This window comes from Desulfovibrio sp. 7SRBS1 (assembly GCF_049723905.1).
Taxonomy (GTDB): Bacteria; Desulfobacterota; Desulfovibrionia; order Desulfovibrionales; family Desulfovibrionaceae.
In genome coordinates, this window is the sequence record NZ_JBJKFD010000001.1 from 4,313,385 (window position 1) to 4,371,055 (window position 57,671).

Genomic DNA, 57,671 nt, shown 5'->3' on the forward strand with positions numbered 1-57,671 from the left:
CTGTGGTAGCCTATGAACAAGAGAGGAAGAACAACAACAAGCAAAGTAAAGAGCACCAGTTTAAGCTTCAGGGTCATGCTTATCCTCCAGATGATAAGTCAAATTTTGAGTCGAATGCTATATTTGGGGAACCTTAGTATTCGGATTAAATATTGCTTAGATTGTAAAAAATGTGCTGTCGTGTGCGTCCGTAATAAACGAGGTGATGATTCTTTTGTTACAGTTGCATGTTTTTAATGAAGAAAAAGTACATCTAAGTTCCCTAAATGTCATTCGGTATATACAAACAAAAATCCCTGCCGACTTTCGTGGACAGGGATTGTAATGATTTTTTTTTTCATTGAGGGAAAAATGGCTAGCCGAACGCCCCCATTTTTCTGGGCGCGATCTTCTTTTGAATGGCTTCGCTGTAGGGAGGCCGCAGAATGCCTTTTTCCGTGATGATCCCGGTGACCAACTCATTGGGCGTCACGTCAAAGGCAAAGGTGTATACCGGCACGTCGTCCGGTACAATCTGGGACTCGTTGGTGGGGTGCGTCACTTCGCGCGGCGTGCGTTCCTCGATGGGAATCAGGTCGCCACTTGCGCATTGCAGGTCGAAGGTGCTGGACGGTGCCGCCACATAAAATGGAATGCCGAAGTGCTTTGCCATGATGGCCACGCCGAAGGTGCCGATCTTGTTGGCTGCGTCGCCGTTTGCGGCAATGCGGTCCGCGCCCACCACAACCTTGTTCACCATGCCTTTTTGCATAAGCAGGGCGCACATGTTGTCCGTAGCCACGGTAACATCCACGCCGCTTTTTTGCAGTTCGTAGGCTGTCAGCCGGGCGCCTTGCAGAAACGGGCGGGTTTCGTTGGCAATAACCTTGATGTCCATGCCCTGGGCAACCGCGGAATAGATGACGCCAAGGGCCGTGCCCCAACCTGCCGTGGCAAGCGCCCCGGCATTGCAATGGGTCATCACAGTGTCGCCGTCTTCGAGCTGGGTTGCGCCGTAATCGCCCATGCGCTTGTTGATCTCAATGTCTTCCTCGTGCATTTCCTTGGCCTTGCACAGCCAAAGGGTACCGAGGGCGGCAAGGCTGACACCGGGATGGCTCTTCCAGATTTCATCCATGATGTCCACGGCCCAGCGCAGGTTCACGGCAGTGGGGCGGGCCGCTTTGAGCTTGGCCAGCTTTTCGGCCAGCACTTCTTCCCATTTACCGTTCGCTCCAACTTCGGCCCCCATTTCGGCCAAGGTCTCGCGCACGCACAAATAGCAGCCGTAGGCCGCGGTAACGCCGATTGCAGGAGCGCCGCGGATGACCATGGTCTGCAGGGCGAAAATGGTATCGTCCAGCCCGGTGCAGGCGTACCATTCGTCACGCAGGGGCAGATACCGCTGGTCCAGCAGCAGCAGCGCATTGTCGTGGTCGGAAAAACGCATATGGGAGTCCATCATGGCCCGAATCTCCTACTTCAGTTTTTCAGCCAAAAGTTTGTTCACCATCTGTGGGTTGGCCTGTCCCTTGGTCTTGCGCATGATCTGGCCCACGAAAAATCCTATCAGCTTTTTCTCGCCAGCCTTGAGGCGCGCGGTCTCGTCCGGGTTCTCGGCCAGAACTTCGTCCACAACGGTGTCGAGTTCGCCGCTGTCCGAAATCTGCACAAGCCCCTTGGCCTTTACATAGGCTTCCGGATCGTCGCCGGATTCGAACAGGTCGTGGAAGATCTGCTTGCCGATCTTGCCGGAAATGGTCCCGGCTTCGATAAGGGCGATAAGGCCAGCCAGGTTGGCGGGCGTCATCTTGCACTGGTCGGCGTGCAGGTTTTCCTGGTTCAGTTCGCGCATCAGCTCGGTCATGATCCAGTTGGACGCCTGCTTGGCATCCGCACCCGCTTTGACCGTGGCTTCAAAATATTCCGCTGTGGCGCGATCGGCTGTCAGCAGATCCGCGTCGAAATCGGGCAGGCTGAATTTTTCCATCAGGCGGGCACGTCGAGCCTTGGGCAGTTCCGGCAGTTCGGATTCCCACTTGTCCACCCATTTCTGCTCCAGCACCAGCGGCACCAGGTCCGGGTCCGGGAAGTAACGGTAGTCGTGGGCCTCTTCCTTGCCGCGCATGGACATGGTCACGTTCTTGTCTACATTATACAGGCGTGTTTCCTGGATGATCTTTTCACCGTCCTCGACGCAGTCGATGTGGCGTTGGATTTCATATTCGATGGCGCGCTGCACGTTGCGGAAGGAGTTGATGTTCTTTAGCTCCGTGCGGGTACCGAACTCTTCCTGTCCCTTGGGGCGGACGGATACGTTGGCATCGCAGCGGAACGAACCTTCTTCCATGTTGCCGTCGCAGATTCCCAAGTAGATGAGAATGCTGCGCAATTCCTTGAGATATGCGACTGCTTCTTCGGAACTGCGCATGTCCGGTTCGCTCACGATCTCAATAAGCGGCACGCAGCTGCGGTTCAGGTCAATAAAGCTTACGTTTTCCACCTGGGAATGGATGGACTTGCCGGCGTCCGCTTCCATGTGGATGCGGGTAATGCCGATGCGCTTGACGCCAGCCTTGGTGGTGATGTCGATATGGCCGTGCTCGGCAATGGGCTCCTCGTACTGGGAAATCTGGTAGCCCATGGGCAGGTCGGGATAAAAATAGTTTTTTCGCGCAAAGATGGACTTCATGTTCACCTGGCAGTCCACAGCCAGTGCCATCTTGGTAGCGTACTCCACGGCTTTGGCGTTGAGCACGGGCAACACCCCGGGCATGCCGGAACACACGGGACATACGTTCTCGTTCGGGTCGTTCCCAAACTTTGTGGAACAGGAACAAAATAACTTGGACTCCGTGGTCAGCTGGGCGTGTACCTCAAGTCCTATAACTGCTTCAAATTCGGGCATGGGCCGTTCAACCTCCATACAATGCGTTACAAGCAGGCAACCTAACCTTACATTGGGGGAATGCCAAGGGGGAGAGGACGGCTGGGTGATTTTTCAAGGCGAGATTGGGGCGGCAGCGTGATTTTTGCTCCTGCCTTCGTTGCAAAGCGTAATCCAGAGACGGGATGGAGGTCTAACTCCTATCCACGTCCCTGAATTGCACTTTGCGCCTCGGCAGAACCAAAACTTACACTGCCGCTGGAAGAGAAAGACAACGGGGATGGAATTTAAAAGTAGTTTTGTGACCTTTTAATAGATATAATTCTAAGCTAGAATACACACATAAAAATCTACCAAGTTCAACTTGTTGAATTTTATTATTAAAATATTCATGTGCAATTAGCTGTAATTGTTAAAACAAAATTTGGTAGATTTTTCAAAATGTGTCAACAGTTTGAAATGTAACTACTTATTTGTTGGAGTGTTCCCCGCACACGCGGGGATGACCCGGAGATAGAGGACAAGATGAACGAAGACTGGAAGTGTTCCCCGCACACGCGGGGATGACCCGTTCAGCTTGTGCGCTTTGTCGGGGTGGCCCATGTGTTCCCCGCACACGCGGGGATGAACCGAACTGGGCAAACAACCGGGCATGCGAAGAATAGTGTTCCCCGCGCACGCGGGGATATTTAGACGCACGTCAAGCCACCATCACCAATGGCGTTGTCTTCGCCACGCTTCGTGGCGCACCTGCGGCGTACCATTTGCAAATGCAGCTTGCCATTTTATGGCGCAAGGGTGTTACCTCACCTGGCTTGGCTCTAAGAGGCGGCCAAGACTTCCTTAAATATACCTGCTGCCCCTTCGTGTCGGAAAGGGAGGGGAAGGTCCGGAAACAAACGGGGAAACCGGGCGCGTTGACCGGGTTTCCCCACTGTTTCCGGAAAATACGACAACCTTGAGTTGGTAGCCATCCAAAGGGACACCATGGCTTGCCATACCCTGCGCCCATGCCCATCTTCATCCCCGCAAAGCGGGGATGTCAGCCTATACTTCTGAGCTACTGACATAACTTCTATCCGCGTCCTCAAACAGCAAGCTGCGCCTCGGCAGAACCAAAACTTACACTGCCGCTGGAAGAGAAAGACAACGAGGATGGAATTTAAAAGTAGTTTTGTGACCTTTTAATAGATATAATTCTAGGGGCTGTACCAGATAACTAGCCCATATGCTTCCTAACCCACTGTTTCAATTGCTTAAACTGACTTTGCGGATTATTGGTATTAAAACGCCATTCGCACTCCTTCAAAAAGAGAGGAAAATGTTTGGTTGGAATACCGTTAAATTTTCTCATATGACGCTTGGCCTGATTCCAAAAATTTTCGATTCCGTTAATGTGGTTTTGCTTGTCAGCGAACAACTTCGAATGGTTGATCCTGAAGTGTTTGAATTCGGAAACGTCCAGCACATTGTAGCTGTGAAGAGCATCTGAGTACACGATGCTGTCTGGCTGTACCTTTTTTTGAATGATTGGCAATAGCGTCTTGCTTTTAGCGTCGGGAATTACCTGTGTGTATACCTTTCCGCCACGTTTAAGGATTCCAAAAACAGGTACCTTGCCAGCGGCCCCTCGCCCTCGTTTACCTTTACGCTTTCCACCGAAGTAACTTTCATCAACTTCAAATTCGCCAAAATCCATTCCTTCGCAGGTTTCTTCTTCGGCTATAATTTCTCGAAGCCGGTGAAAATAAAAGGCGGCAGTTTTTACGTTCACTCCAACCAAACCAGCAGCACAACGGGCTGTGGTGCCAGCTACAAAGTGCTCGATCAAACGGAGTTGTTTACTCTGACTCAAACGACTTTTTCGCATTACTATACCGATAACCCAGAGGAGTTATCTGGTACAGCCCCTAATTCTAAGCTAGAATGCACACACATAAATATCTACCAAGCTTAACTTGTTGAATTTTATTATTAAAATATTCAGATGTAATTGCCTGTAATTATTGAAATAAAATTTGGTATATTTTCAAGATGTACCAATATTTTGAAATGTATGTATTTATTTGTTGGTGTGTTCCCCGCGCACGCGGGGATGAACCGGCGCGGCCATTGTCGAGATATGCGACGTCAGGGTGTTCCCCGCGCATGCGGGGATGAACTGGATTGATTTTGTGTTCACACGCCCCTGGTTGTGTGTTCCCTGCGCACGCGGGGATATTTAGACGCACGTCAAGCCACCATCACCAATGGCGTTGTCTTCGCCACGCTTCGTGGCGTACCTGCGGCAGTTTATTTGAAATGCAGCTTATACTTTAGGGCGCAAGGCCGTTATCTCACCTGCCTTGATTCAAAGAGGCGGCCAAGACTTACTTTCATATATCTAGTGCCCCTTCGTGTCGGAAAGGGAGGGGAAGGCCCGGAAACAAACGGGGAAACCGGGCGCGTTGACCGGGTTTCCCCACTGTTTCCGGAAAATACAACAACCTTGAGTTGGTAGCCATCCAAAGGGACACCATGGCTTGCCATACCCTGCGCCCATGCCCATCTTCATCCCCGCAAAGCGGGGATGACCGCCCAAACCGTATTTTATGATTTAGAAAGGAAGAAATAGAGACGCAGGTCCCGCAGTACCTGAGCTGCCCGGTCCCGGTCACAGAAGCTGCGGCCTTTACCGAAACCTTCGATGCATTCAGAATATAAATTAAGCTGACGAAGTCAAACGAACCCTATCTACAGCACCCCGCCTACTTTATCTTCTTCAAATAATACTTCGCCGCCTTGTTGCTCGGCTCATACTGCAGCGTCTGCTCCCAAAGCTTGCCTGCCAAGGCATTGTCCTTGTTCTGATACGCAGTGTAGGCCTCGTCATTCAACACCTTGGATATGCTCAACCTGGCATCGGCGTCCTTGGGATTAATCTTCAACACCTGCTCCCAGGTTTTCAAACCCCGGTCCGGGTGGCCCGTGTTGTGATACAACCACCCCAGGGCAGTAAGCGCCTTGGTATGCTTGGGGTTCAGCTCCAGCGTGCGGTTGAATTCGAGCCGCGCATTGGCGGTCATGTCCAGCCCCTGAAATGCCAGCCCCAGCCGGTAATGCGTTTCCGGATCGTCCGAACCGACGGTCTGGGCCTTGCGCAAATACTGGATGGCCTCGGTCATGTTGTGCTCCACCAGATAAATAACACCCATAAAATAATAGGCGCTGGCGTTGTTCGGATCAATGCGCACGGCTTCCCGAAATTGCTCGAACGCTGGCTTCACCTTGTCCTCATGCAGATAAAGCAGCCCCCGCATGACGCGGGCATAGGTGTTCTGCGGCGCGGCATTGATGACCTGCTCGTAATACTTTGCAGACTGGTCGAACTTGCCCAGCTTGGCCGAAATAAGGCCCATCTGATTGAGGGCGAATTCGTTGTCCGGCTCCATTTCCAGGGCCTTGCCAAATGCGGTGGCAGCTTTTTCGAGCAGTCCGCGGTAGTTGTAGTCCGCCCCCATGAAAAGATAGTCGTCCACGCTTTTTGCATGCGCAGCCACGGGGAAGGAGACGGTAGCGAGCAACCCGAACAGTGTGGCCCCCAACAGTGTGGCGACAAGGGCGCGGGCAAGTGCTGTGTTGATACGGCGCATGGCTACACTCCTTGCTTTTGCAGGCCGAGAATTCCGGCGGCAATGGATTGGGCCACCTTGTGCCTGTTGTCCGGGGACATGAGAAATTTTTCATTGTCCAGATTGGAAATGAATCCGGTTTCCAACAGAATGGAGGGCATCTGGGCCCGGCGCAAAACATAGAAATTGGCCGAGTGCACACCCCGGTCGCGCATGGGCAGCTGCTTTGCCATGCCTTTTTGCAGGGCCTTTGCCGCCTTGCCCCCCGCATCCCAGTAGCGGCGGCGCTCGAAGCGGAAAAGGATGTCCTCTATGTCCACGTAGCCTTTCCTGGTGAGGTCGCCCTTGTCGAATTTGAGCACCGAGTTTTCGTACGACGCCACGCGCTCGGCTTCCTTGCTGGAGGCTTTTTCCGAACAAAAATAGGTTTCCACCCCTTTGGGCTTGGGATTTGCGTTGGCATTGATGTGAAACGACACGAACAGGTCGGCCCGGAACTGGTTGGCAAAGGTGGTGCGCGCCGAAAGGGGCATGTAATAGTCGGCAGTGCGCGAGAGAAAATATTTGGCGTCCGGGGCCATCTGTTCCAGAATGCGTGCGGTGCGCTGTGCCAGGTCCAGGGTGATGTTCTTTTCCTCTATCTTGTTGGGGCCCACTGCACCGGGGTCGAAGCCGCCGTGCCCCGCATCCAACACGACGCGGCGAACCTGATAGCCGAGCGCCGAGCCTTTGGAATACTTGCGGGTGAACTGTTTTTCCTCTTCCTGCGCCTGCTTTTCCAGCTCGGAGAGAGGTTTGGTCGGCGCACTTCTCGGGGGCACGGGCCGTTGGGAGATCATGTCGGCCATCATTTGCGAGTAGGTGTCGTTCGGGTTCAGGCGCAGGGCGTTGCGGAAGCTGTCCAAAGCCGTACGCATGTCGCCCGCCTGAAAGCTTGCCCGACCCAAAAGCCCCCATACCCATTCATTGCGCGGGTCCATGGTGGCGGCTTTGGTGAGTATTTCCACAGCTTGGGCAACCTGGCCAGAAGACAGCAAATCCTGTCCCTTGAGCGCCAGATCAAAGGCGCTGGGCTGTTCGGCGCAAAGAGCGCCTGCAGGGCTCGTCATGGTGAGCAGGCCTGCGGCGGCAAGCGCGGCTAAAATATTGCGGCGTGATGTCATATTTCCTCCTGAGCGGGTGGCGGAAAGAAAAATTGGGCTGCAGGTGAAGGTTCGTTTGCGCTGCTAAAGGTTCGTTTGGATTGTCGCTGCGCAAATTTATCCACCTGTAGGACTGCAACTGTTTGGCAGCCTTTGTTCTCTCCCTCCGGTTCCGAAGCTTTCGGCCGAGTGCTCCGTTTGGAGAGCCAGCCGGAGTGGGTATCGTTCGGGTTCCGCCTTGGGGTATTGGGTAACGTGTCCGAAGGCCTGGCATCAAAGACGAATGCTGCAAGTTGGTGCGGACGGGCCGCATTGCCAGCCTTGCCGGTTTAAAACCGGGGGCTGGCCGTTACAGACCGGAACGCACGATGCTTCTCCCGACCGGGAACAAACACGTCTGCGCTGTGAGCGGCTATCGCTCAATAGATGCGCGTCAGGGTGGTTCCCGGATAATAATGCCTGAGGATGGCGCGAAAGTCCCGTCCCTGTTTGGCCATGCCCTGCGCCCCCCACTGGCTCATGCCCACGCCGTGTCCGTACCCTGCGCCCGAAAAGGTGAATCCGCCACCGGTTGGGTTGATCGAACACAGGACGCTTTTGATGCGGGAGGGACCCAGCCATAGCCGGAGGGTATTGGCCTTTATGGAAAATCTTTTTGTGTCCGTTTGTATGGACACCGTGACCAGACGGCCCGAAGGAGAGACTTTATCCGGTTGGATGTTGCGCACCGTGGCTACCTTGAAGCCATTGCGCTGCAGGGCGGCAACCACATCGGCTTCGGAGATGGTCGCCTCCCAGGGCAGATGTTTGACGGACTGCGACACGGTATCGTCAGCCACCTGATAGTACGGCATGTCGGCCGTCCACACGTTGGCGTCGTCTTCCAGCATGCCGCCGCTGTGGGCATGAAAGTAGGTGAGAATGGGCTTGGAATCTTCGGTGACGATTAGGCCCCGGGTCGAGTCCACGGCCTTTTGGGTCTTTGTGTTGCCTACATCTGTGCCTCCGTAAACCTGCGAAGCTGTGGTTGCGGCAACGTCGAAAGGCTTTTCCTGCATTTTGCCGACGAGAAACCAGGCGTAGGATCGGGCGGCAACTGCCTGGGCCATAAGGGCCTGCTCTTCCCACGATGGGGACATTTCCTTGGGAACCACTCCCTGAAGGTAGGTCTCAAGAGAGAGAATATTGATGGCGCTGATTTTGCCGCTGTCGTTATAGAGCTGCAGATTGCCTGCGTAGGTTTTGCGCTCCATGGAAAACGGCGTTTGCATCAGCAGGTTGATGCTGTGGCGATAGGATTTGCCAGCCAGCTGAATTTGGGAATCGTGGATCGTGGCGGTGTAGGTGCCTGGCGGGAGCGTGTTTTTTGTTTGTCCCGCTATCTTTGTCTGGCTGTGCAGCGTGAAGCTGACGGAGTTTTTTTTGATGGCCAAAGCAACCCGCACGTTCGGGGCGGACTGCAATTTCTTGTTGGCTGCGGATTTGGGAGCCTCCTGCGGGCTTTTTTCCTGTTCCGTGGCAATGCGTTCGGCCATGTAGCTGGCCGTAAAACTTCGCGGGCTGTTCGGAAATTCTTTGAGAAAACGGACAAAGCCATCCTGGGCCCGTTGCAGTCGCCCTTGTTCGTAGAGAATCATGGACATGTTGAAGAGGGCGTTTTCCAGCGCTGGCTGGCCCGGATAGTCGTGGATGGCGCGTTCGTAGATTTTAAGGGCTTCTTCCTTGCGGTCCAGGAAAAGCGCCATGACGTCGGCCATGCGCACTAGGGCAAAGGCTTTTTCCTGAGCGGTGGGGCTGTACTGGGCAATGGTGTTGTAGGCATCCACGCATTCGAGAAGCCGTCCCTGGTCCAGTAGTTCGGAAGCCTGTTTGAGCAGGGGGGCGGGGTCGAACCCCACCGGCGTTTGGGCCCTGGCCTGGTAGATTCCAACGGCCGAGAGGAAAAGGCAGAGAAAACCGGCCGAATGGAATGCAAGGGTGCGCCAATTTTTTTGCATGAGATTTTATACCGCCCCGGCCCAGGTTTGGCAAACCCGGACCGGGGAAATCTGTTGCAATGTTATGAAGCCGGTTCGGCTTCCGGCGAAGGTGCGATTTCCAGATCGATGAGTTTGCTGATTTCGCTGTTGATCTTCATAACCACAGAAGCGTCTTTTCTGACCGCGTCGATGATGAGCTGGATGTTGTCCACGCTGTTGCCGATGTTGAAACGCAGCCGCGCCAGGCGCAGGGGAAGGTAGACATTCTGCAGTCCGCGGGGGCTGCCGAGTGCCTTGATTTCGTTGGGCAGGTTCTGCACGGATTGGGGCAGTTTTGCCACGGCGATGGTTGCCAGAAAGCCCGCGTCGATGAGCAGGTTTTCCACGGCTTCGCAGGCCTGCACCACGTTCTGCAGGGTCTTGAGCTCCCTCGGGTCTGTCACTTCGCCCTTGTGGTCGCTGATGGTGTCCAGCGTGGCGTCGAGGATGGCTTCCTTTTCGTCCACGTTTAGCTCCAGCTGGGCCAGGTCGGCCTTGCGAACTTTGACGGCTTCCTCGGCGTCGGCTTTGGTTTTGAAGAACAGCGGCTTTTCGTTCTTTTCAAAGCGCAGCACGTCGGCATTGGCTTCGGCAATTTCGGCAGACTTGCTTATCATGTCCCGCTTGGCGCTGTCGTAGTCTTTGTAGGCGTCGCGGATGGCTTTGCCATTGGGCAGTATTTTCTGGATGGCGGTCATGATGTTCCGGTACACATGGGTACCGGCCTGGGGCCGCAGCTTGCCGTTGCGTTTGATAACCTGGTTGACGTCGTTGCAGGGCGCATTGGTAAAAATGGATTTGGCTCCGTCCGCCACGGCACTTTGTATTTCCTTCATGGTGGGCGTGTCTTTGCGTACGATGTCAAAGGGCGAATTGACCTTGTAGTAGATACCGTTGAGGATGGTTTCCTCGCCGGGGCGGTAGCAGGTGCCCTCGGAAGAGTACATGTCTGGCGGCAGGGTATAGAGCACGTCCTGCGTCATGACCACATGCACTTTGATGGGGCTGACGATTCCGCCGTGCGCGGCATAGGCTCCGTCCAGAGCCAGGGCGCGCACCACCGGGGTCATACGGTCCTTGGAAAAATCCTCCAGCTCGGCGGGCCAGGTGGCATCGGCGGATATGGCCGCGTTGTTGAATGCCACATGGGCGATCTTGGCGGCTGTTCCGGCGGTATTGAGCCGGTCGAGCACCAGTTCCATACTGGGAGTTTCCATGAGCATTGCCATGGTGCCTTCAGCCAACCCTCGGCTCATGGCACAGCCGGAAAGTCCGGCCACAAGTCCGGCCAGCCCCAGAAGTAAAATTTTGCGAATCGTGTTCAAAGCCCCCTCTCCTGTTTTGATTTGTGATTCAGCCTCGGCATGAAGAGTCCGGCGGTCCCATCGTCAGATTCCGTTTGAGGTGCAGAAGCAGAATGCGTTCACGTTTGTAAAAAAAACGGGAGCGCTTTTACCAAGCGCTCCCGTTAAGGTGCATGATCAGTCGGATGCTCCGACGTTGCCTTCGTTTACTTCTCCCTTGACCTTGTCCATCTGGCGCGTGGCATCCAGCTTGGCCTTGAGCTTGGCGTAGGTGCGGGAATACAGCTCGTCGCCCGGTTCCAGCCTGCGGGCCTTGGCGTAGCTGCGCAGGGCCTTGCGCAAGTCGTGCGTGGCTTCGTAGCCTATGCCCAGGTTGTACCAGGCCGCATCGTCATCAGGATCTTTTTCCACGGCCCCGTTCCAGAACTCCATGGCCAGTTCCCAGTCGTTGGCAAAAGCCGCATCAATGCCTTTCTGCACGGCGGTTCCGCCCGAGGCGAACTCACGGAATTCGCGTTTCTTGGTGGGAACGAGCTTTTGCACGAATTCACGGCATACGTTGGAGGCGAGGTCCTGCATGATTTCCTCATGCGGGGTGAGCTGTGCGCCCACGGGCTGGCGGTTGACTATTTCCGCTGTTTCCGTGGTGCTGCCTACGATGTGTTTTTCCGTGGACAGCAGGGAAAAGTTCACAGCGGCATGGCCGCGGCGGGTGGTGTAGCCGCTTGCCGTCACGTCCTTGTCCACTCCGAAGTCCTGTACGGCAACGGCTATGCTGGGAACGTTGGGCAGGGTGCTGGTGTCCACGAAATTGAAGACCTGCGTCTGGGTAAGGGCGTCGCGCAGGGCGTTGCGGATGTAAAAGGCCTGTTGCGATCCGCTGATTTTCTTGCCCGAGGCGTCGGTGATCTTGCTGATGATGATCTGCTGCAGCACGTCGTCGCCCTGGAGGGCGCCTTCGGTGGTGATGTCCATTTGAGGCGGTACAATGGTATCGACCACGATGCCTTTGGACTTCTGGCAGCCGGCCAACAACAACGTGGTCAGCACCAGGGCTGTAAAAAATTTTGCCATGGGGCGGAGCTCTCCGCCGGGAGCGGCGCAACGCAGTTTTTTGTGGGGCATGGTTATTCTCCTGTTACCGTGCTGATCATTTTCTGTCGATTTGTCCGAACAGCGAATCGCTGCCGGGCTGCACAAGAATCACCCGGGATTCGTCCCTGGTTTTTTCTTCCACTTCCAGTCCTTCCTTGCTCATGGCCCGCTTGAGCTTGCGGGTGAATTTTCCAAGGGGGTCATCCGTAAAGACTTCAAGCTCCATAAGGCCACTGGTGACTTTCTTTTCCCGCAGTCCCTTGGGCCCGAGCCCCATGTCTTCTTCCAGAATCATAAGGATGATGTCGTTGTCGGATTCGCCGAAGCCGCCGATCACCACGAGATAGCCGGGGAGGTCCGGCCTGAGAAGTTGTTCCAAAAGATGGGAGTGGTTTTTTTCCAGCTTGGAGTACATACGCACACCCACGCGGGCTCCGGCCTTGGACACGGCGGCGTGTCGGGCCGCGGCCAGTCCGTTGGTTCCGCGGATGACGTTGGTGCCGTATTGTTCGCTCATGGCCAGTTTGCGTCCGGTGGAAACATCGAACATTTCACCGATGGCGCGTGCCGATGCAGTGTCGTCCCCCTTGCCCGTGGGCAGGGTAAAGACCTCCACCTTGACCAGCAGCCCCGCATCCTTGGACAGGGCAAGCTTGATGAGGTCGTTGTCGGTGAGGTTGAAATCGAAGTTGCCCGCCTTTTTTACTTCCTCGTGCATCTGCTGCACGGTGCGCTGATCGATGACGGTGAGGCCCTTGTCCGTAAAGTAGCTGGCTACACGCTGCACGGCCGCCTTGGTCTCGGGCGAGTCCACAGGCAGTGCGCCGGGGGTGGCGGCCTTGTTGGCAATGACCAGAATGTTGGAGCCTGCCATGGCAGGTGCGGCCATGAGACAAAGGGCGATGAGTGCGCCGAGGGCATAGTGTGCGGAACGTAGTATGGAATAGAACATGGAATATCCTGGGGCTAGAAAGGAATCATCTGGCAAAGGCCTTTTCCAGGCTCTCGCCGCGCGCCAGTCTGGTAAAGGCGTCGAGATAGTGGCCCTTGGCCATCCATCCCTGGTCCACATCGTTTACAAGGACGCGTTCAAGACGGACAAGGCCGTCGTTTTCCGGCACAGCCGAAAATTCCAGGCGAATGCGTTCTTTGTCGGGATTGGACCACCAGGCCAGGGCCAGGGGCATCTGCCCTGTATCGTCGATGGTCCAGACGGCGGTCTGGCGGGAGACAAGGGTGACCAGTTGGCCAACGGTTCGTGAGGGAATGTTTTCGATATGTCCGGCGCGGACCGTGTCGATAAGCGTGGGCTTGCCGTTCATGCTCATTGCCATCCAGAGCACGAATCCGGCTGCGCAGATGCCCAGCGCCGTGGCCAGCGTTTTATGCAGCGACATGGTTTCCCCTCCCTGTCTCTTGCCCGGTCAAGTCGGGCCTATCAAACTGTCCATTGCGCCGGATTGCCTTTTCTGCCCGCATGCGTTGCCGGGCTTTTCGTCGTGCAATCCGACGTGTGCGACGTAAAAGTTTGCGTCTTTAAAAATCGTCCGGATTCTTCCACTTGAATTTGAGCACCCGTCCGTCCTGTTTGCTGCGGAACTTGTATTTGTGCTTGGTGGACAGCATGGTTTTGATCTGTTCCAGAAGCTGCCCGGGTTTGAGGTTGGACCAGTAGGCGATTTCCAGGTTGGCGCTGTCCGAGCGTTTGACCTCGTGCCGTACATAGCCGGGCAGTACGCCCATTTCACGCACCAGCAGGTCGCTGTCCGGGAAGATGTAAAAGCCCACGGTGTAGCGCAGTCCCTTGCCTTCCTCCACTTCGGACTGGATGCCCGCCACCATGTCGCGGGCCAGATCCGCAGAGGCCTGGAAGACGACGTCCTTGGCCGTGGCAACCGCTGCCTGATAATTTCTGGGTGTTTTCAGGGAGGACAGGCCGGGCACGGATACCGGGCGGGAGGCTTCTCCCAAAAGCTGGTTGTCGGAAAGGCGCACGCCCTTGAGCAGCAGACGGGCGGTATCGTTCTTTTCCAGATTCAGCTTGACCGTTACGAACATGTCGCAGCGCAGGGTTTTGTTGGCCTTTGCTGCGGTCTCCGGAGTCATCCTGCCGGGTATGTCCTTGTATTTGGACTTGGCCGAGGCCCAGTCCACAACTTCGAAACGAAATTTTTTGGAAAAGACGTCGGATACCTCGGAGACCAGGGGGGCGAAGAGTTCGCCATTGGCCGGAACGGAATCAAGATCGTCATCCGTGCCGAAAACGAGCAGGCGAGGGTGTCCCGCCATCTTCATAAGAATGTCCAGGGTCTTGATGTGGTCGCCGATGGCCCCCTGGTCCACCTGCGCGTTGACCACGACCTTGTAGCCGCCGCCCGGTTCCTTGCCTTCGCTGATGATGTCGTAGGAGGTTACATACCCTTTGGAGTGGGTGATGATTTCATCCTTGATGAGCATGAAGTTGTCCACCAGGGAATTGCTCTGAACGTCCACGCCCACGGCGGCTTCAATGGCTTTTTGAAAGGCGTTGGTCAGGGCATGGTCGCGGTCCACACCAAAGCCCGTTGCCTGGACGGCCCAGGCAGGGGCGGAAAGGACAAGTGTAAGAAAAAGGGCGGCTGCGAAAACTGCGCATTGCGCGGTGCGTTTCATGGCGGTGTATCCCGGCTGCTGAAAAGTGAACCGGGGCCCGATCACAGGGATCGGGCCGCCGGAGATTGGTGCTTTAGAAACGGCTTACCACTCGCTGGTATCTTTCTTGTGGCGTTGTTTTACACCGTTGGTGCGGACCACCTTTACCTTGTTTTGGGACATGGAAACGGTGGCGTCCATGTTCAGCTTTTTGAGCATCTTGTATATATTGCGCTGCAATTTGGCCGAATCGATGGACGAGCGGTAAAGGAATTCGTGATGGTTGGAGGTGTTCATGCCGTTGGGCTTGGGGCGGTGGTCGTCGTAGCCGGAAAAGATGGTCAGGTAGTCTTCAATCTGCATCATCTGGTCGGGATCGAAGTTGTCGAAAACCATTTCCCATTCCAGCACCTGTCCGCCGGGTTGGTCCACATATCCACTCAGACGTTTGGACAGCACGGTCCCGACCTCGCGGCCGACAACCTTGGAAAGTTTGCCCACGGCTTCCAGAATGTCGTTGCGCGAATAGGGCGCTTTGACGAGCTGATAGTCCTGCGGTTCGTCCTCGAAGTTGCCCAGGCGCGAGCCTGAATGCACGTCCAGCAGACGGCCTTCCACCCGTGCGGTGACGCGGACGCTGTTGGCATTGGTCTTGCCGTTGGGGTAGACGGAAAAGATGACCAGCACGTCGATGCCGAGGTCCTTGGCTATTTGGACGAGTTCGGCGTCGCTGCGGCGGGAACGTCCCTGCACATGGGTTTCGTGCGAAAGGGCGGCCTCGTCCTTTACGTCGAATCCTTCGTTCAGAAGGGTGTTGGAAATGGCGTTAAGAACCCTTTTGAACACGCGTGAATCGCGGGGAATCGTATCGCGGTCTATATCCTCGCCCACGATCATGACTCGCGGCAGGTCCGTCGCCATGACGGATGTGCACATGATCATAACGAGCAGAACCGGAAAGAATATACGGGCGGCTTTGAACATGAATCCCTCCTGAAAGTTTATTAAACGTACTTTCTATACCTAGGCAGGAAGAGGCAAGCAAGAGGTCTTTCCCCATTCTAAAGGCTATAAAGAGTAAGCCTGCTGTATTGTATGATAATTTTTTTGCGACTCTCCAATGGGGACAAAGCCTGATCCGACAGGCAGGCAGACAGGCAGACAGACAGCGGGCAGCTGGCAGCTGGCAGCTGGCAAGGGAGAAAACCGGAAAACTGCGGCCACTTGAAAACGCGAAGCCGTCGCTGAAGCAGGGATGCGCGAGTGGGGCATACCAGTACGGCTACCGCTCCGTTGCCAGCGGTCTGAACGGTTGCAGCCTACTTTGAAGATGCAAGAAATTTTATCCACAACGTGCGGGTGCGGGGGCCGTCGAACTCGCAGAAAAAGATGTGCTGCCACGTGCCCAGCATGAGCCGTCCGTCTTCGACAATGACCAGCTGTTCACAGCCGAACAGGCTGGACTTGATATGCGCGTCCGAGTTGCCCTCGGCATGGCGGAAGTCGGAAGAGGCAGGGACCAAGCGCTGCATAAAGGAGGTGATGTCGCGCACCACGTCCGGGTCCGCACCTTCGTTGACAGTGACGGCACCCGTGGTGTGGGGGCAATAGATGAGCACCGCACCGTCCTGTATTCCGTCATCTGCCACGGCTTGGGCAACTTGGGTGGTTATGTCCGTCATTTGCGTGCGGGAGTCGGTACGAACGTTCAGTTTTATCATTGTGCATTCCTTTGTGGTATGTTGTTTTAAGATTATGGTCGCTTTTGTCCGGCCATGAAACCGTCATAAAACGGTACACATTGCGCTTCTTCAAGAATTGCAATACATAATGTATGTTCTTGTTGTACCGAATTTTTTGACCAAAGATATGCAAGGAAGCATGAACCGTATGTCCAATTCAACAGAAAAGCCTGCAAATGGCGACAACAAGATTCGTGGTGTTTTTTCCTCCCAGAAGGTTATGAAGGTAGGGACCGGAACAACCACCCGAAAAACAGTACAGCAAACATTTCACTATGCCGAGGAGCTGCCCAACGGCGATATCGAATTGCAGCTTCTCAATGCCAATCATATGCCTGCCGGGTCCAAAGAGACAGTCACCAAGGACGAACTTCTGCAGAAGTATTCTCCGGAACCCGAATTGTATCAAACGACTGTCTACCCGAAAATGAAGGAAGTCGGCAAAACCCTGGCTCGGGCGGACAGACACAGAAAGCGCGGGGAAACCTTCAGTGCCGAGATGTGCTACAACGATGCGCTCAAGGTGGACGACCAGAACGTACGCGCCAACTTCGGCATAGGCATGTGTTATTTGCAGCGCGGGGAAAGCGCCAAGGCCGACGACATCCTCAAACGTATCGTCAAGCTCGATGCGGCGTTTGAGGAAGAACACAAACACATGTTCAACGAGTTCGGCATCAATCTTCGCAAAAACAAAATGGCGGAGCAGGCCGTTGAATATTACAAGCGGGCCGCCGAGTTCACAAAGAACGACGAAAACCTGCAATATAATATCGCGCGGGCTTACTTCGACCAGGGCCGGTTTGCCGATGCCAAGACGTATTGCGAAAAGGCGTTGACCATTAACCCGGATCTGGATGAAGCAAAGAAAATGATTGAGCTGATGCTCTCGAAAAAATTATTGGACAATTGATAGGACGGCTGAATACGCCCAAAACAAGGAGAGCCCATGAGCTTTTTCAGGTACATCGCTTTGGTGGGGATACTCATCGTGGCGGCAGTGATGATCTATCTGTACTTTATGTCCATGGGGAGTTGACGTCGCGCTGACGTAGCATCTGAAAAAGTTTTGCGCAGTGGTACGCATGGAGCGGGTTCCCGTGTGTACCGAAGGCCGGAAGTTCCCTCGTGGGGGTTGCAGGAGGGAGGACTTGTTTCTCGGCCGTTTCCAGACCACGAAATTCATATCCTGAATGAGTGGACACTCTGGTGTCCTCAAAAAAACGAGTTTCACCGTCTTTTCCGCTTCCGCTGATCGCCTGATGTGTGGCGCGGAATGCTCTTGTGGCGGCGTTCGGGCATATTCCGTCTGCGCCCTGCCGCGTCTTATTCCTTTATATGCACCTTCCCCAGTATTCCCGCCCCAAAGCCGAAGAAAATCGCGATAACCAGTACGGCATCGCGCGAAGAACCTGTCAGCTGGCGTACCAGGGCAAAGAGAAACGGTCCGCCGATGGCCGAGAATTTTGCCACTACCGAATAATAGCCGAAATACTGTGCTGTCTGTCCCGGCGGCACCAGCCGGGCAAACAGGGAGCGCGACAGGGCTTGCGAACCGCCCAGCACCAGCCCGACCAATCCACCCAGAATAAAGTATTCCGTGGCCGAATGGATGACGTAGGCATAGAAGACGATGCCCGTCCACACGGCCAGGGAGACGACCAGGGCGGTCTTGGCAGAGGTTGCCGCGGCCAGCCGCGCAAAGATATGCGCGCCACCAAATGCCACGAATTGAATGATCAGCAGCGTCAGCATCAGCACTGTTGTGGGCAGGCCCAGTTCCTCCTTGCCGTAGATGGTCGCCATGGCAATGGTGGTCTGGATGCCATCATTGTACAGCAGAAAGGCCAGCAGAAAGAGCGAGGCCGGGCCGCCTTTGGCAAGCAGGCGCAGTGTGGAGCCCGCCTGGGAAAGTCCCTGCCTTGTCTGTTCGGCCAGGGATGGGCGCAGCCGGGATGGGGTTGGCGGGTCCGCGGGCAGGCCGCGCAGGGAGACCAGGGAAAAAACGGCCCACCAAACAGCGGCCATTGCCATGGAAAGTGTGGCGGCTTCTCCCTGCCCCAGGCCGAATCGGTCGTGCAGGGCAATGAGTGCCAGGGAAAGGCAGAACTGCAATCCCCCGCCCAGATAGCCGTAGGCGAAGCCCCGTGCGGAGATGCGGTCCCAATCCTTTTTCAGGGCGATTTCCGGCAGAAAGGCGTCGTAAAAGACATTGGCGCAGGCAAAGCACATTTGCGCTCCGATAAAAAGGAGCAGTGTTCGCGCCACGTCGCCGGGACCGGACAGGCCGAGGCCCAGGGCACAGGCTGCGCCGGTAAGGCAGAACAGGGTCAGAAAACTTTTTTTGCGTCCGGACGTGTCGGCCATGGCACCGAGTACGGGTGCGGCCGCAAACACGAGCAGGGCCGAAAGGCTTACGGCGTAGCCCCACAAAGAGGTTGCGTTGACCTGCATGCCCAGCAGATGCCAACCCTGGGCGGGAACGATGCCACCGGCGAAATAGGCAGGCAGAACCGCCGTGGCTACGGTGAGCACGTAGGCCGAATTGGCCCAGTCGTACATGCACCATGCATTGACGGTCCGGGTGTCGAGCGTGTCCATGCCCTCTCTCATGCCGTCTGTGTACCCGGCCCGCATTACGAATTCGGGTCGGCCGGAATAACATCCATGGCGGCGTAGCGCGGTTCGTGCAGGGGGAGCAGGGTTGGGGCCAGCGACTTGGCCTGTACCAGAATGTCGTATGCCTGATTGACGTCCAGGTGGGTTCCCGGAGGAATGACGTCCATTTCCATGGCCCGTACCTCGATGGGCGGGTAGAGGTTTTCCAGGATGGTGCAGAAACCGCATATCAGCACCGGCCCGTCCGGGGTCTGCACCAGGATGGACATGCCGCCTGCGGTGTGGGCCGGGGTGTGGATCATGCGGATGCCGGGCAGGACGTCGGTGTCGCCGTCAAGCACCACAAGCTGTCCGTTTTCCTCTACATCTTCTATGTAATCTTCCAGATAGCGGAAATCCAGGGGATGGGGCGCATGGATATGCTCCAGCTCCTTTTGGTGCACATATATCTTGGCGTTGGCGCATTTGTAGTCGTTTTCGCAATGGTCGTTGTGCAGATGGGTGTGCAGAACAACGTCCACATCCCGGGGGGCGAGTCCGTGCAGGGCAAGGCCTTCTTCAAAGGTGTGGATGGGACCGCCGATGGCCAGTTCTCTGTCCGGGGAGACAATGGGCTGCATTTCGCCGGTATCCACCAGGATTGTCTTGTCGCCACCTTTGAGATACCAGGTATAAATGGGAATAGTGTAGGGTGTTCCGTAATCGTGCTGATAGGTCATCATCCCCTTGTCAAAGACTTTTGTGCCCATGACAATGGGGTGGATTGTGTAGGTGGTTTGCTTGTGTGCGGGCATGAAACCTCCAATGTGCATTTCCAGTGTTTAATCAGGCCGGACGAAGGTTGTTTTCAGGATGCACCCGGCCCGTGTTGCGGTCAAGCGATAGGGGACGTATTTGACCTTTTTACGGGCTTTTCCGACTATTCTGGTCAGGAAAAAGAAGCAAAAAAAATTAAAAAATAATTCGAGAATATCGAATTCCAAGACACAAAAATACAACATTTACACCACGTTATCCTACAAAACTGAGTGTCCACTCAGTTTTGCTGATTTCTTTGACATATCAGCATATTGCCAGTAATTCAGATTAAAACTGAGTGGGTACTCGGTTTTTATGGTCGAGTGGGTATTCGACCCGAAGATGGGGAAAACACTGCGCCGGATTGAGCATACCATTCAATCTGGCAGGCTGCGCAAAAAAGGTCTGAGCCAACGACGTTCTCGTACCTTTGCAAGCAGCCCAAGACAGAGCCGAAGGAAGGGATGGTGAAAGCACCCCCCCCTTGCCACCGGCATATCCAAAGTCCCATCACGTGCAGCGTTAAGGACAGGGCCGGTATGAAGAAAAAAGAAGCTATCCTCAAAGTCGCCACCGTACTGTTCGCAAATCAGGGATTTGCCGATACTTCCGTCCAGGAAATATCGCATCTGTCCGGTGTGGCCGAGGGCACAATCTTCTACCACTACCACAGCAAGGAGCAGCTGCTTCTTTCCATCCTTCGGCAGACCAAGGATTCCATTGTCCATCAGTTCGACGAATTCGTGCAGGGGCGGAAGTTCGATTCCGGCATGCACATGGTCGAGGAGATGGTCTCCTTTTATCTCTATCTCGCCGGTCTCATGGAAGACCAGTTCCTGCTCCTCCACCAGCGCTTTCTGTACAAATGCTCGGAGACCAATGCCGAATTCAGGGTGTGTCTGGAGGAAATTTACAACTGCCTGACCGATATCTTCGAAAAAGCCATTGTGGTGGGGCAACGCGACGAGTCCGTCTGCGCGGAGGCTCATCCACGCAAGTCCGCCCTCGTGCTGTTTACCATGGTGGACGGGCTGGTCCGGTTCAAGAATTACAATTTGTACGATGCCGGGGCGTTGTTCAACGAACTGATGCGATCGTGCCGAAGGATGTTGCAGGGGAGCGCAGGCTGAAAAACCGCGCCCGGCGGATTTGGGCTGCCGGGGGTGGGTGCACATGTGGCGGGAAGGGGCCGGGAACCCCGAATCTCCCGAGTGGAGTGCTTCTGCGCAAGACTCACACGTAAGACAGAGACAGAGGAAGTGGTTGTCATGTTGATGAAAATTTTTCCGTTTCTTGGTTGGATCAAGGGGTACAACGGAGCGGCGCTGCGGGCGGATGCCATTGCGGGGTTGACCGTTGCGCTGGTTTTGATCCCCCAGTCCATGGCCTATGCCCAGCTTGCGGGCATGCCTGCATACTACGGGTTGTATGCATCGTTTCTGCCGCCGCTGGTGGCGGCCCTGTTCGGGTCCAGCCGTCAGCTGGCCACCGGCCCGGTGGCAGTGGTCTCGCTGATGACCGCCGCATCCCTTGAACCTCTGGCCACGGCGGGCAGTTCCGGCTACATCGCCTACGCCATTCTGCTGGCCCTCATGGTCGGCGTGTTCCAGCTTATGCTGGGCGTGCTGCGCCTGGGGCTGGTGGTCAACTTTCTGTCCCACCCGGTGGTCAACGGCTTTACCAACGCCGCCGCCATCATCATCGCCTCATCCCAGCTTTCCAAGATGTTCGGCGTGTACGTGGACAAGTCCCCCCACCATTATGAGACCATCATCAACGTGGTGACAAACGCATTTCATTACACCCACTTGCCAACATTGGGAATGGGGGTGCTGGCCTTTGCCATAATGATCGTGCTCAAACGCATCAACCCGCGTATCCCCAACGTGCTGGTGGCGGTTGTGGTAACCACGGCCCTGTCCTGGGGGCTGGGCTTCAACCACGACTCCAAGGCCGACCTGGATGCCTTCCGTTCGGAAAGCATGCGTGCCTCCGTGGTGGAGTTCAATGCGGCGATCAAAGGCATCGACGACCTGGCCCAGCAGCGTACCGAACTGGCTGCCAAGCTGGAACAGGCCAAAAAGGAAGGCGAAACCATTGCCCAGCTGGATGTGGAGCATGACAAGCGTGTGCTGACCGTGAAGATCAACCAGCTCAAGCAGAAGGCACACGTGCTTCGCGAAGGTCTGCGCAACGTGCTCATGGCGGGCGTGGAAACCGACGGCGGGCTGGTTTTCTACCCGCAGGGCGAAGTTCCCACCGGACTGAAGGACGACGGACGGACCTGGCGGCTGAAGGTTGGCAACACCAAGCTCGATACCAGCTCCCTCAAGATGATGGGCGGCGGTGCCGTGGTCGGAACCGTACCTTCCGGCATTCCCTCCATCACCATGCCCAAGGTCGATTTTGGTGTAATGGTGCAGCTGCTGCCGTATGCGGCCATCATCTCTCTGCTGGGCTTCATGGAAGCCATTTCCATTGCCAAGGCCATGGCCGCCAAAACCGGCCAGCGTCTTGACCCTAACCAGGAACTCATCGGCCAGGGGCTGGCCAATATTCTGGGCGCCTGTGGCAAAAGCTATCCTGCCTCGGGTTCCTTTTCCCGTTCCGCGGTCAACCTCCAGGCTGGTGCGGTTACCGGACTTTCCAGCGTGTTCACCTCGCTGATGGTCGTCATTGCCCTGCTGTTTTTCACGCCTCTGCTGTACCATCTGCCCCAGGCTGTTCTGGCGGCGGTCATTATGATGGCGGTTATCGGGCTCATCAACGCGTCCGGTTTCATCCATGCCTGGAAGGCCCAATGGTACGACGGCGCCATCTCCATCATTTCCTTTGTCTGTACCCTGGCCTTTGCCCCGCATCTGGACAAGGGCATCATGGTGGGCGTCGGTCTTTCCCTGGGCGTGTTCTTGTACAAGAGCATGCGTCCCCGTATCGCCAGCCTGTCCCGCAACGAAAAGGAAGTGTTGTGCGACGCCATGGCGTTTGGCCTGCGTGAATGCGAGCACATCGCCATGGTTCGTTTCGACGGTCCCTTGTTCTTCGCCAACGCCAGTTTTCTGGAAGACCAGATCACGGACCGCATGATGCGGAACAAGAAGCTGCGGCATATCATTCTGGTCGCCAACGGCATCAACGACATGGACGCCTCGGGCGAAGAAGCGTTATCCCTTATTGTGGACCGCGTGCGCAGCAACGGCGTGGATATCTCCTTGAGCGGCGTGAACGAAGCCGTCATGGCCGTGCTTGAGCGTACCCACCTGCTGGAGAAGATCGGCGAGGACCACATTTATTCGACCATGGAACGGGCCATTGAAGCCACGCACAAGTTGGCGCACGAGGACGGCAGTGAAGATTCCTGTCCCCTTACCTCGGCCTGTCGTCTGGCCTAGCGACTAAACACGGGAGAAAAACAATGCCAGTCATTACTGTTTTCAACGGGTTGTTTTGTCAGGCCGGAAACGTGGTGCAGCGTTTGCTGGACACGGACGGCTATACTTTGGTCACGGACCAGGATGTTGTGGCGGAAGCCGCCGCATTGTCGGGCATGGCCGAAGAAAAACTGGCTCGCGCCTTCACGGCGGGAACCTCCATATTCAATGCCTTCAGCCACGAGAAGGAACGGGCAGTGGCCTGGCTTCGCCTGGCTATGGCGCATCGGCTGCTTGATGGGGAAAACTTTTTGTTTTCCGGATTTGCCTCCCAGCTGCCTCCCGACGATATCGGCCACCTGCTGCGCGTCTGTCTGATTGCGGGCATCAAGGAGCGTCTGGCCGTTGCCAGGCAGGAGGAAGGCTACGCGGAAAAACATGCGCAAAAACTCATCCGCAAGGACGATGAAGACCGGGCCGACTGGGTCAAGCTGCTCAAGGGCGTGGACGATCCCTGGAGCAAGGAGCTGTACGACATGGTTCTGCCGGTGACGAGTACAGGCGTGGACGAATGCGTCGCCCTGATTCGCGAGCAGGCCGGAAATACGGCGGTGCGTGTTTCCGAATCCAGCCGGGCTGCGGTGCTGGACTTCCTGCTCTCCGCCAAGGTCGAGACCGCTTTGGTGGGTGAAGGCCACAATGTGGGAGTTTCATCCCGGAAAGGGGACGTTACCCTTACCATCAACAAGCATGTGCTCATGCTTGAACGACTGGAAAAAGAACTGGTGGAAGTCGCTTCCAGAGTTGACGGGGTGAAGAGCGTTACAGCCCGCGTGGGCAAGGGATTTCACAAGACCGATATTTACCGCAAGGCGGACTTCGAACTCCCGTCCAAGGTTCTGCTGGTGGACGACGAGAGGGAATTCGTGCAAACCTTGTCCGAGCGCCTGTTGCTGCGGGACATGGGCTCCGCAGTAGTGTACGATGGCGAATCCGCTCTGAATTTGCTGAACGACGACCAACCCGAGGTCATGATTCTCGACCTCAAGATGCCCGGTATCGACGGCATCGAGGTGTTGCGCCGCGTCAAGAGCACCCGCCCCGAAATCGAAGTCATTATCCTGACGGGACACGGATCGGATAAGGATAGGGAGATCTGCATGGAACTCGGTGCGTTTGCCTACCTGCACAAACCGGTAGACATTGACGTTCTGAGCGAAACGCTCAAGGCGGCAAACGATAAGATTCGCGATTCCAAGTAGGGGTTAGGCAGACAGCCAACGAGGTGGGGCATGAGCTTTTTCGGACGTTTCAAACCCGATTTCTGGGACAGCAAGCAGCAGGAAGGCGATCGCATCGCCGGTCTGTTCGACTACCGCAGTACGTGGCGCAAGGCCGTTGTTCTGTTGGCCGTCGTGGCTCTGGTTCCGCTTATGCTGATGACCTTCATCGACTACAGCGTAACCAAACACTCGCTGAAGTCCGAAAACCTGCTGAATCTGGCACGGGTGACGTCCAATACCCGGCGGGTGGTCAACCACTACCTTGGGGAGCGGAGAAATGCCCTGCAGTACGTTGTCCACAAGGAGACCATAGAGACGCTTCGCAAGCCGGAACGGCTGGGAGGCATTCTGGATTCCCTGAAGAGGAGCTTCGGCGGGTTCATGGATCTCGGCCTCATCAGTGCCACAGGCACCCAGGTCGCCTACATCGGGCCTTACAATCTTCAGGGGCGGGACTATGCGGGCCAGGAATGGTTCCGCAACACCCTTGAACACGGAACGTATATAAGTGGTGTTTTTCTCGGCTTCCGGGATGTGCCGCATATTATCGTGGCCGTGCTTTGTCCCGGTTCCGTAAATGGCGAGCGCTACGTTTTGCGGGCCACGCTGGATACGGAACAATTCAACAATCTGCTCTCGTCCATAGATCTGAACGCGGGCGGGGATGTCTTTCTCATCGACAATAACGGTGTGCTGCAAACACCGGCGCGCCACCATGGGCGGGTTCTCTCGCCCGTGGGGCTGCCGGTGCCAGGCTACTCCGACAGCACCAGGGTGCTGGAAACCAAGGAAAAGGACGGCACCGAGGTCATGGCCGGTTACGCCTACATCTCGGATACGCCGTTCATTCTCATGGTGGTCAAGGACACTTCCAGGTTGATGCGTCCGTGGGAAGCCATCCGGATTGAACTCATCTGGCTGCTGTCCATAAGCATCCTCCTTATTTTGATGGCTATTGTCGGGGTGGCCACCCGGATGGTCAGCAAGATTTTCATGGCCGACCAGACCAGGGTGAAAACCCTGGAAAACATGGAGCATACCAACCGCATGGCGTCCATCGGGCGGCTTGCGGCAGGGGTGGCGCACGAGATCAACAATCCTCTGGCCATCATCAACGAAAAGGCCGGGCTTATTCAGGATCTCTTCACCCTGAAGAAGGAATACCAGGACGATCCCAAGCTGATGAGTTCCATCGACTCCATTCTGTTTTCGGTGCGGCGTTGTGGAACCATCACCAAGCGGCTGCTCGGTTTTGCCCGCCAATTGGACGTGGCCGTCGAGGAAATTGATTTCCGCGGGCTGGTCGGCGAGGTGGTCGGCTTCCTGAACAAGGAGGCGGAATACCGCAGCATCAGCATCAATCTGGACATTCCCGACGACCTGCCCTGGCTGCATACGGACAAGGGCCGATTGCAGCAGGTGGTGCTCAACCTTTTGACCAATGCCTTCCAGGCCATGAAGGACGAGGGCAACCTGACCATTTCCGCCTATGTGCAGGACGGGGAACTCTCCTTTACAGTGCGGGACGACGGGTGCGGTATTCCGGAAAAACATTTGAAACGAATTTTCGAGCCCTTCTTTTCCACCAAGAAAGGAAGCGGGGGAACAGGACTGGGACTGTTCATCACCTTCGGTCTGGTCCAGGAACTGGGGGGACACATGCAGGTGGAAAGTGAGGAAGGCGTTGGAACGGCCTTCACCATCACGCTGCCGCTGCGTCCGCAGCCCAAGGAGAAGGGGAACGCATGAAGATACTGCTTGTGGATGACGAGTCCGAGTTTGTGGCAACCATGGCCGAGCGGCTGGAAATGCGGGGGATTGATGCAGACTGGGCGGCAAGCGGGGAAGACGCACTGGAAAAGGCACAGACCGGTTGCTTTGACGTCGCCGTGCTGGACATGAAAATGCCCCGCATAGGCGGACTGGACCTGCGCCGTCGTCTGTCTTCCATCTGTCCGGAAATGAAGTTCATTTTTCTTTCGGGCCACGGCTCGGAAAACGACTTCCGGATCGGCTCGGCAGAGGCGGAATACTATCTGATCAAACCCGTACAGATCGGTGAGTTGATCGAAAAAATACATCTGGCCGTGGGAGCCTCGTCCCGGCCTGGAGAATCATCGTGAAAACCCAGCAACACCCCATTGGGGAAGACGTTCGTGACGACATGTCGGCAACCGTGCCCAATCGCGACGAACTGCGGTTTTTCGGGCAGGTCAACGCTTCCATTTCGCACGAAATGAAGAACGTTCTTGCCGTTATCAACGAGGGGGCAGGCCTGCTGGACGACCTTTGCCTTTTGTCGGCCAAGGGGCGTCCTGTGGACCCGGAGAAATTGGGACTTGTGGCCCGGTCCATTCTGGGGCAGGTCAAGCGGGGCGACAATATCGTGCGCCGTATGAATTCCTTTGCCCACAGCGTGGACCAGGACGTGCATTCCTTCAGCCTGCTCGAAACCATGCAGCTTATGGCGGGCATTGGCGAGCGGGTTGCCGCCAGCAAGGGGCTGAAGCTTGACGTGGAGGAATGCGACGAGGTTACTATCGAGGCGGACCTGTACGCCGTGGAGCATCTGCTCTTTGCAATGCTTCGTTTTGCGGTGGATACGACGGACGGCGGAGGGAGCCGGCTGCGATTCGCACTCAGCAATGGCGACGACGGCGTGCTTCTGGCGCTGCGGGGCGTATATCTGCCCGAGGGCATGAAACCGGCCGAGGAACTGACCCGATTGGCCGAGGGCGTGGGGGCACGGATGGACCACGACGCGGCTGAAGGCAGCCTGAACGTTTGGATTCCCGCCCACATGGTCCGCGGATAACCAGGAAGATTTGTAAGCCAGCAAGCCTTTGAGAGGAGATACAAGAATGGCAGAACGGGTTTTGCTTATCGATGACGAAAAAGAGTTTTTGGAGAATCTGTCCCAACGCATGGAACTTCGCGGTATGGAGGTCAGTACGGCCACGTCCGGCGATGAAGCCGTAAATGCGGTGGACAACGGGGCCTACGACGCCATTGTCCTGGATTTGCAGATGCCGGGAATGGACGGGCTGGAGGTTCTACGGCAGATAAAGAAAACCCATCCGGAAATGCAGGTCATTCTGCTGTCCGGGCAGGCCACCCTGGAAAAGGGCATCGAAGCCATGAAACTGGGAGCCATGGACTTTATGGAAAAGCCTGCGGACATCGATGCCCTGGCCGAACGGGTCAAGAAGGCCAAGTACCGTAAGCTGGTTCTGGTGGAAAAGGGCACCGAGTCCAAGATGAAGGAAATAATGGGCACCAAGGCCTGGTAAAACATTTGAATGCGACGGGACTGACTTTTCGTCTTGCATGGATTGTTGCGTGATTGCTCCTCCTCACCCGTTGTACTGCCGCAGTCATGGCGCGGCCCCTTACCGGGCCGCAGTGCTGCACGGTGGTCCCGGCGCACCCGGCTCGGCTGCTTCTTTGTGCAGGGCTCTGAGCGGGCTGTGCAGCCTGCTGGAACCTTGGCAGACAAAAAACAGTGTTTCCGAACTCCTGGCGGAGTTGCATGACGATCTCACCACCTGCGGTGAGCCGCCCTTTCTTCTTGTCGGCCACTCCTGGGGAGCGTGGCTCGGCTGGATGTTTGCGGCCCGGTTTCCCGAACTGGTCGCCAAGCTGATTCTTGTGGGAAGCGGTCCTTTCGAGCAACGGTACGCCAAAGGCATAATGGAGTGCCGTCTTGCCCGGCTGTCTCCCGACGAGCGGGCCGAGGTCCCTCGGCTTGTTTCCGGGCTGCAAAAGGGAGGGGCGGAAGCCGACGGCCTGTTGCAGCGGTTCGGGCAGCTTATGAACAAGGCCGATTCCTATGATCCCGTGCCTGAAAAAAGTCAGGAAGAAGATTCTCAGGAAAAAGAGCATCAGAAAAACGGGCACCAGGAAACGGGATGTAATTTGCAGCAGCACGTGGCCGTATGGAACGAGGCAGAAGCCATGCGGCGCAGCGGTGAACTTTTACGCCTGGGCCATAAGATCGTTTGCCCGGTAGTGGCTGTGCAGGGGGAGTACGATCCCCACGGCTGCGAGGGGGTGCAAGCACCTCTTGCCGCGGTGCTCAACAATTTTCAGTTCGTGTCATTGCCCCGCTGCGGGCACTCGCCCTGGCTTGAACGGCAGGCGCGGAGCGCTTTTATGGCGGTAATGGCACGGGAGTTACGGCATTGAGGGGGAGGGAATAATCAGACTGTTTTTTTTCATATTTGATATGAAGATTGTTATGGAGTAAGGTGCTCAGGCCGGTACGGACGAAGTTCCCGTTTTTTGTGTTCGACAAGAAGATAATTGACAGGGAGTGCGGAAGTTCCGTAAGGCTACTTCGCAGCCGCAATGCCACCTGAATCACCGGCCAGGGTAAACCGAAAACGCCGCAGGCTGGCTTCATCGCAACCGTTCCATGAATACACGACACCACTTTGAGGGCGCATGCCGCGTCCTCTGGTCGTTTTCGGGGGTGGCCGCCATGGGGGCGGTCAGGAACAAACCGAACGCCTTTTTTGCTTCCTTATAGATTAGGAACGGGCGACGCGCTCGATTTGAGACTTTCGAAGGAGAACGAAGTAATGGACAGTATCCCAATTTCCATTCAGGGGTATGAATTGGTCAAGGAAAAGCTGGACGACCTCAAGCGGCAACGCCCCGAGGTCAGCAAAGCCATTGGCGAAGCCCGGGAAGAAGGCGACCTCAAGGAAAATGCAGGCTACCACGCCGCCAGGGAACGCCAGGGGTGGATTGAAGCGCAGATTCGTTTTATCGAATCCCGCATGCCCAGCTTCAATGTCATAGATCTCGACACGCTGGATGGCGAAACCGTGACCTACGGTGCCACAGTGGAAATCGAGGATGTGGAAACCGGAGAAAGCAAGCTCTACACAATCCTCGGCCCGGACGAGACCGATTACGTCAAGGGCAGCATTTCCATCCTCGCCCCGGTTGCCCGTGCCCTGCTGGGCAAGGAGGAAGGCGACGAAGTGCTTGTGGACATTCCCAAAGGCAAGGTGGAGTACGAAATTACTTCCGTTGTCTTCAAGGGTGCGAAGGAATTGTTCGGCGAATAACGTACATCCTGGTTATATTTCAGATACGAAAGGCCGGGTAATTCCCGGCTTTTTGTATTTGTAGCATCGGCATTTCGGCTGCCGTACGTGTCTGGACATGCAATAAAAGAATCCCGGCGGGATACCCCGCCGGGATTCTTTGTTTTTAGTTCCACAAGCCACCTGGGTTTATGGGTGGCACTTGGACTTGGAACACCCTGTAAGCGCCTTCTTCTTATCCTTATCCCACTTTTGCGCCTTGGCTTGCTCCTTGTGGCAGCCCAGGCAGGACATCGGGTCGGCTTTGGTGCGCGCGTGCGCAAGCTGATAAAACGACTCGGGTGACTTGACCTTTTTGTCGAACACGTCATGGCAGCCCGAAGTGGTACACTTTTGCGGATTGCCGTTTGCATCGGGTTCGTGATGGCACTTCACGCACTTGAATTCGGCGTGGGCCGAGTGCGGGTACATGACCACCTTGTTGGGAAAGTAGGCCAGCTTGAGAGGGGCTGACGGGGCCGACATGGCCGCGTGCAGCGGGGCGGCGAGCAGCATGAGGGCTGCCACGGCCAACCAGGGAAAGATTTTTTTCATGGCACTTCTCCTTGAGGCTGAGGTGGGGGATTTGCGTCCCTTCCGCCAGATGTGTCGGCCTGCCGGAAGGGACGCTTTATGAACTATACTACAATGCGCCGGTGCTGCGTCAACAGGAAAAAGTGCCGTTGTTCAATGCGGCGACTAATCCAGAGTCACCTGGAAATCGGGAGGCGTGAGGATGTTCTTCTTAACCGTGCATTGTTCCACGGTACGGATGAACGCATTTCTGTACTTCTCAGGAAAGCCTTCGGGCAGCGTAAAGTGGTGGGTCATTGTTTCTATTTTGCTTTCCTGTTCATCGAAGTTCACTTCCGTCTTCATGGTAAGGCCCTTGGGGTCCAGGTTATGCTGTGCAAAAAAACGCTGTGCATACATGGCGGCGCAAGAGCAAATAGCGGCCTGGAGCAACTCAACAGGGTTGGGGGCAGTATCGTTTCCCCCTTTGTCGGCAGGCAGGTCGGCCTGGATAGTCTTGCCGTCTGCAAAAGTGGTTTTGACGCAGGCGGGGCTGATTTTCTCATCATAGCTTACTTCTATGGTGGTTTGCATTAGTGTCTCCTGAGGTTTGCATGATTTTCATATGTATGTCTGACCTAGGAATAAGTCTTGATGGCTTTGGAAGCAAGTGGCGACCTCTTTGTGATTATAATTGCATAAAAATCAAGTAGTGGTTGGAACAAAAGGTTGAAAATGCTATCAATTGCATGCTCGACGGTGTTCTGTGTGGTACACGGGGAGAGCGCCACGGGCGGAAGTTTCAGAAAGCGGAGAAATATATGGTCGATTTGCAGACTCATTTCGCGTCGTCCGAGCGGTCCACACCCTCGCAAATCCTTGCCAGGCACAAGCTGATATCCTCGCAAGCCCTTATCCGGCAGTTGTTGGATTATTGTCCGGATTTCATTTTCATATTGGACTGCAATCGCCAGATTGTATTCGCCAACCAAGCCGCAGTCGCCATGGCAAAGGTAAGTTTGGAGCAGATATTGGGGCGGCGGCCCGGCGAAATATTGGGCTGTGGGAATGCGCAGCAGGCCAGCGGGTGCGGAACCAGCCGGGCCTGCCGGTTTTGCGGAGCGGTGCAGGCCATACTGGAAAGCCGCAAGAAAGAACGATCCGCACAGGAATGCTTTCTGCTCCTCGACGACGGAGGAACCCTACGGGCCGTGGACTTTCGCGTGTGGGCGGCGACATTCGATTTGGCCGACGAGCAATTCACCATGTTCATGCTGCTTCCTAATGAAGACGAAAAACGGCGGCGGGTGCTTGAGAGGATTTTTTTTCACGACATCCTGAATACGGCTACGGCCATAAAAGGATTTGTTCAGTTGGCCAACCAGGGGGTTGTTCAAGATCCTCAGGAGATTATGGAACGGCTGGAAACACTGTCCGAACGTATTATAAATGAAATTCGTTCCCAACGCCTGCTTCTCGATGCGGAGGACGGCAAACTGTCCCTCCAAGAGTCTGAAGTGGAGTCCATAGCCTTCTGCCGAGGAATCCTGCAGGGGGTGTTCAAGGAAGAACTGCTCAGCAGCAGAGTTCTGGAAATGGATGCGGACAGCCAGTCGTTTGCACTGCAGACTGACAAAACCTTGCTGGGCCGTATACTGGTAAATATGATCACAAATGGGCTCGAAGCTGCTCTGCCCGGGGAAAGAGTTACTTTGGGATGCTGTAGAAAGGGAGAGGTGGGGGAGTTCTACGTCCACAATCCTGGGACCATTCCGGAAAAGGCCCAGGCCCTCATATTTAAACGCTCCTTTTCAACAAAAGGGGCGGGCCGCGGCATTGGAACGTACAGTATAAAGCTGTTTGCGGAAAATCATCTTGGGGGAAAAGTGGGATTTACCTGCGATGAGGAAAAGGGAACACGTTTCTATGTGCGCCTGCCCACGGACAAAGCGTAAGATGAACGACGGTGGATTGTCGGAGAATTCCCTCTTCCCACAGGGAGGTAGTTTTTAGTTCTCGTCTTGCAACGTCACCCGAACCGAGTCCAGATAGTCTTCAAGCCGGGAAAACAACTGGGTCAGAACTTCAGGTGTGTTTTTTGCGGCGGCCTCCGCCTCAATGGCCTTTCCAATTTCACCTAATCCAACAAAGCCGTATCCAAGGCCGGCTCCCTTGAGTGAATGGCCGATGCGCTGCACGTCGATCAGACGTCCCTCTGCCAGTGCCTTACGCAAAGTTTCAAGATCGTTGCGGGCGTTTACAAAGAATTTGGGAAGCAAAGGTTCCAGTTCGCTGGCTATGGTTTCGTTATATTCCATGGCACCTCCGACACGAATTTTTAAAAAAGAGAACCACCTGGTCCTTCTTGGAAAAAAAATACGCGGCAGAAGTCCTTTTGGCAATTATAAGAAAGGTGCGAGTTGAAAATGGAGAGGCGGCTCCATTTGGCCCGTGGAGCCGCCTCTGCCGATGATAGAGATGGTTGGAAGCAACGCCGAAGCGTCGTGATTCCCTATATTATTGTGGGCGCTCATTCGTCCGGGATTGCCCCGGGTGGTGCGCCCGTAATAAACTGACGTTCCAATACTCTTTTTGTTCACATGAATCCAGTAACTTGGTTTGGAGTAAAAATACGCCCAAAAAACAGAAGGCTTATGGGACCTATAGCATATAATTATTGTTTAAATACAGTTAATTAGGTTTCTCAATTTGTACGGACGACAATCTGCTGGGGTTTGTCTTCGGGAGGTGGAGCCAGGGGAAGAAACTATTCTGTAGCGAGTGCCTCTTTTCTTAAATAATTTGCGTTGAAACGTGTAATTATATCGAAAAATATGTTGCAAAATAATGAATGGTGGCGTTCTATGGAATAGCTTTTTGGTTGATCAACCAACTTATTCAAGTGAAATCTGGTGAAAAATTTGTTTTTTTGCTTGTGTGACAAAAAATGCACAATTGCCCGTAACACCAGGAAAAATTGAGAAAAGAGCTCGTGAATAATTTCGTAAGTGCTTGACACGGTATGGCCTCTCTCTTAGAACGACAAGGATTCCAAACGAATTGGCTTTTTTTTAAGAACTCTCAACGGGGCGGAGTGTATGGACCGGAATACCTCATCGCAGTCCGGAGGAGTGGTATTTTTCCTCCTCGGGTTGATCCTGGCCCTTGGGTTCGGCTGGTTTGTTTTCCCGCAGTTGATGTACAGCGCGAAAACGCAGCCGATTCCCTTCAACCACAAGATCCATATGGAAGATGCGGGTATGGCATGTGAAGACTGTCATTATTTCCGCGAAGATGGATCCTACAACGGCTTTCCGACCACAGAATCCTGTGCGGATTGCCATTCCGACGTTACGGAAGGCGACACGCCTGCCGAAAAAGCCATCGACAAGCTCGTCACCGAGTATGTCGAACCTGGCAAAGCGGTGCCCTGGCTGAACTACCAGCATCAGCCCGACAACGTGTATTTTTCCCATATCGCCCACGAAAGCGAGGACTGCACCTCCTGCCATCCCGACGTTGGCAATGCTGAGAAAGCGCCGGTTTACCACGAGAATATTCTCACCGGCTACACCAACTACACCATGAAAATGTGGAAGTGTGAGCGCTGTCATGCCGAGAACGGTGTCAGCAACGCCTGCTTCGTGTGTCACAAGTAAGGAAAGGGGTGGTATAAAATGGGTGTAAACCGCAGAAGTTTCATCGCGTTCGGCGCGGGAGCCACGCTTGGCCTGCTGGGCACGCCGGTTATCTGGAAGACCCTGGACGACGTGTCCATCTGGTCGCAGAACTGGTCCTGGATCCCCCGCCTTAAATACGGCGCACTGGAAAAGAAACCCGCCATCAGCAAAACCTATGCGGCGGGTAGCCCTATTCACGTTCTGACTGTCAACGGCAACCCTGTGGAAGCCCTCGGCAATCCGGACAACCCGCTGTCCGCCGGGGCCATCAACGCCTTGGCCGCGCCCGAAGTACAGATGCTGTACAGCCCGGCGCGCATTCAGCAGCCCATGAAGAAAAACGGCGACAAGTTCGAGCCCATCGACTGGGATTCGGCGCTCGGTCTGCTTGCCGGAAAAATCAAGGGTGCGGGCCGCAAGGTCGCTGCCATATCGGGGGACGAAACCGGCACGGCTAACGAGGTATTCTCCGGATTCCTCAGCGGGCTCGGTTCCAAGGATTTCTTCATCATGCCCAGCGAACACCATCTGGCCGCCAAATCCTGGCACAGCCTGATGAACGGCAAAGGGCATGTAGGGTTCGATCTGGAAAACAGCGACGCCGTGCTCATCATCGGGCCGGATCTTTTCGATTCCTGGGGCCCCGTTGGCCGCAACGGCCGCGCCTTTGCCGCCAACCGCCCGGCTGGCGAAGAGGCCAAGGCCATGTACTGCTACGCCGGTCCGGTCCAGAACCGCACCGCCGCAGTAGCAGATCTCTGGATTCCCGTGGCACCCGGCAATGAAGCCGCCTTCGCCCTGGGTGTCGCCTACTATCTCCTGGAAATGGGCGCTACCGCGGATGTGGACGGCTTCGACGCCTTCCGGTCCCTGGTACTCGCCGATTACACGCCCGCCAAAGTCACCGAAGCCATCGGCGTGTCTGCCAAGACGCTTAAGAACGTGGCCAAGGCCCTTGCCTCTGCCAAGTCTCCGGTCATCGTCTGTGGCAGCCCCATCAGCCAGGGCGGAAGCCCGGCAGGTTTCGTGGCTGGCATGGCACTGAACATCCTGCTGGGCCGCATCAACAAGCCCGGCGGTGTCCGTGCCCTTCCCGAGCTGCCCACGGTGGTTCCGGGCGCAGCTTCCAGAGCCGACATCATGGCTGGCGATTTGGTCGATTACCTGCTGCAGGTCGACGGCGGAAAAACTCCGGTCCCCAGCGTGCTGTTGTGCTACGAGGCCAACCCCAGGTACGCACTGCCGCAGACCGACGCCATGAACAAGGTGCTCGACAAGGTATCCTTTGTGGTCAGCTTTTCCTCCTTCATGGACGAAACAGCCGCCAAGGCCGACCTCATCCTGCCCAACCCCATGTGCCTCGAACGTTTCGAAAGCCTGGAAACTCCCTATGGATCGGGAGTCGCCAGCTTCAGCCTTGCACAGCCGGTAATCGATCCGCTGACCGACTCCAGGGCCGCTACGGACATATTGCTGGCCGTGGCACCCAAACTTGGGCTCGACCTTGGTTTTGAAACATTCGAAGGCGTGCTCATGGCCAAGTCCGAAGCCGTCGCCGGAGTGGGGGGATTCCTCAGCTCGCAGGCAGCTCCCGCCGAAGCCGTCGCCCAGGGCAATGCGCCCGCATTGGACGGCGATTTGGGCGATGCTCTGGCCGCGGGACAGGCTTGGGTCACCATAGAAACCGTTGATCAGAGTAAGTTGTCTCTGGCTCCCATGGTCCTTTCCAAGGCCGCTAAACCGGCTGGAACAGATGCATTGCTTTTGGCTCCTCAGTATCAGCTCAACATCGGGTCCGGCAGCATGGCCACCCCCGGTTACAACCTGCTGACAATTCGGGACGACGAACTGAAAGGCAAGGACATGTTCGTGGCCATGTGCTCGGAAACAGCCGCAAAAACTGGTGTTTCTCAGAACATGAAGGTCAAGGTGGTTGGACAGCGCGGCGAAATCGAAGCCCGCGTCAATATTGACGAAACGGTCATGCCCGGCGTTGTTTCCGCTCCTTTGGGGCTGGGCCACACCGCCTGGGACGTCTTTACCGAAGGCAAAGGCGCAAACGTTTCCAAAATCATGACCGCCAGCCCCGAACCCGGCACCGGAGCACCCGTCTGGACCGGGTCCCAGGTCAAAATCGCCAAAAGCTAAACAAGGATTACGACCATGTCAGCATTCAAGGAATTCGACATCAAATGGGGGATGGTGGTCGATCTGGACAAATGTACGGGCTGCGGAGCCTGTATGGTGTCCTGCCAGGTCGAAAACAATATAGCTCCCATGGAAGATGCGTCCAACAAGCTGCGGACCCTCTCGTGGATGCTGGTCTACAAGCTTGAGAACGGACTTAAATATCCCGAACACGACGTGGCTTATCTGCCGCGCCCCTGCATGCAGTGCGGTCATCCCTCCTGCGTGTCGGTGTGCCCGGTTGTAGCCACGGATAAAAACGAAAACGGCGGCATCGTCAGCCAGGTGTATCCCCGCTGCATCGGTTGCCGGTACTGCATGGCTGCGTGCCCCTACCACTCCCGTTACTTCGGATGGTTCGACCCGCACTGGCCCGAGGGAATGGAAAAGACCCTCACGCCGTTCGTGTCGACCCGCCCCCGCGGTGTGGTTGAAAAGTGTACGTTCTGCCACCATCGTTGGAATCTGGCCAAGGAAAAGGCTCGCAAGGAAGGCGGCGATCCCAACAGCCTGCCCGATGGCGCATACGTTCCTGCTTGTGCAGAGGCCTGCCCCACCGGAGCCATTTCCTTCGGCGACCTCAAGAACCCCGAGCACAAGGTTCACGAACTGCACAAAAGCAAGTATGCCCGACGCATTCTGGAACGGCTCGGTACGGATCCGCAGGTTTACTACATGAGCAAGCGCTCCTGGGTCCTGGACTTGCTGGACAACGACATGGGCGACGGCTCGCACGGAAGCAACGGAGGAGGCCACCATGGCTAAACCCATCGATTACCAACTCTTCCCCGAAGGCGTGGAACGCTGCGGCATAGGTAAGTTCATGCTTTGGCTGGCCTTTGTCATGGTCATCTTCCTCTGGGGAGTTTACGCCGCATTCCAGGTGTTCGGCTATGGCATCGGCGTGACTGGCCTGGACAACTACTTCGGGTTCGGTCTGTGGATCACCTTTGACCTTGCCGTCATCGCCCTTGGCGCGGGCGCGTTTTTTACCGGATTTCTCAAGTACATCCTGGGAATCGACGCCCTTAAAAACATCATCAACCTGACCGTCATCGTCGGGTTTCTCTGCTACTCCGGCGCCATGCTCATCCTGACCATGGATATCGGACAACCCCTGCGTGCATGGTTCGGATACTGGCATCCCAACGTCCACTCCATGCTCACGGAAGTTATCTTCTGCATCACCTGCTATTGCATGGTGCTCATTATCGAGTACGTGCCGCTCGTCCTTGAGCAGAAGCAGCTGAACAAGATTCCCTTCCTGCACAACCTCGCACACAACATGCACGTCGCCATGCCGCTTTTCGCCGGTATCGGCGCGTTCCTGTCCACATTCCACCAGGGCTCCCTGGGCGGTATGTACGGTGTGCTTTTTGCCCGTCCTTTCGCTTTCCGCGAGGGATTCTTTATCTGGCCCTGGACGTTCTTCCTGTTCGTTCTGTCAGCTGTAGCCTCCGGCCCCTGCTTTACCGTGCTCATCTGCAAAGTCATCGAACTGATGTCCGGTCGCCAGATGACCACCTACAAAGTAAAAGCAATGATGGGCAAAATCGCCGGTACCATGTTGTGCCTGTACTTGTTCCTCAAGTTCCTGGACACCTACGCATGGATCACCGACATTCTGCCTCGCGCCGGTCTGACCTTCGATCAGATGTTCTACGGTTGGGTTTACGGCAAGTGGATGCTCTGGACCGAACTCGGACTGTGCGGCGTCATCCCGGCTCTCATTCTTATGATTCCGGCTCTGCGCAACGCACCGTTCCTGTTCTACATTGCCTGTATCCTGAACTGCGTCGGCGTGACCATCAACCGCTACGTATTCACGGTGCAGACCATTGCCTTCCCGGCCTTGCCTTTCGATAAGTGGTACGTTTACATGCCCAACTGGGCTGAATGGGCCACCTCGCTTATGATCGTAGCTTACGGCGCCTTGCTGCTTTCGCTGTCCTATCGCTACCTGCCCATCTTCCCGCAGGAACGCGAACTGAACTCGTAAGCACCAGCCTTCCTTAGATGTATAAAGACCGGTTCCTTCGTGGAGCCGGTCTTTTTTTGGTGTTGTGGCGGCAGCGCGATTTTTGCTTCTGCCTTCGTTGCGGCTTGATGTTTGGAAGCGGGATGTCCAAGGCGGGATTTCGGCGCCCTGCGGCGTTGCGGCGTAATGTGCTGCCGAGGGCTGTAGGTCTAACTACTATCCCCCGTCATCCCGTCACGCCGCGCCTTGCAGGGCATCCGAAATTCCACCTTGGGAAGAGAAGAAAATTGTCGTAAGCTAATATTATTCACCGCCTCGGCAGAATCAAAACTTACGCTGCCGCGGGAAGAAGAGGGGGATGCTCCGAGTCGTCTTTTTCTTTGATAGGCCCTTAAAGGCTCTCTGGTCTGTTTGCAGAAAATATTCATCCCCACCTTAAATAGTTGCCTGTAGGCGTATGTATAATTTCAGCCGACAATGATCTGTCATTCGCCACGCTTCGTGGCGTACCTGCGGCGGCCAATCTGCAATGCAGCTCATGCTCTACGGCGCAATGATTCTATCTCACCTGCCTTGGTTCAAAGAGGCGGCCAAGACTTCCTTTTAGATACCTGCGGCTCCTTCGTGCCGGAAGGGGGGAGGGGAAGGTTCGGGAACAAACGGGTCGGCAGCGCGATTTTTGCCCCTGCCTTCGTTGCAACTCACTGTTTGGGAGCGGGCTGGAGGCCAACTCCTATCCACGCCCCCAAACAGCAAGTTGCGCCTCGGCAGAAACAAAACTTACACTACCTTAATGGGCCCCGGGTTTCCCAGCAGTTTCCGTAAAATATGTTGAATCTGAGCTTGGCAGCTATGTGAAGTGACACCATGGCTCGTCTGTCGTTCACAACCTCTTCATTCTCCTTTGTATAACGACTCGCAGCAAACTTATGCTCCTCACACACGATGGGATACGGCCTGACGTGGTATTCTTTGGACAGCAAAGTGTACTCCATCTTATTGGGGAGCAATCTGCCAGGTGTGCACTTCTCTATCTTTCCAGCTTGCATTCTCCGCATTAGCGGGGATAACCGCATGCCATGAACACTCGTCCCATCCTTTTTTCCCTTTACGCAATGCGGGGACAAACCAGCCCCTTATTTATGGAATTTCTCTTTCATCATCGGCCCTTCAGCCGATACCAGCCCCACAACATCACCTATCCCTAAAACACAAAATCAAAACTTTCTGAAAAAAACTCACAAAACCTGTTGACGGGTAGGTGTGAAACACATAGAAAGCCCCTCCGCCGCACGGGAATCGCAAGTTTCCCGGCAGGGTGTTCTCTTACAATAGAATAGATAGGGTGAGTGTGTGGAAGCTGATGGCTGACACCCCGGGCCGGTATCCGGCCGCAATCGACTTTACGACCCTGACGGGTTCGACCAAAAAAGTTGAAAAAAGGGGTTGACGCACAGGGCGGAAACACATAGAAACACCCTCCGCTGCTTGGGACAGACGGCGCGAAAGCGACGCAGAAAACAAACAGGGAATTTGAAAAAAGAGATTGACATGGGAAGCGTAATTTACTACTTACACTCTCCCACTTCCGGCCTCAAGCCGGAAAGGTCTTTGACAATTAAATAGCGAGCAGGGCGCGAAATACTATCATCGTGGGTTCGTATGAACTTACGAGTTTTAGCTAGAAATACTTTCCTAATTGGAGAGTTTGATCCTGGCTCAGATTGAACGCTGGAGGCGTGCTTAACACATGCAAGTCGTGCGAGAAAAGTTCCTTCGGGAGCCTAGTAGAGCGGCGTACGGGTGAGTAACGCGTGGGCTACCTGCCCAGACGAACGGGATAACAGTTGGAAACGGCTGCTAATACCGTATACGAATCAATTTATTTTGGTTGAAAGGGTGCCTCTAAATTATGCATCCGCGTCTGGATGGGCCCGCGTCTCATTAGCTAGTTGGTAGGGTAACGGCCTACCAAGGCAACGATGAGTAGCTGGTTTGAGAGGATGACCAGCCACACTGGGACTGAAACACGGCCCAGACTCCTACGGGAGGCAGCAGTGGGGAATATTGCGCAATGGGGGAAACCCTGACGCAGCGACGCCTCGTGAGGGAAGAAGGCTTTCGGGTTGTAAACCTCTGTCAGAAGGGAAGAAGTGCGTATATGTTAATAGCGTATATGTTTGACGGTACCTTCAGAGGAAGCACCGGCTAAATCCGTGCCAGCAGCCGCGGTAATACGGATGGTGCAAGCGTTAATCGGAATCACTGGGCGTAAAGCGTGCGTAGGCTGCCTGTTAAGTCAGGTGTGAAAGCCCTCGGCTCAACCGAGGAATTGCACTTGATACTGACAGGCTTGAGTCCTGGAGAGGATGGCGGAATTCCTGGTGTAGGAGTGAAATCCGTAGATATCAGGAGGAACACCGGTGGCGAAGGCGGCCATCTGGACAGGTACTGACGCTGAGGTACGAAAGCGTGGGGAGCAAACAGGATTAGATACCCTGGTAGTCCACGCTGTAAACGATGGATGCTAGGTGTCGGGGGGATTCACCTTCGGTGCCGCAGTTAACGCATTAAGCATCCCGCCTGGGGAGTACGGTCGCAAGGCTGAAACTCAAAGGAATTGACGGGGGCCCGCACAAGCGGTGGAGTATGTGGTTTAATTCGATGCAACGCGAAGAACCTTACCTGGGTTTGACATCCTTGGAATCTCCTAGAGATAGGAGAGTGCCCTTCGGGGAACCAAGTGACAGGTGCTGCATGGCTGTCGTCAGCTCGTGCCGTGAGGTGTTGGGTTAAGTCCCGCAACGAGCGCAACCCTTATTGTCAGTTGCCATCACATAATGGTGGGCACTCTGGCGAGACTGCCCGGGTCAACCGGGAGGAAGGTGGGGACGACGTCAAGTCATCATGGCCCTTACGCCCAGGGCTACACACGTACTACAATGGGGGGTACAAAGGGCAGCTACGCCGCGAGGCCAAGCCAATCCCAAAAAGCCCCTCCCAGTCCGGATTGCAGTCTGCAACTCGACTGCATGAAGTTGGAATCGCTAGTAATCCTGGATCAGCATGCCAGGGTGAATACGTTCCCGGGCCTTGTACACACCGCCCGTCACACCACGAAAGTCGGTTCTACCCGACGTCGGTGAGCCAACCCTTTGGGGGGCAGCCGCCTACGGTAGGGCTGATGATTGGGGTGAAGTCGTAACAAGGTAGCCGTAGGGGAACCTGCGGCTGGATCACCTCCTTTAATGAGCAAATGCGCCCGCTCGCTATTTAATTGCAAGGACCTTTGTGTTCTTTGCACTGTAGAGCCGATTTAAGGGCCTATAGCTCAGTTTCGGTTAGAGCGCACGCCTGATAAGCGTGAGGTCGATGGTTCAAGTCCATCTAGGCCCACCACGGTTATCACCACATGGGGGTGTAGCTCAGCTGGGAGAGCACCTGCTTTGCACGCAGGGGGTCATCGGTTCGATTCCGTTCACCTCCACCACGGTGGTGAACTTACTGGCCACGTGTCGGTAATGATCATTGATAGTAGAATAGGCGACGAAGTTGTGTCTGAAAAAAGATAGTAAGGGCAACTGGTGGATGCCTTGGCACCAAGAGGCGATGAAAGACGTAGTAGGCTGCGATAAGCCACGGTTAGGAGCCAAACATCCTTTGATCCGTGGATTTCTGAATGGGGAAACCCAGCCGGAGTTATGTCCGGTTATTCCTTGGCTGAATTCATAGGCCTTGGAAAGCAAACCCGGGGAAGTGAAACATCTCAGTACCCGGAGGAAGAGAAATCAAAAGAGATTCCCGTAGTAGCGGCGAGCGAACCGGGATTAGCCCAAACCGTATGCATCCGTGCATGCGGGGTTGTGGGACTGCCATACGCGATTCGAATAGCTAGCAAAACAAGCTGGGAAGCTTGGCCATAGAGGGTGAAAGCCCCGTATGTGAAGGCGAAAACGACGCAGGCAGCACCCGAGTAGGGCGGGGCACGTGAAACCCCGTTTGAATCTGGGGGGACCATCCTCCAAGGCTAAATACTCCTTGGTGACCGATAGTGAACCAGTACCGTGAGGGAAAGGTGAAAAGAACCCCTGTTAGGGGAGTGAAATAGAACCTGAAACCAGTTGCCTACAAGCAGTGGGAGCGGACTTGTTCCGTGACCGCGTGCCTTTTGCATAATGAGTCAGCGAGTTACTCTGTACAGCCAGGTTAAGCGTTAAGTGTAGCCGAAGCGAAAGCGAGTCTGAATAGGGCGTTAGTTGTGCGGAGTAGACCCGAAGCCGGGTGATCTATCCATGAGCAGGCTGAAGCTTGAGTAAAGTCAAGTGGAGGGCCGAACCGTTGTCAGTTGAAAATGACTCGGATGACTTGTGGATAGGGGTGAAAGGCCAATCAAACCCGGTGATAGCTGGTTCTCCCCGAAATATATTGAGGTATAGCCTCGGATTAGATTACCGGAGGTAGAGCACTGACAGGGCTAGGGGCCCCACCAGGTTACCAAACCCTATCAAACTCCGAATGCCGGTTAATTGTTGTCCGGGAGTCAGACTGCGGGTGCGAAGGTCCGTAGTCGAAAGGGAAACAGCCCAGACCGCCAGCTAAGGTTCCCAAGTGTATGCTCAGTGGGAAAGGTGGTGGGACTACTTAGACAGCCAGGAGGTTGGCTTAGAAGCAGCCATCCTTTAAAGAAAGCGTAATAGCTCACTGGTCTAGTGGTCCTGCGCCGAAAATGTAACGGAGCTAAGTATACCACCGAAGCTGCGGGATCGTCTTTTAGACGATCGGTAGGGGAGCGTTCTCTACTGCGATGAAGGTGAAGGCGTAAGCCACGCTGGAGTGTAGAGAAGTGATTATGCTGACATGAGTAACGATAATGGGAGTGAGAAACTCCCACGCCGTAAGCCCAAGGTTTCCTGGGTAAAGTTAATCTGCCCAGGGTTAGTCGGCCCCTAAGGCGAGGCTGAAAAGCGTAGCTGATGGGAAACGGGTTAATATTCCCGTACCCGTGTGAATGTGCGATGGGGGGACGCGGAAAGGTAGGCCATCCGGGTGTTGGATATCCCGGTGCAAGTGTGTAGGCTGAATCTCCAGGCAAATCCGGAGGTTTAAGGCCGAGACACGATGCCGTGAGCTTTTGCTCTGAAGTGGTTGAGCCTCTGCCGCCAAGAAAAGCCTCTAAGTTTAGTTCACATGGACCGTACCGCAAACCGACTCAGGTGGGCGGGGTGAGTAACCCAAGGCGTTCGAGGAAACTCTGGCTAAGGAACTCGGCAAAATGACCCCGTAAGTTCGCGATAAGGGGTGCTCTTTGATGTGATGTGTTTACTCGCTAAGCATCGAAGAGCCGCAGAGAAATGGGGGTGGCGACTGTTTACTAAAAACATAGGTCTCTGCTAAGTCGCAAGACGAAGTATAGGGACTGACGCCTGCCCGGTGCCGGAAGGTTAAGGGGTGGAGTCAGCGCAAGCGAAGCTCTAAACCGAAGCCCCGGTAAACGGCGGCCGTAACTATAACGGTCCTAAGGTAGCGAAATTCCTTGTCGGGTAAGTTCCGACCTGCACGAATGGCGTAACGATCTCCCCACTGTCTCAGCCAGAGACTCGGTGAAATTGAATTCGCGGTGAAAATGCCGTGTTCCCGCAGAAGGACGGAAAGACCCTGTGCACCTTTACTACAACTTGACGTTGTGTTTTGGGCTAGCATGTGTAGGATAGGTGGGAGGCTATGAATCGGGCACGCCAGTGTTCGTGGAGCCACCCTTGAAATACCACCCTTGCTAGTCTAAGGCCCTAACCTTCTACTGTTATCCAGTGAAGGGACAGCGTCTGGTGGGTAGTTTGACTGGGGCGGTCGCCTCCCAAAGAGTAACGGAGGCTTGCAAAGGTTCCCTCAGGTTGATTGGAAACCAACCGTTGAGTGCAAAGGCATAAGGGAGCTTGACTGTGAGGCAGACATGCCGAGCAGGGACGAAAGTCGGTCTTAGTGATCCGGTGGTCCCGAATGGAAGGGCCATCGCTCATAGGATAAAAGGTACGCCGGGGATAACAGGCTGATCGCGCCCAAGAGTTCATATCGACGGCGCGGTTTGGCACCTCGATGTCGGCTCATCACATCCTGGGGCTGGAGCAGGTCCCAAGGGTACGGCTGTTCGCCGTTTAAAGTGGTACGCGAGCTGGGTTTAAAACGTCGTGAGACAGTTTGGTCCCTATCCTCTGTGGGCGTAGGAGAATTGAGAGGGTCTGTCCCTAGTACGAGAGGACCGGGGTGGACGAACCTCTGGTGTTCCTGTTGTCGCGCCAGCGGCACTGCAGGGTAGCTACGTTCGGAACGGATAACCGCTGAAAGCATCTAAGCGGGAAGCCAGCCTCAAGATTAGTTCTCCCTGATCATTAGATCCTAAAGAACCCAGGTAGACCACCTGGTTGATAGGCCGGATGTGTAAGCGTAGCGATACGTTCAGCTGACCGGTACTAATAGTTCGTGAGTCTTTTTTCAGATTTAAACACAACTTCGTCCCTATTTTCTATATTTCGCTCTCAGAGTTGAAATAGCTGCACACTGGCTTCGTTGCCTCAGGAAAATAGCTTGTGCGGCGTATGTAAGAATACGCCTCCGCGCATTTCCCTTCGCGCCTCGCCAGAAGCACATCTCTTCAACTCTGTGCCATGAGCAATATATTTGCTCTGGCGGCCATAGAGAAGAGGCCACACCCGATCCCTTTCCGAACTCGGAAGTTAAGCTCTTCTTCGCCGATGATACTTGCGAGTAGTCGCTGGGAAAGTAGGTCGCTGCCAGGGCTCCTTTTCAAAAGGTCCATATCGAAAGATATGGACCTTTTTTTATGGCCCAAGGCGGGATTTCGGCGCCCTGCTGCGTTGCGGCGTAACGTGCTGCCCAGGGCTGTAGGTCTGACTACTATCCCCCGTCATCCCGTCACGCCGCGCCTTGCAGGGCATCCGAACTTCCACCTGAAGAGAAGAAAATTGTACTTATCTCACGTTGTTCCGCGCCCCGGCAGGAACAAAACTTACACTGCCGTGGGAAGAAGAGGGGGGATGCTTCGAGTCGTCTTTTTCTTTGATAGGCCCTTAAAGGCTCTCTGGTCTGTTTGCAGAAAATATTCATCCCACGTGTCATCCCCACCTTAAATAGTCGGGCCTGAAATATCTCTAGTGGATTGATTTTTATTAACAATTCTCCTTGTATAATGTAGTATTTTCGACCAGAGAACGTTGTGAATTCGTATAAAACCGGTCGAAATGATGCAGCGAATGGCGGGAGAATCATGAGGGCAAAACCCAAAAAACAGCCGCAGGGTACGTTCCTTTACCCAGACCTTCTGGACCAGCTCAATCCGAAGGCTCCGCTCCTTCAATTGGCGAGGAGAATTCCCTGGGGGCGATTCGAGGAGGAGTTCGCCGGACTCTACAGCGACCAAGGTCGGCCAGCCAAGCCGCCCCGGCTAATGGTCGGGCTGATGCTGCTCAAGCAGTTGGAGAATCTGAGCGACGAACGGGTCGTGGAGGCATGGACGCAAAATCCCTACTACCAGGCGTTTTGCGGTATGACCGAGTTCCAGTGGAAGCTGCCTTGCGATCCCACGGATTTGATCTATTTCCGCAAGCGCATTGGCGAGGACGGGGCACGACTGATTTTCGAGGTCTCCGTGGAACTGCACGGTGATGACGCCAAAGAACGAGAGATCACGGTGGATACCACGGTCCAGGAAAAGAACGTAACCTTTCCTACCGACCTGAAGCTTTTGACCAAAGTCATCGAGGGCTGCCGTAAGATCGCGGACAGCGAAGGCGTCGGTCTACGCCGCAGCTTCAAGCGCACGCTCCCCAAGCTTCGGCTGAAACGGATGAAGATGGCCAAAAAGGCGAGGAAGATGCGGACAATGGCTGGTGCCTTGATCCGTGAACTCCGGCGCAAATTGCCGGGCGAAGCCCTGGGCCGCCACCAGGAGCGACTTGACCTGTACGAGCGGGTCAAGGACCAGAAACGAAGCGACAAGAATAAGGTCTACAGCCTACACGAACCCGATATTCTCTGCATCTCCAAGGGTAAAGCGCACAAGCAGTACGAGTTCGGGCGCAAGGCGTCCATCGCGGTCACAAAAACTACGGGTATCATCGTCGGCGCGATGTCGTTCAACGAGAACGTCTACGACGGCCATACGTTGCCGGATGTCCTCGAACAGTGTTGGGAGGTCACCGGGGTCTGTCCGTCCATGGCGATCTGCGACCGAGGCTACAGGGGCCTGAATCAGGTCGGTGACACGCAAATCCTCATCCCAAAGCCTCCGAAGAAGAAGGACACACCGTACCAGCGCCTTATGGCGCGGCTCCGCTTCCGCCGTCGGGCGGCTATCGAGCCGGTGATCGGCCATCTCAAACACGATCACCGCATGGCCCGGAGCTATCTCAAGGGCGCGGTCGGCGACGCCATTAACTTGTTTATGGCCGCAGCGGCGTTCAACTTCAGGAAGTGGATGCGGAAAATCGGAGAGTTTTTTGTGCTCTTGGCGTTTCTGCTCCTCGGCAAAGACTCAAGCCGACGGCTGGCGGAAAATGTGGCGTAGAAGCTGAAACGGGTTTTTCAGGCCTGACTAAATAATTGCCTGTAGGCGTCTGTATAATTTTCAGCCAACAATGGCGTCGTATTCGCCACGCTTCGTGGCGCACCTGCAGCGGCATGTTTGCAAATGCTGCTTCCTACCTTATGGCCAATGACTTTATCTCACCTGCCATGGTTCAAAGAGGCGGCAAAGACTTCCTTTTAGACACCTGCGGCTCCTTCGTGCCGGAAAGGGAGGAGAAGGTTCGGAAACAAACGGGGAAACCGGGCGCGTTGACCGGGTTTCCCCACTGTTTCCGTAAAAAACAATAATCTTGAGTAAGCAGACGGCCAAAGGGACACCATGACTTTTTCTGTTCGGCTGCCAGTCCTTTTTTTCAATGCGTGAAAGCGCATTGTTTTTCGTCTTCCGCACGCTGCTACGTCGCAACGTGCTGCCTAGGGCTGTAGGTCTAACTACTATCCCACGCCATCCCGATACGCCGCGCCTTGCAGGCATTCCGAACTTCCACCTTGGGAAGAGAAGAAAATTGCCTGATCTAACGTTTTTTATCGCCTCAGCAGGAAGAGAACTTACGCTGTCTCAAAGGATTATCCGGGTTTCCCCACTGTTTCCGTAAAACATGCCGAATCTGAGCTTGGCGGCTATGCGAAGGGACACCATGACGCGTCTGTTGCCCACGTCCTCTTTGCTTTTCTCTACAGAATAAGGTTGATGCGAGGTCTTGAGTTTTTCGAAGCACCGAAGCTATGTGCGAGATGGGATTTTACGCTCTGCGGGGTGGCGCAACGTGCTGTTGTGGGGAGAGAGGGGCGAGGGCTTTACGTCTTCTTCGCTTTTGGCCTCCCACTGCTTTGAAGCCCTCTTCGCATAAACAACAAGGGCTCCAAAACAGGAGAGTTTCTTTTTCTGATGGACAGTTTTTTCGCTAAGCGGCGTTGGCCACTTGCCTGCTGGCAAAATGCAGTTGCACTATTCGGCAAGCAAAACGTGGACGGGCAAATGGGAGGCGTGCGAACATGCCGAAGAGGCCCCATTGATTTTTATAGTAATCAAAGTAGTTCCACTCTGTGACGAACTGGATTCCCTGGTGCCAAGACTCCATTTGACGGGTATTTTTCAGCCCCCACTTGAATTTTACCTGGCTGTCGATTTGCTTGAGGGTCTCATGATGCTTTTCCTTACCTACGAAAGCCGAGCCAAGCATTTCAAAAAACATTTCCGCATCAGGAAATCGTTCGGCCAGTTCTTTGAAAAATTGCTTGAGCTCGTTTTCTGTAAAATACATGAACAAACCTTCTGCCAGAAAAACCACGGGGCGCCCGGCTGTTTCCACCTTATCCATCCAGGACAGATCGAATATGGATTGCGCAATGAAGTGATAGCGGTCGTTTTCTGTGAAAAAACGTCGTCGCAGCTCGATTGATTCGGGAACATCTATCTCGTACCAATCGACGGTATCGCATTGGAGCCGTGCATGCCGCGTATCCAGGCCTGCTCCAAAGTTTATTACAACAGCGTCGGGGTGTGCCTCCAGAAACGTGGATAAGCCGTCGTCCAACAGTCTGGTGCGTACAGCCACACCAAGTTTTGTGTAGCGGCTTGAGGCTTCGAACCGAGAAAAGTCGTAATTGATTTGCGACACCATCTCCACTGCCTTTTCATCATGGATGATGGGATTCTCCGCTTGTGTGGCTGCGGCTCGTGCCCATAAGGCGATGAGCAATGTCTCTGGAATTCCCTCTAAATCATGTTTGGTCATTACGCTTTCCCCTTTCTTCCGATGGTCATTTCCATGGGGCCGTGCGGCTGTATCTTGAGCTCGTCGAGCGGCCGCAGTTCTGTGGAAACAAAGCCCGCATCCAGCATGGCTTTGGCGATTTGTCCGCTTTCAAATGCCATGTCCATGCCCTGGAGCATGGTCGGCAGCCAACTGATGACGGTATCTGCCGGGCCTGTCCTATCGTGGGTCAGTCCATCGGATGTAACCAGGAATATCCCTCCTGGTTTCAAAGCTGCGAGCACCTTGGGCATAAGTTCATCAAGCCGGTCGTGAAAAAAGTTCAGACTGAAGTTCGCCATGATGAACTCGTATCCTTCACCCAAATCATCTTGCATATAGTCGCCACCCTTTGCAGTGACGCGATCTTCCATTCCGTATTCGGCTATTACTTCCCTCGCCACTTCGCTGACGGCGGGTTGGTCGAAGACCATGCAATGCAGAGATGGGTGCGCGGCAGCAACGGCAAGGCCGATGATTCCCGGGCCCGCTCCCAGGTCGAGAATCTTGGTGAATGTCGAGAACTCGGGGAGCTTGGAAACCTGCTGTGCGATGAATTGGGCTCGGCCGCTACGGGAGTGGTTCACGCTTATGCGTGCTCCTTTTTTCCACCGTTCCGGATTGGCCATGTCTTTGGGCGGCGGTGGGCCATTGCTGATCAATTTTTTTAGTCCGCCGTTCATAAGCGGCTCGAGCCGCTTGCCCATGAACAACAAGCTCATCCCCAGCGATGTGTCTTTTCCCGAAGTCAGATACTGCTTCGTCTGTGGGGTGTTGTTGTACTGCTCGTTTTCTTTTTTCAGGCATCCGAGGCCGACAAGGGCGTTGAGCAGGTATTCCGTGTTGCCCGGATGGAGCGAAAGGGCTTTGCTGAGTTCTTCAGCAAGGACGGGATGGGAGGTGTGGTCAAATATGTTCAACTCAATGGACGTCTTGAGAAGCTCCCATTTGAGCGCTTCCTGCTGCAGGACAAAGATATTGTCTGTAACTGGTTCCGGGATAGGGAGTTCTTTTTTCATGCTGCTTTCTTCCTGTGTTGGTTAATGCGTTGATATTTCCGCTTTTCCACTACAGTCAGCCTGGCAAAAGACCGCGAAGAACGAAAGAAAGGCACTGTTTGTAATAGTTGTCGTCCACATTGTTTTTTATTCCTTCCTTTTGTGAGTGAATGAGAAAGTGATTATGAAATTCCCACCAGATGTGGACCAAACCGCAAATCATGATCGAAATATTAAGGGGCGTCATGTCGTTGCGGATATCGCCGCATTCCTGTGCTTTGCGGATGCGCTCCAGGTAGGCATGGTGCCATTCGTCTTCACCGGGCCATGGAGCGTCGTCTCCTTCCAGGCGTCCCCAGTTTGCGAGCCGCAGCATGGTTGGATTGTCGCGGTAGAAGCGAAACATGGAGGCAATGAAGTGTTCGAGAAATGAGCTGGTGGAGCTATCTCCCGGCATAGTGAGCTTAACGTTTTCTAGCCCCCGATCAATAATCGCTTTTTTAACCGCGTCGTAGACGCCCTGTTTATTTTTAAAATGAAAAACAATAAGCGGCCCGGAGACGCCGCTGGCCGTGGCTATCTCATTCATTTTTGTCCCGGCATATCCCTTTTCGGCAAACAAGGCCTCTGCTGCCTTGAGAATTTCGAATTTGGTTGCATCTGCATCTCTTTTTTTTACCAACACAAGCTCCTTACTCACTGGCTTACTGAACAGTTAGTAAGTTAAATGGGCCGTGACAACTCGTCAAGAAGCAAATGGCGAATTGAAGATACTACCCGCGCAACCTAAGCCATAGCCGTTGCACCCGACCATGGCGAAGACTCGTCCTTGTTGTCTCCGCCACGCTTTATGGCGTACAGCGGCAGAATATTCGTAAATGCGGTTTTCCACTGCCTGGCGCAATGACGTCACTTTTCTTTTTTGGGCCCAGAGGTCTCAATTGCTTTTCACAGGTCTTTTCAATCTGCTGCATGGAAGTGAAGTGTCGCTTCTCTAATTGTTTTGCATATGGTAGAGTCTGCTAGAAGTAGGTTCCATTGACTGCGCATAGCGGATGGAAACTGGGCGCAGCAGCCTTCTTTGGACTTTTTAGCCCCTGCACGCACTCTCCTGGGAGGGTGGTATGCCGTACTCGAATGCTTCTCTGGAATCCCTAAGCGATGTGGTTGTCCCGGATTCCATGCTTGAGCGCTGGCAGAAGATTGTCGATCTTCTTGCCGCCCTTGCCAAAGTTCCTGCCGCGCTGATTATGCGGGTGCGAAAGGATGTCATCGAGGTCTTCCGGACAAGCGACTCCGAGGGCAATCCCTACCCCCTTGGCGCATCAGACCATTTCTTTCATAAATGCGGGCTGTATTGCGAACATGTCATTCGGACAAACGATAAACTGCTCGTTCCCAATGCTCTGCTGGATGAGGATTGGAAAGATAATCCCGATGTGGCGCTGAACATGATTTCGTATCTTGGTTTTCCCCTCCTGTTACCGGACTCCACCCCCTTTGGCACGATTTGCATTCTGGACAGCAAACTGAACAGATACAACCCGAAGATTGAGGGGATAATGACGCAATTTCGGGATGTGCTCGAATTTCAGCTCGCTCAATTATGCCAGTACGAGGAATTGAAAAAGGCTCTTGAAAGCTTCAGGGGCCGAGAGGAACTGCCACACGATGGCAGCCAGGAAACGGTCGCCGAATTACAGCACCGATTGCTTGAACTTGCCCGGTCACTGGACGACGCCAACCACCATTTGCAAAGAGAAATATATGAACGAAAGCTGGTTGAAAGGGCTTTGAGAAAATCCCAGCAAATAGCCGTGGCCGCCAGCCGCGCGAAAAGCGAATTTTTGGCCAATATGAGCCATGAGATCAGGACTCCCCTCAATGGTGTGATGGGGATGCTGCAGTTGCTTCAAGATACAGAGCTTAATACCGAGCAGAAGGAGCTTGCCGACTACTCGATTCTGTCTACAAGGCGGCTGACGAACTTGCTGTCTGATATCTTGGATCTTTCACGTGTAGAGGCCGGGAAGTTGGACCTCAGGATGGAAGCGGTGAATTTGCACGACGTTATGGCCTCGGTCGAGCAGCTTTTTCGGCCAACAGCCAGAGAGAAAGGGGTGGAAATAAAATTTCAGGTATCCCCCGGACTTCCTGCGGGTCTTATGAGCGACGTGACCAGGCTGCAGCAGATTCTCTGCAACATTGTAGGCAACGCGGTAAAGTTCACCGACACGGGCATGGTGCATGTTCAGGCCTATCCACTGCCTTTCAGCAAACCCAATGAACTTCGTGTGCTCTTTTCGGTTGCCGATACGGGCATTGGCATTTCCGAAGAGAAGATGGACACCATTTTCGACCCGTTCGAACAGGTATCGACCGGATTTCAGCGGGAAAGCCAGGGAGCGGGCCTTGGGCTGGCGATTTGCAAAAAGCTGCTTCGGCTGATGAAGGGAGACCTTGCGGTGGAAAGCAGGGAAGGAGAGGGGACGACTTTTTATTTATGTCTGCCGTTCCAGCTGGTGGAAAAAGAGCAGGATGAGGTAAAAGCACCCTCCCGATCCTGCCGGGGCAATGCGTCAATCTTGCTGGTTGATGATGATCTTGTATCCCGGATCGTTGCCGAGAAGCATATTCGCGCCTTGGGATTCGATGTTACCCTGGCCTGTAACGGCAAGGAAGCGCTCAAGGCCGCATCGAAAAATTCTTTTGATCTGATTCTGATGGACATCCAGATGCCCCAAATGGACGGAGTTTCCGCAACCATGGCCATACGCCGTGGGGATGCGGGAAGGCGCAACATCGATGTTCCCATTGTCGCGCTTACCGCATACGCCATGGCAGGGGAAAGAGATGTTTTTTTTGACGCGGGCGTTAATGACTATATGACCAAACCGTTGGATAAATGGGAATTGGAGGCCTTGTTGCAACGTATGTTTGCGTAGAAGCAGCTGGTTATTCTGTTTGGGAGGCAGGACTAACGCTCTAAATGCGTAAATAAAAAGGCGACCGAAGGGGCCGCCTAAAATGCATCTCGCCAAAGGCGGCGAGTGTCAGATGAATACTATCTCTGTACAGTTTGGGCCTGACAAGTGGATCCGACTGTTCGCAAAGGCGTGGTTAGGGCATGAGGACACTGCCCTGAAACAAGTTCCAAAACATCAAAACAAACTTAATTTGAATTTTTTTTAAAAGTCGCTTGACACTGAGCACGTACTTATATAGTTCTTTCCTCCTGCGTCGGGATGTAGCGCAGTCTGGGAGCGCACCTGAATGGGGTTCAGGGGGCCGGAGGTTCAAATCCTCTCATCCCGACCATAATTTTCCCTAAGAAAAAGGGCCAGTTAACGCACAAAGTTGACCGGTCCTTTTTTCGTTGTGGGGAACCGTTTGGGGAACCACCTGCTCCCAGCGATGTTGGAGCGCACTGATTAACCATCTGTAATCACTGTGTATGAAGGCGTACGACCTGGAAGAGGGTCAACCCCTGATTACCCTGGTGGGTTCGACATGCTTCTGCAAAATATCCATACACCCTCCGTCTTCGAATGAGACATGAAGTGCGGGGTATCGAAATACGTGGACAGAGAGATTTATCATGTGCCTGTGGATGAACTCCTGGAAGATCAGGATCAGCCCCGGAAGTATTTCGATAGAGCGGCCCAGGACGCGTTGAAAGAATCCATCATCAAGTTCGGTCTCATGCAGCCCATCGTTTTCCGTCAAAGAGAGAGTGATGGTAAACTTGTGGTTGTGGCGGGAGAGCGCAGAGTCAGAGCTATCAAGAGTATTTTGCGAAAAGCGAAGTCTGGTTCTGACGATCCAGAGAACCAGGAACTGCTTCGGCGTTTCGAAACCATCCCTGGAATGTTCATCTCAGACAACCATCAGGAGATTGCTCTGATTGAGAACGTTCAGCGTGAAAATTTGAACCCGGTGGAACTGGCAGAAGGATTAGCAAAGCTCAAAGAAGACGGAAGATATGGACTGGATCACCTTGGAACGATGATTGGCAAATCCATGTCCACTGTCAGCGAAATATTATCCATCAATAAAATCCCAGATGAAATCCTTAGTGATGCTCGAAAGCGCAAAGATGTGTCACAGTGGGTATTGGTGGAAGTTGCCAAGGCCAGGGGGCCGAAAGCCAAAGCCAAGAAATGGGATCAGCTGAAAGATAGTGGATTGACCCAAGCTGCTTACAAGAAGAAAAAGAAAGAAGCATCCGAGAAAAGTGATGGGAAGGGCTTCAACTTCGGCACCAGCATGAGGGCTGTTAAAACCGCATCGACCCAGATTCAGAAATTGAAAAGTGTTGATATGGGAGACATCGACTCAGACAAGCAGCAAGAACTTCGTATTCAGCTTGAGACGTTGCGGAATGAGTTGGAGCAGGTGCTTGAAGGGGGCGGCGTGAACTAACTTTTTCCAACTCAAATGCTTATCCTGAAGCCATTGTAATATGTTTTGGGGAGCACCTCTGAAGGGAGTGACGGGGCTGGAGGGGCCACCGAAGTTGGGGAGGGAAGCTGTTTTTCAGGTCCACCCGATCCGTGACGATGATCACCCGGCAGTCCTTAAACTCCGGCTTCAGCTAGAGCGCCTTGGCCAGAAAGACCATGGTGAAGGACTTGCCCGAACCCGTGGTGTGCCAGATGACATCGCCTTTACGACTGCCACGTCTGTCCAGGCGTTTCACCCGCTCAAGCATGGACATGATCCCGAACGCTTGCGGATTGATACCTTGCCACGATCTTCTCGACCCGCTTGTCGGGATGATGAAGTACCGGACTATCTCCAGCAGACGTTCCTTTCCGAGCAGACTGACCAGCAACTTGTCCTGATCTGTGGGAAGCACATCCTAGGACCAGAGCGACTCGAAGTATCGCCGCATTGAAGCGGGACGAATATGCTGGATGGCCGTTGACTTGAACCAGGCGGACAAAGCGCGCTTGGAGCAGGCTTGCACTATGAAAGACAACTTACAAACTAAAATTGAAAGAGAAATGTCGCAAACTTGGGTAGATACGATTAAACTCCTGTCTAAGTAGATTTACGGGGCTATGAAGTAGCCCGGTGACCGATTATGTTTGGTAGGAGCCTGTGAATGCAGAGGACTGCCCGAGCTTTGTTTTGGTAAACGATTCCTGACATTCCAAGCTTCATTATTCCTGCATTGGCACGTAATTTGCTAACACTTTTTTATGCAGAAATTTTTTCCTCGGCACCCAACATGGAGAAGCAACAATGCATTACATACAGAACTTAAAAAGCATTAACACGAATCTTTCGAATGCCTATGCGCAAGCGAATGTTCCAATAGTTGATACTCTTCCGCATCACGTTACTATTACAACAACCTTGCGGTGCAACTATAGATGCCTCATGTGTTACCAAAATAGTTTTTCTGGTGAAATTGATTGGGCCGCTATCCGTCGCTTGGAGAAGATTATGCCATTCGTGCGAACTCTTCAAGTTTTTGGTGGCGAACCGCTTGCGTATCATCGATTCGGTGATCTCATTAAATTTTCCACTGCCTATGGATGCTCCACAAGCACAATTACAAACGGTTCATTATTGACTGATGACATGATTAAACTTGCTGTCTCGAATAATTTTTCTGCAATACGTTTTAGCATCGATGCCGGAACACCAAAAACGTACAAATATATACGTGGAGGCGACTTTTTTCAGGTGCTGGACAATGTGAGAAGACTCAGTAAAGAAAAAATATTGCAGCACAAGCATTCACCAGTCATTTTTTTCAATTTCGTGGCAATGGCATGTAATATTCGCGAACTTTCAAAATTAGTGGTGATTTCGTCAAAACTTGGTGTTCATGGTATTAAGGTTGCCTTTCCCCTTCTTAAAAAAGAAGAATTGCTTACAGAATGCTTATATTTCCATCAAGAAGTGAGTGATGAGGAGATGTACAAGGCCAAACGAATCGGTGAATCTGTTGGTGTACACGTTGACATACCGAATTTATTTTCCGATCCACTGCCTTCGGAGGACGAAAAGCGTCAGCAATATTTCTGCTCGGACCCTTGGAGTAAATTGTTGATTAATATTGATGGCACTACCTCGGTCTGCTGCGGAGGACTTCCCCCGATAGGCAATCTCTTGGAACAAGATATTGACGATTTTTGGAATAACGATCTCATTCAGGGCATTAGAAAAACTGTGAACACACCGGATGAACCGATTGCCTGTAAGCAATGTCGAGTGAGAAAGCCAAGTAGCCACAACTTAAGCATGCATATTCCGCCTTCCCTTCAAGAGAAGGCTCTAGAGCTTCATGGGCATCGAATAAAAGCGAGATAATTTGTCATGGCCTAGATAGTGTCGTCAAATTAATGCAGAAAAGCATTCCTACCGTCCTGTTGGCAAACACCTTTTTTTCTAAAGATTGAGTGAGTAAACAGTCATCATTGTCAGAGTTCTGCACCAGGTATGGATGTGGAGCTACAGTTGTAGTCAGATACTGTTTCAAGACGGCACACCACCTCGGGGAACCATTTGGAGAACCGGGTGCCTCCAACACCTATCCAACACCCCTTGCTAAATGTTCCCAGCATGTGGGATAATTCAATGAATTTCAATGGGTAGGAGCGGGTTTCCTGGAATGGGGTTCAGGGGGCCGGAGGTTCAAATCCTCTCATCTCGACCAGACATATTTTAAAGGACCAAGTGAAATTCACTTGGTCCTTTTTTTGTGCCTTTTGTTTAGGCTCTGGCTGCATGAGACTGGCTCTACACCAAAGAAGGGGGCAGTCACCAAAGCGAACTGTTCCGACATTTTCACTTACCCGCATAATACTTTGACGCGTAAGCGGTAGTTCTCAAAGTTCCTGAAGCCATAAGCACGTCGCTGTATCAACTTAATCTTTCTGTGAAATCCCGCTTGGGGCGCAGTCCCCAGTATATTCCAGCAGCCAGGAATATGGAGCAGGCCATGGAAAGGCTCATGGTCTGCCCAGGGGGCAAAACACCCGCCAGCCCGGAAACCAGAGCGCTTGCTCCGGCTCCCACGAACATCTGCAAAGAGTTGATGGCGCCCGATGCCGTTCCTGCCATGCTCTCCCAATTACTGACCGCCTCGCTCATGGTGTTCGGCAGCATCATGCCGAAGCACACCATTACCGCCAGCAAAAGTGGGAACAGTTGGGGGAGTGATGTTGTGCCATTGCCCCAGGTGAAAAACAGAATGCAGCAGACTGCCAGCACCATTCCAACGAGGTCAGCGGCAATAATCGGGCGCGCATGGACTTCCCGCCGCCCCAGAAATCCGCTGATCATGGACCCCACAACAAGACCGGCCGAAGTTCCGGCAAACACCAGCGAGTACATCTTTTCGGACAGGTGCAGTTCTTCCACAAGAAAGCCCGGTGATCCTGCAATGTAGGAGAACAAACATCCGAATCCAAAGGCCTGGGGAAAGGCGAGGCCGCAAAAGTCTCTGTCGGTGAAAATGGTCTTGTAACCCGTGGCAAGTTGGCGGGGATTCAGGGGAATGCGGCGTTCGACCGATAGTGTTTCGGGCAGTCCAAAAAATACCGCGACAAGTAAAATAACTCCCAGCGCTCCCTGCATGCCGTAGATGGCGCGCCAGCCGAGCAGCGTAAGGACGACACTGCCGATTATCGGCGCCAGCAACGGGGCAAGGCCGCCGATAAGCATGATGCCGGACAGTTTGCGCCGGGCAGCGCTGCCGGAAAGGGTATCGCGGATGACCGCCAGGGGAATGAGGATGCATACACCGGCCGCAGTGCCCTGTATCAGGCGTGCAAGCAGCAGAAAATGGAACGAAGCCTTCAGCATGCAGGCAAAGGCCGCCAGAGAGACGAAAAGCAGGGAGATGAGCAGTGTAGGCCTTCTGCCGTAGCGGTCTGCCAAGGGGCCACCCATGATGGGCGCTATGGAAAATCCGAGCAGAAACAGGCTGAAGGTAAGAGCCCCCTGGCCCTGCGCAACCTGAAACGCCGATTCAAGCGCCGGAATGGCAGGCAGGTTCATATCTATGCACAGCGGCGGGAGGGTGGAGAGCCCCGCAATCAGCAGCGTGAACAAAAAACTGTCGGTCCTGAGTGACATATGTGATCTCCGGCAAGATAGAGGAGCGTGAAAGGTGAGCGACGCGTGGGGGGGAGCGATCAGCCTGATGGAATATGCGGCAGATAAGTTGAGGTTTCTTCCAGGACATGAAGAAGCTTTGCACGGAGTTCGGAAGGAACCTGGCGGAAAAGGGCTTCATATGCCGCAGCTGTGCTGTGCTGCAGCTCCTTTATGTAATCTTGTCCGGCCGGAAGAAGGCAAACAAGGCGCTCGCGTTTATTGTCCGGGTTGGGGTGCTTGGCCACCATGTTTTCGGTAACCAGGCGGGC

Annotated in this window: 43 protein-coding genes, 3 tRNA genes, 3 rRNA genes and 2 pseudogenes (2 of these 51 cut by a window edge); 25 read left to right on the top strand and 26 right to left on the bottom strand. The window is 54.3% G+C overall.

The genetic code is table 11. The annotated features are described in order from the left end of the window. The 14 genes from ACI0FJ_RS19025 to ACI0FJ_RS19090 form a co-directional block, all read right to left on the bottom strand. On the bottom strand, nucleotides 1-77 hold the 5' end (the start) of the coding sequence (locus ACI0FJ_RS19025) for a methyl-accepting chemotaxis protein (protein WP_424306068.1). 2,089 nt of this gene lie to the left of the window's left edge; only the first 77 of its 2,166 coding nucleotides appear in the window; it begins with the start codon at nucleotides 75-77; its stop codon lies beyond the left edge, outside the window. Between the two features lie 278 nt (nucleotides 78-355). Further along, nucleotides 356-1,441, bottom strand: a complete 1,086-nt coding sequence (gene mtnA / locus ACI0FJ_RS19030; protein WP_424306602.1) for an S-methyl-5-thioribose-1-phosphate isomerase — start codon at nucleotides 1,439-1,441, stop codon at nucleotides 356-358. A 15-nt stretch (nucleotides 1,442-1,456) separates the two neighbouring features. Beyond that, nucleotides 1,457-2,887 (bottom strand): Asp-tRNA(Asn)/Glu-tRNA(Gln) amidotransferase subunit GatB, encoded by a 1,431-nt coding sequence (gene gatB / locus ACI0FJ_RS19035; protein WP_424306070.1) that lies wholly within the window; start codon nucleotides 2,885-2,887, stop codon nucleotides 1,457-1,459. Between the two features lie 1,198 nt (nucleotides 2,888-4,085). Continuing rightward, nucleotides 4,086-4,736, bottom strand: coding sequence for an IS1595 family transposase (locus ACI0FJ_RS19040; RefSeq protein ID WP_424306072.1), 651 nt, complete (start codon nucleotides 4,734-4,736; stop codon nucleotides 4,086-4,088). 877 nt (nucleotides 4,737-5,613) lie between these two features. Continuing rightward, nucleotides 5,614-6,498, bottom strand: a complete 885-nt coding sequence (locus ACI0FJ_RS19045) for a tetratricopeptide repeat protein (RefSeq protein WP_424306074.1) — start codon at nucleotides 6,496-6,498, stop codon at nucleotides 5,614-5,616. A gap of 2 nt (nucleotides 6,499-6,500) precedes the next feature. Beyond that, entirely contained in the window at nucleotides 6,501-7,640 is a 1,140-nt protein-coding gene (locus ACI0FJ_RS19050) for an N-acetylmuramoyl-L-alanine amidase (protein WP_424306076.1), read from the bottom strand. A 398-nt stretch (nucleotides 7,641-8,038) separates the two neighbouring features. Further along, nucleotides 8,039-9,616, bottom strand: a complete 1,578-nt coding sequence (locus ACI0FJ_RS19055; protein ID WP_424306078.1) for a SpoIID/LytB domain-containing protein — start codon at nucleotides 9,614-9,616, stop codon at nucleotides 8,039-8,041. Nucleotides 9,617-9,678: 62 nt separating this feature from the next. After that, nucleotides 9,679-10,962, bottom strand: coding sequence for a hypothetical protein (locus ACI0FJ_RS19060; protein ID WP_424306079.1), 1,284 nt, complete (start codon nucleotides 10,960-10,962; stop codon nucleotides 9,679-9,681). A 156-nt stretch (nucleotides 10,963-11,118) separates the two neighbouring features. Continuing rightward, on the bottom strand, nucleotides 11,119-12,066 hold the full coding sequence (locus tag ACI0FJ_RS19065; RefSeq protein ID WP_424306081.1) for a tetratricopeptide repeat protein: 948 nt from the start codon (nucleotides 12,064-12,066) through the stop codon (nucleotides 11,119-11,121). 25 nt (nucleotides 12,067-12,091) lie between these two features. Further along, nucleotides 12,092-12,988 (bottom strand): hypothetical protein, encoded by an 897-nt coding sequence (locus ACI0FJ_RS19070; RefSeq protein ID WP_424306083.1) that lies wholly within the window; start codon nucleotides 12,986-12,988, stop codon nucleotides 12,092-12,094. Between the two features lie 25 nt (nucleotides 12,989-13,013). Next, nucleotides 13,014-13,433, bottom strand: a complete 420-nt coding sequence (locus ACI0FJ_RS19075; protein ID WP_424306085.1) for a hypothetical protein — start codon at nucleotides 13,431-13,433, stop codon at nucleotides 13,014-13,016. A 139-nt stretch (nucleotides 13,434-13,572) separates the two neighbouring features. Next, nucleotides 13,573-14,688 (bottom strand): hypothetical protein, encoded by a 1,116-nt coding sequence (locus ACI0FJ_RS19080; protein WP_424306087.1) that lies wholly within the window; start codon nucleotides 14,686-14,688, stop codon nucleotides 13,573-13,575. Between the two features lie 84 nt (nucleotides 14,689-14,772). After that, complete coding sequence (locus ACI0FJ_RS19085; RefSeq protein ID WP_424306089.1) at nucleotides 14,773-15,651, bottom strand: hypothetical protein; 879 nt, start codon at nucleotides 15,649-15,651, stop codon at nucleotides 14,773-14,775. A 335-nt stretch (nucleotides 15,652-15,986) separates the two neighbouring features. Next, nucleotides 15,987-16,388: a secondary thiamine-phosphate synthase enzyme YjbQ gene (locus ACI0FJ_RS19090; protein WP_424306091.1), complete on the bottom strand. Its 402-nt coding sequence runs from the start codon at nucleotides 16,386-16,388 to the stop codon at nucleotides 15,987-15,989. Nucleotides 16,389-16,557: 169 nt separating this feature from the next. Between ACI0FJ_RS19090 and ACI0FJ_RS19095 the strand changes: the two genes are divergently transcribed. Further along, nucleotides 16,558-17,322, top strand: coding sequence for a tetratricopeptide repeat protein (locus ACI0FJ_RS19095; RefSeq protein WP_424306092.1), 765 nt, complete (start codon nucleotides 16,558-16,560; stop codon nucleotides 17,320-17,322). Between the two features lie 413 nt (nucleotides 17,323-17,735). On the opposite strand, the gene ACI0FJ_RS19100 is transcribed toward ACI0FJ_RS19095, so the two are convergent. Together ACI0FJ_RS19100 and ACI0FJ_RS19105 are read right to left on the bottom strand one after the other, a co-directional pair. Further along, nucleotides 17,736-19,010: an MFS transporter gene (locus ACI0FJ_RS19100; protein WP_424306094.1), complete on the bottom strand. Its 1,275-nt coding sequence runs from the start codon at nucleotides 19,008-19,010 to the stop codon at nucleotides 17,736-17,738. 35 nt (nucleotides 19,011-19,045) lie between these two features. Further along, nucleotides 19,046-19,822 (bottom strand): N-acyl homoserine lactonase family protein, encoded by a 777-nt coding sequence (locus tag ACI0FJ_RS19105; RefSeq protein WP_424306096.1) that lies wholly within the window; start codon nucleotides 19,820-19,822, stop codon nucleotides 19,046-19,048. Nucleotides 19,823-20,365: 543 nt separating this feature from the next. On the opposite strand from ACI0FJ_RS19105, the gene ACI0FJ_RS19110 reads away from it, so the two are divergent. The 9 genes from ACI0FJ_RS19110 (at nucleotide 20,366) to greA (ending at nucleotide 29,555) form a co-directional block, all read left to right on the top strand. Further along, nucleotides 20,366-20,956 (top strand): TetR/AcrR family transcriptional regulator, encoded by a 591-nt coding sequence (locus ACI0FJ_RS19110; protein ID WP_424306098.1) that lies wholly within the window; start codon nucleotides 20,366-20,368, stop codon nucleotides 20,954-20,956. Between the two features lie 138 nt (nucleotides 20,957-21,094). Beyond that, on the top strand, nucleotides 21,095-23,218 hold the full coding sequence (locus ACI0FJ_RS19115) for a SulP family inorganic anion transporter (protein WP_424306100.1): 2,124 nt from the start codon (nucleotides 21,095-21,097) through the stop codon (nucleotides 23,216-23,218). 23 nt (nucleotides 23,219-23,241) lie between these two features. Continuing rightward, nucleotides 23,242-24,459 carry a response regulator gene (locus tag ACI0FJ_RS19120; RefSeq protein ID WP_424306102.1) on the top strand — a complete coding sequence of 406 codons (1,218 nt, stop codon included), beginning with the start codon at nucleotides 23,242-23,244 and terminating at the stop codon, nucleotides 24,457-24,459. Between the two features lie 30 nt (nucleotides 24,460-24,489). Then, a complete protein-coding gene (locus ACI0FJ_RS19125; protein ID WP_424306104.1) occupies nucleotides 24,490-26,229 on the top strand; it encodes a sensor histidine kinase in 1,740 nt (579 codons plus the stop codon). Beyond that, the gene (locus ACI0FJ_RS19130; protein WP_424306106.1) at nucleotides 26,226-26,603 is read left to right on the top strand and encodes a response regulator; all 378 of its coding nucleotides are present in this window, start codon (nucleotides 26,226-26,228) and stop codon (nucleotides 26,601-26,603) included. Before ACI0FJ_RS19125 ends, ACI0FJ_RS19130 begins: the two co-directional genes overlap by 4 nt. Continuing rightward, nucleotides 26,600-27,295 (top strand): hypothetical protein, encoded by a 696-nt coding sequence (locus ACI0FJ_RS19135; protein ID WP_424306108.1) that lies wholly within the window; start codon nucleotides 26,600-26,602, stop codon nucleotides 27,293-27,295. The genes ACI0FJ_RS19130 and ACI0FJ_RS19135 overlap by 4 nt, the downstream gene beginning before the upstream one ends. A gap of 46 nt (nucleotides 27,296-27,341) precedes the next feature. After that, nucleotides 27,342-27,770 carry a response regulator gene (locus ACI0FJ_RS19140; protein ID WP_424306110.1) on the top strand — a complete coding sequence of 143 codons (429 nt, stop codon included), beginning with the start codon at nucleotides 27,342-27,344 and terminating at the stop codon, nucleotides 27,768-27,770. A gap of 49 nt (nucleotides 27,771-27,819) precedes the next feature. Then, a complete protein-coding gene (locus ACI0FJ_RS19145; RefSeq protein WP_424306112.1) occupies nucleotides 27,820-28,665 on the top strand; it encodes an alpha/beta fold hydrolase in 846 nt (281 codons plus the stop codon). 395 nt (nucleotides 28,666-29,060) lie between these two features. After that, a complete protein-coding gene (gene greA / locus ACI0FJ_RS19150) occupies nucleotides 29,061-29,555 on the top strand; it encodes a transcription elongation factor GreA (protein WP_424306114.1) in 495 nt (164 codons plus the stop codon). A gap of 168 nt (nucleotides 29,556-29,723) precedes the next feature. On the opposite strand, the gene ACI0FJ_RS19155 is transcribed toward greA, so the two are convergent. Beyond that, nucleotides 29,724-30,128 (bottom strand): cytochrome c3 family protein, encoded by a 405-nt coding sequence (locus ACI0FJ_RS19155; RefSeq protein ID WP_424306116.1) that lies wholly within the window; start codon nucleotides 30,126-30,128, stop codon nucleotides 29,724-29,726. Between the two features lie 144 nt (nucleotides 30,129-30,272). Then, nucleotides 30,273-30,680, bottom strand: a complete 408-nt coding sequence (locus ACI0FJ_RS19160) for an OsmC family protein (RefSeq protein WP_424306118.1) — start codon at nucleotides 30,678-30,680, stop codon at nucleotides 30,273-30,275. Nucleotides 30,681-30,907: 227 nt separating this feature from the next. Here ACI0FJ_RS19160 and ACI0FJ_RS19165 point away from each other — a divergent pair, with 227 nt between their 5' ends. Beyond that, the gene (locus tag ACI0FJ_RS19165) at nucleotides 30,908-32,041 is read left to right on the top strand and encodes an ATP-binding protein (RefSeq protein ID WP_424306119.1); all 1,134 of its coding nucleotides are present in this window, start codon (nucleotides 30,908-30,910) and stop codon (nucleotides 32,039-32,041) included. 54 nt (nucleotides 32,042-32,095) lie between these two features. Here ACI0FJ_RS19165 and ACI0FJ_RS19170 read toward each other — a convergent pair whose 3' ends face one another. Further along, nucleotides 32,096-32,404, bottom strand: coding sequence for an Hpt domain-containing protein (locus ACI0FJ_RS19170; protein WP_424306120.1), 309 nt, complete (start codon nucleotides 32,402-32,404; stop codon nucleotides 32,096-32,098). Between the two features lie 780 nt (nucleotides 32,405-33,184). Here ACI0FJ_RS19170 and qrcA point away from each other — a divergent pair. The 10 genes and pseudogenes from qrcA to ACI0FJ_RS19220 all read left to right on the top strand — a co-directional run. Next, nucleotides 33,185-33,745 carry a menaquinone reductase multiheme cytochrome c subunit QrcA gene (qrcA, locus tag ACI0FJ_RS19175; RefSeq protein WP_424306121.1) on the top strand — a complete coding sequence of 187 codons (561 nt, stop codon included), beginning with the start codon at nucleotides 33,185-33,187 and terminating at the stop codon, nucleotides 33,743-33,745. Nucleotides 33,746-33,763: 18 nt separating this feature from the next. Next, the gene (gene qrcB, locus ACI0FJ_RS19180) at nucleotides 33,764-35,914 is read left to right on the top strand and encodes a menaquinone reductase molybdopterin-binding-like subunit QrcB (RefSeq protein ID WP_424306122.1); all 2,151 of its coding nucleotides are present in this window, start codon (nucleotides 33,764-33,766) and stop codon (nucleotides 35,912-35,914) included. A gap of 15 nt (nucleotides 35,915-35,929) precedes the next feature. Further along, a complete protein-coding gene (gene qrcC, locus ACI0FJ_RS19185; protein WP_424306123.1) occupies nucleotides 35,930-36,718 on the top strand; it encodes a menaquinone reductase iron-sulfur cluster-binding subunit QrcC in 789 nt (262 codons plus the stop codon). Next, nucleotides 36,711-37,952 carry a menaquinone reductase integral membrane subunit QrcD gene (gene qrcD, locus ACI0FJ_RS19190; protein ID WP_424306124.1) on the top strand — a complete coding sequence of 414 codons (1,242 nt, stop codon included), beginning with the start codon at nucleotides 36,711-36,713 and terminating at the stop codon, nucleotides 37,950-37,952. Before qrcC ends, qrcD begins: the two co-directional genes overlap by 8 nt. Nucleotides 37,953-39,627: 1,675 nt before the next feature. After that, nucleotides 39,628-41,178: ribosomal RNA gene (locus ACI0FJ_RS19195) — 16S ribosomal RNA — on the top strand. Nucleotides 41,179-41,251: 73 nt separating this feature from the next. After that, nucleotides 41,252-41,330: transfer RNA gene (locus tag ACI0FJ_RS19200), tRNA-Ile, on the top strand. A 15-nt stretch (nucleotides 41,331-41,345) separates the two neighbouring features. Next, nucleotides 41,346-41,421, top strand: a tRNA-Ala gene (locus tag ACI0FJ_RS19205). A gap of 71 nt (nucleotides 41,422-41,492) precedes the next feature. Then, nucleotides 41,493-44,423, top strand: a 23S ribosomal RNA gene (locus ACI0FJ_RS19210). A 187-nt stretch (nucleotides 44,424-44,610) separates the two neighbouring features. Continuing rightward, nucleotides 44,611-44,725: ribosomal RNA gene (gene rrf, locus ACI0FJ_RS19215) — 5S ribosomal RNA — on the top strand. Together the 16S, 23S and 5S rRNA genes with 2 tRNA genes alongside form the textbook arrangement of a ribosomal RNA operon. 488 nt (nucleotides 44,726-45,213) lie before the next feature. Beyond that, a pseudogene (locus tag ACI0FJ_RS19220) lies at nucleotides 45,214-46,428 on the top strand (IS5 family transposase); the annotation flags it as partial. Between the two features lie 1,009 nt (nucleotides 46,429-47,437). Here ACI0FJ_RS19220 and ACI0FJ_RS19225 read toward each other — a convergent pair. Genes ACI0FJ_RS19225 through ACI0FJ_RS19235 form a run of 3 tightly spaced genes read right to left on the bottom strand, consistent with a single transcriptional unit; the run spans nucleotide 47,438 to nucleotide 49,987 of the window. Next, nucleotides 47,438-48,271 (bottom strand): class I SAM-dependent methyltransferase, encoded by an 834-nt coding sequence (locus ACI0FJ_RS19225; RefSeq protein WP_424306125.1) that lies wholly within the window; start codon nucleotides 48,269-48,271, stop codon nucleotides 47,438-47,440. Beyond that, the gene (locus ACI0FJ_RS19230) at nucleotides 48,271-49,308 is read right to left on the bottom strand and encodes a methyltransferase (RefSeq protein ID WP_424306126.1); all 1,038 of its coding nucleotides are present in this window, start codon (nucleotides 49,306-49,308) and stop codon (nucleotides 48,271-48,273) included. Before ACI0FJ_RS19230 ends, ACI0FJ_RS19225 begins: the two co-directional genes overlap by 1 nt. Nucleotides 49,309-49,363: 55 nt before the next feature. Continuing rightward, entirely contained in the window at nucleotides 49,364-49,987 is a 624-nt protein-coding gene (locus ACI0FJ_RS19235; protein ID WP_424306127.1) for a TetR/AcrR family transcriptional regulator, read from the bottom strand. Between the two features lie 424 nt (nucleotides 49,988-50,411). Here ACI0FJ_RS19235 and ACI0FJ_RS19240 point away from each other — a divergent pair, with 424 nt between their 5' ends. The 3 genes from ACI0FJ_RS19240 (at nucleotide 50,412) to ACI0FJ_RS19250 (ending at nucleotide 53,709) form a co-directional block, all read left to right on the top strand. Then, nucleotides 50,412-52,232: an ATP-binding protein gene (locus tag ACI0FJ_RS19240; protein ID WP_424306129.1), complete on the top strand. Its 1,821-nt coding sequence runs from the start codon at nucleotides 50,412-50,414 to the stop codon at nucleotides 52,230-52,232. Nucleotides 52,233-52,528: 296 nt separating this feature from the next. Beyond that, a tRNA-Pro gene (locus ACI0FJ_RS19245) sits at nucleotides 52,529-52,605 on the top strand. A 237-nt stretch (nucleotides 52,606-52,842) separates the two neighbouring features. Further along, nucleotides 52,843-53,709: a ParB/RepB/Spo0J family partition protein gene (locus ACI0FJ_RS19250; RefSeq protein ID WP_424306131.1), complete on the top strand. Its 867-nt coding sequence runs from the start codon at nucleotides 52,843-52,845 to the stop codon at nucleotides 53,707-53,709. A gap of 172 nt (nucleotides 53,710-53,881) precedes the next feature. Here ACI0FJ_RS19250 and ACI0FJ_RS19255 read toward each other — a convergent pair whose 3' ends face one another. Then, a complete protein-coding gene (locus ACI0FJ_RS19255; RefSeq protein ID WP_424306133.1) occupies nucleotides 53,882-54,145 on the bottom strand; it encodes a hypothetical protein in 264 nt (87 codons plus the stop codon). A gap of 389 nt (nucleotides 54,146-54,534) precedes the next feature. On the opposite strand from ACI0FJ_RS19255, the gene ACI0FJ_RS19260 reads away from it, so the two are divergent. Further along, nucleotides 54,535-55,611 carry a radical SAM/SPASM domain-containing protein gene (locus ACI0FJ_RS19260; RefSeq protein ID WP_424306135.1) on the top strand — a complete coding sequence of 359 codons (1,077 nt, stop codon included), beginning with the start codon at nucleotides 54,535-54,537 and terminating at the stop codon, nucleotides 55,609-55,611. A gap of 481 nt (nucleotides 55,612-56,092) precedes the next feature. On the opposite strand, the pseudogene ACI0FJ_RS19265 reads toward ACI0FJ_RS19260, so the two are convergent. The 3 genes and pseudogenes from ACI0FJ_RS19265 to ACI0FJ_RS19275 form a co-directional block, all read right to left on the bottom strand. Next, nucleotides 56,093-56,188: pseudogene (locus ACI0FJ_RS19265) on the bottom strand (transposase); the annotation flags it as partial. Further along, nucleotides 56,164-57,381, bottom strand: coding sequence for a multidrug effflux MFS transporter (locus tag ACI0FJ_RS19270; protein WP_424306136.1), 1,218 nt, complete (start codon nucleotides 57,379-57,381; stop codon nucleotides 56,164-56,166). The pseudogene ACI0FJ_RS19265 and the gene ACI0FJ_RS19270, both read right to left, overlap by 25 nt. A 59-nt stretch (nucleotides 57,382-57,440) precedes the next feature. Beyond that, nucleotides 57,441-57,671, bottom strand: partial view of a MarR family winged helix-turn-helix transcriptional regulator gene (locus ACI0FJ_RS19275; RefSeq protein ID WP_424306138.1) — the final stretch only. It continues 258 nt past the right edge of the window; 231 of the gene's 489 nt are visible here — the last part of the coding sequence; its start codon lies off the right edge, out of view; it ends in the stop codon at nucleotides 57,441-57,443.

Bases quoted from the DNA above. Each gene is read 5' to 3' on its own strand.
- ACI0FJ_RS19070 (WP_424306083.1), bottom strand. From the start codon at position 12,988: ATGTTCTATTCCATACTACGTTCCGCACACTATGCCCTCGGCGCACTC.
- ACI0FJ_RS19050 (WP_424306076.1), bottom strand. From the start codon at position 7,640: ATGACATCACGCCGCAATATTTTAGCCGCGCTTGCCGCCGCAGGCCTG.
- greA (WP_424306114.1), top strand. From the start codon at position 29,061: ATGGACAGTATCCCAATTTCCATTCAGGGGTATGAATTGGTCAAGGAA.
- ACI0FJ_RS19230 (WP_424306126.1), bottom strand. From the start codon at position 49,308: ATGAAAAAAGAACTCCCTATCCCGGAACCAGTTACAGACAATATCTTT.
- ACI0FJ_RS19120 (WP_424306102.1), top strand. From the start codon at position 23,242: ATGCCAGTCATTACTGTTTTCAACGGGTTGTTTTGTCAGGCCGGAAAC.
- ACI0FJ_RS19155 (WP_424306116.1), bottom strand. From the start codon at position 30,128: ATGAAAAAAATCTTTCCCTGGTTGGCCGTGGCAGCCCTCATGCTGCTC.
- ACI0FJ_RS19095 (WP_424306092.1), top strand. From the start codon at position 16,558: ATGTCCAATTCAACAGAAAAGCCTGCAAATGGCGACAACAAGATTCGT.
- qrcD (WP_424306124.1), top strand. From the start codon at position 36,711: ATGGCTAAACCCATCGATTACCAACTCTTCCCCGAAGGCGTGGAACGC.
- ACI0FJ_RS19240 (WP_424306129.1), top strand. From the start codon at position 50,412: ATGCCGTACTCGAATGCTTCTCTGGAATCCCTAAGCGATGTGGTTGTC.
- ACI0FJ_RS19140 (WP_424306110.1), top strand. From the start codon at position 27,342: ATGGCAGAACGGGTTTTGCTTATCGATGACGAAAAAGAGTTTTTGGAG.
- ACI0FJ_RS19055 (WP_424306078.1), bottom strand. From the start codon at position 9,616: ATGCAAAAAAATTGGCGCACCCTTGCATTCCATTCGGCCGGTTTTCTC.
- ACI0FJ_RS19260 (WP_424306135.1), top strand. From the start codon at position 54,535: ATGCATTACATACAGAACTTAAAAAGCATTAACACGAATCTTTCGAAT.
- ACI0FJ_RS19110 (WP_424306098.1), top strand. From the start codon at position 20,366: ATGAAGAAAAAAGAAGCTATCCTCAAAGTCGCCACCGTACTGTTCGCA.
- ACI0FJ_RS19115 (WP_424306100.1), top strand. From the start codon at position 21,095: ATGTTGATGAAAATTTTTCCGTTTCTTGGTTGGATCAAGGGGTACAAC.
- ACI0FJ_RS19100 (WP_424306094.1), bottom strand. From the start codon at position 19,010: ATGGACACGCTCGACACCCGGACCGTCAATGCATGGTGCATGTACGAC.
- ACI0FJ_RS19080 (WP_424306087.1), bottom strand. From the start codon at position 14,688: ATGAAACGCACCGCGCAATGCGCAGTTTTCGCAGCCGCCCTTTTTCTT.
- ACI0FJ_RS19075 (WP_424306085.1), bottom strand. From the start codon at position 13,433: ATGTCGCTGCATAAAACGCTGGCCACGGCGCTGGGCATCTGCGCAGCC.
- qrcA (WP_424306121.1), top strand. From the start codon at position 33,185: ATGGACCGGAATACCTCATCGCAGTCCGGAGGAGTGGTATTTTTCCTC.
- mtnA (WP_424306602.1), bottom strand. From the start codon at position 1,441: ATGGACTCCCATATGCGTTTTTCCGACCACGACAATGCGCTGCTGCTG.
- ACI0FJ_RS19130 (WP_424306106.1), top strand. From the start codon at position 26,226: ATGAAGATACTGCTTGTGGATGACGAGTCCGAGTTTGTGGCAACCATG.
- ACI0FJ_RS19105 (WP_424306096.1), bottom strand. From the start codon at position 19,822: ATGCCCGCACACAAGCAAACCACCTACACAATCCACCCCATTGTCATG.
- ACI0FJ_RS19040 (WP_424306072.1), bottom strand. From the start codon at position 4,736: ATGCGAAAAAGTCGTTTGAGTCAGAGTAAACAACTCCGTTTGATCGAG.
- ACI0FJ_RS19090 (WP_424306091.1), bottom strand. From the start codon at position 16,388: ATGATAAAACTGAACGTTCGTACCGACTCCCGCACGCAAATGACGGAC.
- ACI0FJ_RS19085 (WP_424306089.1), bottom strand. From the start codon at position 15,651: ATGTTCAAAGCCGCCCGTATATTCTTTCCGGTTCTGCTCGTTATGATC.
- qrcB (WP_424306122.1), top strand. From the start codon at position 33,764: ATGGGTGTAAACCGCAGAAGTTTCATCGCGTTCGGCGCGGGAGCCACG.
- ACI0FJ_RS19125 (WP_424306104.1), top strand. From the start codon at position 24,490: ATGAGCTTTTTCGGACGTTTCAAACCCGATTTCTGGGACAGCAAGCAG.
- ACI0FJ_RS19225 (WP_424306125.1), bottom strand. From the start codon at position 48,271: ATGACCAAACATGATTTAGAGGGAATTCCAGAGACATTGCTCATCGCC.
- ACI0FJ_RS19170 (WP_424306120.1), bottom strand. From the start codon at position 32,404: ATGGAATATAACGAAACCATAGCCAGCGAACTGGAACCTTTGCTTCCC.
- ACI0FJ_RS19045 (WP_424306074.1), bottom strand. From the start codon at position 6,498: ATGCGCCGTATCAACACAGCACTTGCCCGCGCCCTTGTCGCCACACTG.
- ACI0FJ_RS19160 (WP_424306118.1), bottom strand. From the start codon at position 30,680: ATGCAAACCACCATAGAAGTAAGCTATGATGAGAAAATCAGCCCCGCC.
- ACI0FJ_RS19270 (WP_424306136.1), bottom strand. From the start codon at position 57,381: ATGTCACTCAGGACCGACAGTTTTTTGTTCACGCTGCTGATTGCGGGG.
- ACI0FJ_RS19165 (WP_424306119.1), top strand. From the start codon at position 30,908: ATGGTCGATTTGCAGACTCATTTCGCGTCGTCCGAGCGGTCCACACCC.
- gatB (WP_424306070.1), bottom strand. From the start codon at position 2,887: ATGCCCGAATTTGAAGCAGTTATAGGACTTGAGGTACACGCCCAGCTG.
- ACI0FJ_RS19065 (WP_424306081.1), bottom strand. From the start codon at position 12,066: ATGCCCCACAAAAAACTGCGTTGCGCCGCTCCCGGCGGAGAGCTCCGC.
- ACI0FJ_RS19250 (WP_424306131.1), top strand. From the start codon at position 52,843: ATGAAGTGCGGGGTATCGAAATACGTGGACAGAGAGATTTATCATGTG.
- qrcC (WP_424306123.1), top strand. From the start codon at position 35,930: ATGTCAGCATTCAAGGAATTCGACATCAAATGGGGGATGGTGGTCGAT.